General features: G+C 53.1%; 51 protein-coding genes and 2 tRNA genes (1 of these 53 running past the window's edge). 26 read left to right on the forward strand and 27 right to left on the reverse strand.

Features of this window, described 5'->3' with window-relative positions:
* Positions 1-203 precede the first annotated feature (203 nt).
* Complete coding sequence (locus J1782_RS09655) at positions 204-437, reverse strand: Arm DNA-binding domain-containing protein (protein ID WP_217153049.1); 234 nt, start codon at positions 435-437, stop codon at positions 204-206.
* Between the two features lie 180 nt (positions 438-617).
* Between J1782_RS09655 and sbcB the strand changes: the two genes are divergently transcribed.
* The gene (gene sbcB / locus J1782_RS09660; protein WP_217153050.1) at positions 618-2,048 is read left to right on the forward strand and encodes an exodeoxyribonuclease I; all 1,431 of its coding nucleotides are present in this window, start codon (positions 618-620) and stop codon (positions 2,046-2,048) included.
* A gap of 714 nt (positions 2,049-2,762) precedes the next feature.
* Here sbcB and J1782_RS09665 read toward each other — a convergent pair.
* Together J1782_RS09665 and J1782_RS09670 are read right to left on the reverse strand one after the other, a co-directional pair.
* Complete coding sequence (locus J1782_RS09665; RefSeq protein WP_152324105.1) at positions 2,763-4,139, reverse strand: APC family permease; 1,377 nt, start codon at positions 4,137-4,139, stop codon at positions 2,763-2,765.
* Positions 4,140-4,619: 480 nt separating this feature from the next.
* Positions 4,620-6,044 carry a glutamine synthetase family protein gene (locus J1782_RS09670; protein ID WP_217153070.1) on the reverse strand — a complete coding sequence of 475 codons (1,425 nt, stop codon included), beginning with the start codon at positions 6,042-6,044 and terminating at the stop codon, positions 4,620-4,622.
* 348 nt (positions 6,045-6,392) lie between these two features.
* Here J1782_RS09670 and puuD point away from each other — a divergent pair, with 348 nt between their 5' ends.
* From puuD to J1782_RS09685, 3 genes are read left to right on the forward strand one after another with little or no spacing between them, the layout of a single operon-like run.
* Positions 6,393-7,196 carry a gamma-glutamyl-gamma-aminobutyrate hydrolase gene (puuD, locus tag J1782_RS09675; protein ID WP_217153051.1) on the forward strand — a complete coding sequence of 268 codons (804 nt, stop codon included), beginning with the start codon at positions 6,393-6,395 and terminating at the stop codon, positions 7,194-7,196.
* A 4-nt stretch (positions 7,197-7,200) separates the two neighbouring features.
* Positions 7,201-7,758 (forward strand): HTH-type transcriptional regulator PuuR, encoded by a 558-nt coding sequence (puuR, locus tag J1782_RS09680; protein WP_152324107.1) that lies wholly within the window; start codon positions 7,201-7,203, stop codon positions 7,756-7,758.
* 49 nt (positions 7,759-7,807) lie between these two features.
* Entirely contained in the window at positions 7,808-9,121 is a 1,314-nt protein-coding gene (locus J1782_RS09685; RefSeq protein ID WP_165058044.1) for an FAD-binding oxidoreductase, read from the forward strand.
* A 39-nt stretch (positions 9,122-9,160) separates the two neighbouring features.
* Here the strand turns inward: J1782_RS09685 and J1782_RS09690 are convergent, their stop codons facing one another.
* Complete coding sequence (locus J1782_RS09690) at positions 9,161-9,355, reverse strand: hypothetical protein (RefSeq protein WP_101075866.1); 195 nt, start codon at positions 9,353-9,355, stop codon at positions 9,161-9,163.
* A gap of 195 nt (positions 9,356-9,550) precedes the next feature.
* On the opposite strand from J1782_RS09690, the gene J1782_RS09695 reads away from it, so the two are divergent.
* Entirely contained in the window at positions 9,551-11,278 is a 1,728-nt protein-coding gene (locus J1782_RS09695) for a potassium/proton antiporter (RefSeq protein WP_217153052.1), read from the forward strand.
* A 44-nt stretch (positions 11,279-11,322) separates the two neighbouring features.
* On the opposite strand, the gene osmE is transcribed toward J1782_RS09695, so the two are convergent.
* On the reverse strand, positions 11,323-11,655 hold the full coding sequence (gene osmE, locus J1782_RS09700; protein ID WP_152324110.1) for an osmotically-inducible lipoprotein OsmE: 333 nt from the start codon (positions 11,653-11,655) through the stop codon (positions 11,323-11,325).
* A gap of 244 nt (positions 11,656-11,899) precedes the next feature.
* Here osmE and J1782_RS09705 point away from each other — a divergent pair, with 244 nt between their 5' ends.
* Positions 11,900-12,499 carry a cupin gene (locus J1782_RS09705; RefSeq protein WP_152324111.1) on the forward strand — a complete coding sequence of 200 codons (600 nt, stop codon included), beginning with the start codon at positions 11,900-11,902 and terminating at the stop codon, positions 12,497-12,499.
* A 7-nt stretch (positions 12,500-12,506) separates the two neighbouring features.
* Here the strand turns inward: J1782_RS09705 and J1782_RS09710 are convergent, their stop codons facing one another.
* From J1782_RS09710 to J1782_RS09735, 6 genes are all read right to left on the reverse strand, one after another.
* Positions 12,507-14,132, reverse strand: coding sequence for a methyl-accepting chemotaxis protein (locus tag J1782_RS09710; RefSeq protein WP_217153053.1), 1,626 nt, complete (start codon positions 14,130-14,132; stop codon positions 12,507-12,509).
* A gap of 112 nt (positions 14,133-14,244) precedes the next feature.
* Positions 14,245-14,745, reverse strand: a complete 501-nt coding sequence (locus tag J1782_RS09715) for a GNAT family N-acetyltransferase (protein ID WP_152324113.1) — start codon at positions 14,743-14,745, stop codon at positions 14,245-14,247.
* Positions 14,746-14,802: 57 nt separating this feature from the next.
* Positions 14,803-15,894, reverse strand: coding sequence for an ABC transporter ATP-binding protein (locus tag J1782_RS09720; protein WP_217153054.1), 1,092 nt, complete (start codon positions 15,892-15,894; stop codon positions 14,803-14,805).
* Positions 15,887-17,656, reverse strand: coding sequence for an iron ABC transporter permease (locus J1782_RS09725; protein ID WP_101075872.1), 1,770 nt, complete (start codon positions 17,654-17,656; stop codon positions 15,887-15,889). The genes J1782_RS09720 and J1782_RS09725 overlap by 8 nt, the downstream gene beginning before the upstream one ends.
* A 77-nt stretch (positions 17,657-17,733) precedes the next feature.
* Complete coding sequence (locus J1782_RS09730) at positions 17,734-18,822, reverse strand: ABC transporter substrate-binding protein (RefSeq protein ID WP_152324115.1); 1,089 nt, start codon at positions 18,820-18,822, stop codon at positions 17,734-17,736.
* A 189-nt stretch (positions 18,823-19,011) separates the two neighbouring features.
* Complete coding sequence (locus J1782_RS09735) at positions 19,012-19,902, reverse strand: SDR family oxidoreductase (protein WP_217153055.1); 891 nt, start codon at positions 19,900-19,902, stop codon at positions 19,012-19,014.
* Between the two features lie 120 nt (positions 19,903-20,022).
* On the opposite strand from J1782_RS09735, the gene J1782_RS09740 reads away from it, so the two are divergent.
* Positions 20,023-20,964, forward strand: coding sequence for an AraC family transcriptional regulator (locus tag J1782_RS09740; protein ID WP_217153056.1), 942 nt, complete (start codon positions 20,023-20,025; stop codon positions 20,962-20,964).
* A 59-nt stretch (positions 20,965-21,023) separates the two neighbouring features.
* Here J1782_RS09740 and J1782_RS09745 read toward each other — a convergent pair.
* Positions 21,024-21,111 (reverse strand) — tRNA-Ser (locus tag J1782_RS09745).
* A 183-nt stretch (positions 21,112-21,294) separates the two neighbouring features.
* A tRNA-Ser gene (locus J1782_RS09750) sits at positions 21,295-21,382 on the reverse strand.
* A 260-nt stretch (positions 21,383-21,642) separates the two neighbouring features.
* Between J1782_RS09750 and yccA the strand changes: the two genes are divergently transcribed.
* Complete coding sequence (yccA, locus tag J1782_RS09755; protein ID WP_152324118.1) at positions 21,643-22,305, forward strand: FtsH protease modulator YccA; 663 nt, start codon at positions 21,643-21,645, stop codon at positions 22,303-22,305.
* Positions 22,306-22,412: 107 nt separating this feature from the next.
* Complete coding sequence (gene tusE / locus J1782_RS09760) at positions 22,413-22,742, forward strand: sulfurtransferase TusE (RefSeq protein ID WP_152324119.1); 330 nt, start codon at positions 22,413-22,415, stop codon at positions 22,740-22,742.
* A 4-nt stretch (positions 22,743-22,746) separates the two neighbouring features.
* On the opposite strand, the gene yccX is transcribed toward tusE, so the two are convergent.
* Positions 22,747-23,025, reverse strand: coding sequence for an acylphosphatase (yccX, locus tag J1782_RS09765; protein ID WP_165058054.1), 279 nt, complete (start codon positions 23,023-23,025; stop codon positions 22,747-22,749).
* A 99-nt stretch (positions 23,026-23,124) separates the two neighbouring features.
* Between yccX and rlmI the strand changes: the two genes are divergently transcribed.
* Both rlmI and hspQ read left to right on the forward strand, forming a co-directional pair.
* The gene (rlmI, locus tag J1782_RS09770; RefSeq protein ID WP_208950614.1) at positions 23,125-24,318 is read left to right on the forward strand and encodes a 23S rRNA (cytosine(1962)-C(5))-methyltransferase RlmI; all 1,194 of its coding nucleotides are present in this window, start codon (positions 23,125-23,127) and stop codon (positions 24,316-24,318) included.
* 125 nt (positions 24,319-24,443) lie between these two features.
* Positions 24,444-24,761, forward strand: coding sequence for a heat shock protein HspQ (gene hspQ, locus J1782_RS09775; protein ID WP_104921500.1), 318 nt, complete (start codon positions 24,444-24,446; stop codon positions 24,759-24,761).
* 73 nt (positions 24,762-24,834) lie between these two features.
* Here hspQ and J1782_RS09780 read toward each other — a convergent pair whose 3' ends face one another.
* On the reverse strand, positions 24,835-25,248 hold the full coding sequence (locus tag J1782_RS09780) for a CoA-binding protein (protein ID WP_152324122.1): 414 nt from the start codon (positions 25,246-25,248) through the stop codon (positions 24,835-24,837).
* Between the two features lie 190 nt (positions 25,249-25,438).
* Here J1782_RS09780 and J1782_RS09785 point away from each other — a divergent pair, with 190 nt between their 5' ends.
* Complete coding sequence (locus tag J1782_RS09785) at positions 25,439-26,098, forward strand: DUF2057 family protein (protein WP_217153057.1); 660 nt, start codon at positions 25,439-25,441, stop codon at positions 26,096-26,098.
* 118 nt (positions 26,099-26,216) lie between these two features.
* Entirely contained in the window at positions 26,217-26,678 is a 462-nt protein-coding gene (locus J1782_RS09790; protein ID WP_152324124.1) for a methylglyoxal synthase, read from the forward strand.
* Between the two features lie 68 nt (positions 26,679-26,746).
* On the opposite strand, the gene helD is transcribed toward J1782_RS09790, so the two are convergent.
* Positions 26,747-28,801 carry a DNA helicase IV gene (helD, locus tag J1782_RS09795; protein ID WP_217153058.1) on the reverse strand — a complete coding sequence of 685 codons (2,055 nt, stop codon included), beginning with the start codon at positions 28,799-28,801 and terminating at the stop codon, positions 26,747-26,749.
* 194 nt (positions 28,802-28,995) lie between these two features.
* On the opposite strand from helD, the gene J1782_RS09800 reads away from it, so the two are divergent.
* Together J1782_RS09800 and yccS are read left to right on the forward strand one after the other, a co-directional pair.
* On the forward strand, positions 28,996-29,457 hold the full coding sequence (locus J1782_RS09800) for a YccF domain-containing protein (protein ID WP_152324126.1): 462 nt from the start codon (positions 28,996-28,998) through the stop codon (positions 29,455-29,457).
* 35 nt (positions 29,458-29,492) lie between these two features.
* Positions 29,493-31,634 carry a YccS family putative transporter gene (gene yccS, locus J1782_RS09805; RefSeq protein WP_208950616.1) on the forward strand — a complete coding sequence of 714 codons (2,142 nt, stop codon included), beginning with the start codon at positions 29,493-29,495 and terminating at the stop codon, positions 31,632-31,634.
* Positions 31,635-31,658: 24 nt separating this feature from the next.
* Here the strand turns inward: yccS and J1782_RS09810 are convergent, their stop codons facing one another.
* On the reverse strand, positions 31,659-32,291 hold the full coding sequence (locus J1782_RS09810; protein WP_165058064.1) for a TfoX/Sxy family protein: 633 nt from the start codon (positions 32,289-32,291) through the stop codon (positions 31,659-31,661).
* A gap of 216 nt (positions 32,292-32,507) precedes the next feature.
* On the opposite strand from J1782_RS09810, the gene sulA reads away from it, so the two are divergent.
* Both sulA and ompA read left to right on the forward strand, forming a co-directional pair.
* Entirely contained in the window at positions 32,508-33,014 is a 507-nt protein-coding gene (gene sulA, locus J1782_RS09815) for an SOS-induced cell division inhibitor SulA (RefSeq protein WP_217153059.1), read from the forward strand.
* A 355-nt stretch (positions 33,015-33,369) separates the two neighbouring features.
* Positions 33,370-34,443 (forward strand): porin OmpA, encoded by a 1,074-nt coding sequence (gene ompA / locus J1782_RS09820; protein WP_152324706.1) that lies wholly within the window; start codon positions 33,370-33,372, stop codon positions 34,441-34,443.
* Positions 34,444-34,565: 122 nt separating this feature from the next.
* Here the strand turns inward: ompA and matP are convergent, their stop codons facing one another.
* Positions 34,566-35,024 carry a macrodomain Ter protein MatP gene (gene matP / locus J1782_RS09825; protein ID WP_195812770.1) on the reverse strand — a complete coding sequence of 153 codons (459 nt, stop codon included), beginning with the start codon at positions 35,022-35,024 and terminating at the stop codon, positions 34,566-34,568.
* A gap of 210 nt (positions 35,025-35,234) precedes the next feature.
* Here matP and J1782_RS09830 point away from each other — a divergent pair, with 210 nt between their 5' ends.
* Both J1782_RS09830 and fabA read left to right on the forward strand, forming a co-directional pair.
* On the forward strand, positions 35,235-37,001 hold the full coding sequence (locus J1782_RS09830; protein ID WP_152324131.1) for a Lon protease family protein: 1,767 nt from the start codon (positions 35,235-35,237) through the stop codon (positions 36,999-37,001).
* A 68-nt stretch (positions 37,002-37,069) separates the two neighbouring features.
* Positions 37,070-37,588, forward strand: coding sequence for a bifunctional 3-hydroxydecanoyl-ACP dehydratase/trans-2-decenoyl-ACP isomerase (gene fabA, locus J1782_RS09835; RefSeq protein WP_013574872.1), 519 nt, complete (start codon positions 37,070-37,072; stop codon positions 37,586-37,588).
* 143 nt (positions 37,589-37,731) lie between these two features.
* Here fabA and rmf read toward each other — a convergent pair whose 3' ends face one another.
* From rmf to rlmKL, 6 genes are all read right to left on the reverse strand, one after another.
* A complete protein-coding gene (rmf, locus tag J1782_RS09840; protein ID WP_013574871.1) occupies positions 37,732-37,899 on the reverse strand; it encodes a ribosome modulation factor in 168 nt (55 codons plus the stop codon).
* Between the two features lie 275 nt (positions 37,900-38,174).
* Positions 38,175-38,744, reverse strand: a complete 570-nt coding sequence (gene pqiC, locus J1782_RS09845) for a membrane integrity-associated transporter subunit PqiC (protein WP_208950619.1) — start codon at positions 38,742-38,744, stop codon at positions 38,175-38,177.
* Positions 38,744-40,396 (reverse strand): intermembrane transport protein PqiB, encoded by a 1,653-nt coding sequence (gene pqiB, locus J1782_RS09850; RefSeq protein WP_371819761.1) that lies wholly within the window; start codon positions 40,394-40,396, stop codon positions 38,744-38,746. The genes pqiC and pqiB overlap by 1 nt, the downstream gene beginning before the upstream one ends.
* The gene (gene pqiA / locus J1782_RS09855; protein ID WP_370530235.1) at positions 40,383-41,657 is read right to left on the reverse strand and encodes a membrane integrity-associated transporter subunit PqiA; all 1,275 of its coding nucleotides are present in this window, start codon (positions 41,655-41,657) and stop codon (positions 40,383-40,385) included. The genes pqiB and pqiA overlap by 14 nt, the downstream gene beginning before the upstream one ends.
* A gap of 78 nt (positions 41,658-41,735) precedes the next feature.
* A complete protein-coding gene (locus J1782_RS09860; RefSeq protein ID WP_217153060.1) occupies positions 41,736-43,640 on the reverse strand; it encodes an ABC transporter ATP-binding protein in 1,905 nt (634 codons plus the stop codon).
* A gap of 5 nt (positions 43,641-43,645) precedes the next feature.
* Positions 43,646-45,766 carry a bifunctional 23S rRNA (guanine(2069)-N(7))-methyltransferase RlmK/23S rRNA (guanine(2445)-N(2))-methyltransferase RlmL gene (gene rlmKL / locus J1782_RS09865; RefSeq protein ID WP_152324136.1) on the reverse strand — a complete coding sequence of 707 codons (2,121 nt, stop codon included), beginning with the start codon at positions 45,764-45,766 and terminating at the stop codon, positions 43,646-43,648.
* 110 nt (positions 45,767-45,876) lie between these two features.
* Here rlmKL and J1782_RS09870 point away from each other — a divergent pair, with 110 nt between their 5' ends.
* The gene (locus tag J1782_RS09870) at positions 45,877-46,980 is read left to right on the forward strand and encodes a YcbX family protein (RefSeq protein ID WP_217153061.1); all 1,104 of its coding nucleotides are present in this window, start codon (positions 45,877-45,879) and stop codon (positions 46,978-46,980) included.
* A gap of 49 nt (positions 46,981-47,029) precedes the next feature.
* Here the strand turns inward: J1782_RS09870 and J1782_RS09875 are convergent, their stop codons facing one another.
* Complete coding sequence (locus J1782_RS09875) at positions 47,030-47,575, reverse strand: cell division protein ZapC (RefSeq protein WP_152324138.1); 546 nt, start codon at positions 47,573-47,575, stop codon at positions 47,030-47,032.
* 196 nt (positions 47,576-47,771) lie between these two features.
* On the reverse strand, positions 47,772-48,782 hold the full coding sequence (gene pyrD / locus J1782_RS09880; RefSeq protein WP_217153062.1) for a quinone-dependent dihydroorotate dehydrogenase: 1,011 nt from the start codon (positions 48,780-48,782) through the stop codon (positions 47,772-47,774).
* Positions 48,783-49,080: 298 nt separating this feature from the next.
* Here pyrD and ssuE point away from each other — a divergent pair, with 298 nt between their 5' ends.
* From ssuE to ssuB, 5 genes are read left to right on the forward strand one after another with little or no spacing between them, the layout of a single operon-like run.
* Positions 49,081-49,662 carry an NADPH-dependent FMN reductase gene (gene ssuE, locus J1782_RS09885; RefSeq protein ID WP_152324140.1) on the forward strand — a complete coding sequence of 194 codons (582 nt, stop codon included), beginning with the start codon at positions 49,081-49,083 and terminating at the stop codon, positions 49,660-49,662.
* A gap of 18 nt (positions 49,663-49,680) precedes the next feature.
* Positions 49,681-50,655, forward strand: coding sequence for a sulfonate ABC transporter substrate-binding protein (locus J1782_RS09890; RefSeq protein WP_217153063.1), 975 nt, complete (start codon positions 49,681-49,683; stop codon positions 50,653-50,655).
* 57 nt (positions 50,656-50,712) lie between these two features.
* Positions 50,713-51,867 (forward strand): FMNH2-dependent alkanesulfonate monooxygenase, encoded by a 1,155-nt coding sequence (ssuD, locus tag J1782_RS09895; protein ID WP_165058078.1) that lies wholly within the window; start codon positions 50,713-50,715, stop codon positions 51,865-51,867.
* An 11-nt stretch (positions 51,868-51,878) separates the two neighbouring features.
* Positions 51,879-52,670, forward strand: a complete 792-nt coding sequence (gene ssuC / locus J1782_RS09900) for an aliphatic sulfonate ABC transporter permease SsuC (RefSeq protein WP_152324143.1) — start codon at positions 51,879-51,881, stop codon at positions 52,668-52,670.
* Positions 52,667-53,449, forward strand: coding sequence for an aliphatic sulfonates ABC transporter ATP-binding protein (gene ssuB / locus J1782_RS09905; RefSeq protein ID WP_152324144.1), 783 nt, complete (start codon positions 52,667-52,669; stop codon positions 53,447-53,449). The genes ssuC and ssuB overlap by 4 nt, the downstream gene beginning before the upstream one ends.
* 79 nt (positions 53,450-53,528) lie before the next feature.
* Here ssuB and pepN read toward each other — a convergent pair whose 3' ends face one another.
* On the reverse strand, positions 53,529-56,144 hold the full coding sequence (pepN, locus tag J1782_RS09910; protein ID WP_152324145.1) for an aminopeptidase N: 2,616 nt from the start codon (positions 56,142-56,144) through the stop codon (positions 53,529-53,531).
* Positions 56,145-56,555: 411 nt separating this feature from the next.
* Here pepN and J1782_RS09915 point away from each other — a divergent pair, with 411 nt between their 5' ends.
* On the forward strand, positions 56,556-57,671 hold the 5' portion of the coding sequence (locus tag J1782_RS09915; protein WP_217153064.1) for an MFS transporter. The gene runs 297 nt beyond the window's last position; only the first 1,116 of its 1,413 coding nucleotides appear in the window; it begins with the start codon at positions 56,556-56,558; the stop codon falls past the right edge of the window.

Raw genomic sequence — 57,671 nt, forward strand, 5'->3', positions numbered from 1 at the left:
GTAATAACGTCTATTATATAATTCAAAAAATAAGAAACATTAAAATTAAGATTGTCTCATACTTAATCAACACAACGGGTCCAATAACGAACACCGTTTATTATCATTGAGGACCATGATAATATTCCGCCTAAAGAGAAAATAATTTTTATTGTACTTTATGGGTAATTCTATACACGCCAGTCCCAATAGTAGAATAACATTTAATATAGAAGGCGGAGTTCGCCAACAAGGGCTCTGGCATCTTTCAATCCGATTGCGGGATACTTACCAAGAGATATGCACTGAGCTTTATCCTCCCAGCTATAGCGAAACTGGAAGGCCATAGTGCCGAGAGGTGATATTCTTACACCAAGCCCGTTACCATAAGAAAGCTCTGGGCTCCTTGCGTACGGCTTACCAGCAAGTGAACATAATTTAGTATCGCTGAGAGCCATGATAATATTCTGTACACAGGAAAAAATGAATTTTGAACCCAATGTGTACCATTGATCAACTGGACTCGCTTAGTTTTATTTGGTTTTTATAAGATGGAATAAGACGAATTAAGACAAAGAATGTAGTTAACACGTTGGTTTGAATAGACAAATACATACGAATATAGGCGCGATAAAGCAATGTCAGACAAACCAGTACAACCTACCTTCTACTTTCACGATTACGAGACATTCGGTAAAAATCCGGCGCTGGATCGCCCGGCGCAGTTTGCCGGGGTGAGAACTGACGAAGATTTCAATATCATTGAAGAACCGTTAGTGATTTATTGCCGCCCTTCTGATGATTATCTGCCAGAACCGGAAGCGGTGATGATCACCGGAATTACTCCGCAAATTGCGCTGGAACGTGGCGTGATCGAAGCCGAGTTTACCGCGCAAATCCACAAAGCGTTTAGCGTGCCGGGCACCTGCATTGTGGGCTACAACAACATCCGTTTCGACGACGAAGTCAGCCGTAATATCCTTTATCGCAACTTTTATGACCCGTACGCCTACAGCTGGCAGAACGGCAATTCCCGCTGGGATTTGCTGGATGTGATGCGCGCCTGTTACGCGCTGCGCCCTGAAGGCATCAACTGGCCGGAAAACGACGACGGTTTCCCGAGTTTTCGTCTTGAACATCTGACCAAAGCCAACGGCATTGAACATGAAAATGCCCACGACGCGATGGCCGATGTTTACGCCACGATTGCGATGGCAAAACTGGTGAAACAGGCGCAACCGCGTCTGTTCAGCTTCCTGCTTGAGCACCGCAGCAAGCACAAACTCAATACGCTGATTGATATTCCGGCGATGGCGCCGCTGGTGCATGTCTCCGGCATGTTTGGTGCTGCGCGCGGTAATACCGCGTGGGTCGCGCCGCTGGCCTGGCATCCAGAAAACAAAAACGCCGTGATCATGTGCGATCTGTCAGGCGATATGTCCACGCTGTTAGATCTCGACCCCGACCAGATGCGCGAGCGCTTGTACAGCCGCCGCGACAGTTTGCAGGCCGGGCAATCTCCGCTGCCGATCAAACTGGTTCACATCAATAAATGTCCGGTGCTGGCTCCGGCCAAAACGCTGTTACCGGAAAACGCCGAACGTCTGGGCATTGATCGTCAGCGTTGTCTTGAGAATTTACAGTTACTTCGCCAGAACCCGCAGGTGCGTGAAAAAGTGGTGACGATGTTTGCCGAAGCCGAGCCCTTTACGCCCTCAGAAGATGTGGATGCCCGTTTGTACGATGGCTTCTTCAGCGATGCGGATCGCGCCGCAATGCGAATTATCCTGGAGACACGCCCGGAAAACCTTCCGGCGCTGGATCTGACGTTTAATGATTCGCGCATCGAACCGCTGTTGTTCCGTTTCCGCGCACGCAATTACCCCGCAACGCTGACAGACGCCGAGCAAAAGCGCTGGCTCTTGCATCGTCAGACGAAGCTCACTGACGAGCGTTTCCAGAATTATGCGTTAGAGCTTGAGGCGCTCTATAACTTGCATGAGGGGGATTCGGAGAAGATAGCGCTTCTCAAGGCGCTGTTTGAATATGGGAAACGGTTAGCTTCGTAGAGTACAGAAGCCGCTGCAATGGCGGCTTTTTAAATTTGAACGAGAATATTTCGGTTTCTCAAAATCTGCGATTGCCTGACTTTTCGCGCCGAAACCGAGCAAAGGGGGAAGTGCTTTCCCCCTTTGCATTCCCCCCGCTTTTTCAAACACACACTATCGCTGGGCCGATGGACGTGTTCTGCGAGTTCCGCGTGTGGCGCAAAACCCTGCCGCTGCGCGGTGCCCTCACTCGGTCTTCGAGCCTTTGGTCTCGAAGCCGCTCCGTTCGGCAGGATTTTTTGATCGCGCCATCTCAGCATTTTTGAAAACAAATGTAGATTGAGCACAGTATTAGGTTTTTGAAATGATCCGAGCGGGTGAAGTTGTGACCCAGGAGCCTGTGGCCGCGTTCAAAAATCACGCCGGAGGGAGAGGTGGAAAACCGCGCGGCTTTTTGCGCGGGTTGTAACCCGACCGGAGGGCACCGCGCAGCGGCGGGATTTTGCGGCAATAGCAGAAGCCGCTGAAACATAGCCGGGATGCATGGCACGTGTTTGAAAAAGCGAGGAGAGTGCAGAGAGGAAAAGCATTTTCCTCTCTGCTCGGTTTCGGCGCACCGCGTTAAGTGATCACTGCAATTAAGAAACCGAAATATTCTCAATCAGATTTGAAAAGTCGCCATTGCAGCGGCTTTTCTGCAAAGAAAGTTTCCTGCCCTTTTCAAAGGGCTATAAATCACGCCTCCGGCGCTATCTCCCCGCTCATCTGCGGTGGCTGTTTCCTGAACGCATTGGTGATGAACGCCAGATATCCCAGGCCAATCGCGCCCCAGACTAAGCCCAGCGTCATTGAACTTGCTTCCAGATTCAGCCACAACGCACCCACAGTCAGCGCCCCAATTACCGGCAGGATCAGGTAGTTGACGTGGTCTTTCAGCGTGCGGTTACGCTTCTCACGGATATAGAACTGGGAAATCACCGACAGGTTCACGAAGGTGAAGGCCACCAGCGCACCGAAGTTAATCAGCGCCGTGGCGGTCACCAGATCAAAGGTCACGGCAGACATCGCCACAACACCGACCAGCAGAACGTTGAACGTCGGGGTACGCCATTTCGGATGCACGTAACCGAACACTTTCTCCGGGAATACGCCGTCACGGCCCATCACGTACAGCAGACGGGAAACGCCCGCGTGCGCGGCCATGCCGGATGCCAGAACGGTGACGCAGCTAAAGCACAGGATGACGGACTGGAAGAATTTACCCGCCACGTACAGCATGATTTCAGGTTGTGACGCGTCGGGATCTTTAAAGCGCGAGATGTCCGGGAAGTACAGCTGCAGGAAGTAAGACACCACAACGAAGATGATGCCGCCAATCAGCGCAGTCAGGAAAATCGCTTTCGGGATGACTTTACCCGCGTTCGGTGTTTCTTCAGACAACGAGCTGATGCCGTCGAAGCCCAGGAACGAGAAGCACAGAATTGTCGCACCGGTGATCATCGGCACCACGTGCGCATTCTCACTGAAGAATGGCTTGGTAGTCGCCAGCGTGCCCATGCCCTCGCCCATGTAAACGCCACGGACCAGCAGCCCCAGGAACACCACCATGATTGCCACCTGTACCACAACGATGATGCTGTTGAGGTTAGCCACCACTTTGATTCCACGCAGGTTGAACGCGGTCATCATCGCGACCAGTGCAGTCACGAAAATCCACGACGGCACGCCCGGGAAGATGGCTTCCAGGTAAATTTTCGCCAGCAGGATGTTGATCATCGGCATGAACAGGTAGTCCAGCAATGATGACCAGCCGACCATAAAGCCGACGTGCGGGCTGATGGCTTTTTGCGCGTAAGTGTAAGCAGAACCGGCAGACGGGAAACGCTGCACCAGTTTGCCGTAGCTCACGGCGGTAAATAGCACGGCGATCAGCGCAAAGATGTACGCCGTCGCGACGTGACCATCGGTCAGGCCGGACACAATGCCGAACGTATCGAAAATGGTCATCGGTTGCAGATAGGCCAGACCCATCATCACAACCTGAACCAGCGTCAGGGTTTTACGCAGTTGTACGCGCTGAGTCGCCGGAGCGGCAGAAGTATTAGCAGACATGGCTCAGTCCTCCCTGAATTGCAGACACCGGGCGTTTAAACGCCTCTGAAAGCAACGTACAGGGAAAACTTCGTGAGTTATTACCAGTAAACGGGGGGTAGATCTTCACATCGCTGATGACGGAGGTGAAGGCTGTGCGAATGTGGCCGCAGCTGAAAGAAGCACCGGCGGGCACCGGTACAGGTTTGAAGTATTGCCCCATGTTACATTTCCTCATAGTGGCGACCGTTGTTAATTTGGGGTCGCACACGAACCTTGTTATCTATCCGGATCTGGGTCCGGCCTCTGTTGAATTAGTTTGGGTACTGCACATACAAAAAAAATAACCGGCGCCTTTAAGCGTCGGTTATCTGCAGTGCTGCGTATTTTGCACAAATCACGCATAAATGACAACATTCAGAGGCGGTGAGTTACAAAATCTTTTCCGATTTTAAACATCTTGCCCGGCCAGCGCCGGTGCAACGCCAGAGATGATGAGGATCAGGCGTTTTTAAGCATCCAGTCGATCTCTGTTTCTGTCACGCGCCGTTCGAACTGCAACAGTTCGTCAGATTTACAGGCGTGATAGACCTGCGAGAAACGTTCGCCGAGGATTTTCTTCAGCGCTGGCTGATCATCAAAATCATACAACGCGTCGCTCTGGCGGATTGGCAGCGGGATCCCTTCCTGCTCCAGACCGTTTCCCGTTACCGGTTCGGGCAGCGGCAAATCGTTATCCAGCCCGTAAAGCATCCCGGCCAGCACGGTGGCGACCACCAAATACGGGTTAGCATCGGCACCGGCCACGCGGTATTCCACACGGTGATCGGCGGTTCCGCTGCACGGCACGCGCAGTGCGACGGTGCGGTTATTGTGTCCCCACGACGCCTGCGTCGGAACATACATGCCCGGCTGGAAGCGGCGGAAGGCATTCACGTTGGGCGCTAAAACGGCCATCGACGCGGGCATCAGGGCAATCATCCCGGCGAGCGAACGTTGCATCAGCGCGGAATCTTTACCGTTCGCGTCGGCGAACAGATTTTTGCCGTTGTCATCGAGCACGCTGAGATGGATGTGCATCCCGCTGCCCGCATATTCGTCATACGGTTTCGCCATAAAAGTGGCGTCCATTTCATGATTTTCCGCCACCAGCCGCACCAGACGTTTAAGCATCAGGGCATGGTCACAGGCGCGCAGAATATTTTCGCTGTGGTGCAGATTGATTTCGAATTGTCCCGGAGAGGACTCCGCCACCGCGCCATCCGCCGGTAAACCCTGGATGTGCGCCAGACGGTCAATATCACTGAGCACACCGGCAAAGTGATCAAGATTATCGACGGAATAAACCTGCGTATGCAGGCTACGTTCCTGCGTGCCGGGCGTACACGGCGGCTGAATATAGCCTTCCGCGTCCCGCTGCCTGTCGAGCAGATAGAACTCCAGCTCTACCGCTACCACCGGGAATAAGCCCCGCTGGCGCAATGTTTGCCAGATATGGTTCAGCACATTGCGTGGTTCAACGTTAAAGGGAGTGCCATCTTCGTCAAGCATGGTGAGAAGCAGCTGGCCGATGTGTTCGGGGTCAGAAGCCGAAGGCGTTAACGTGCCGGGAACGGGAATACAGGTGCGGTCGGGTTCGCCCAGTTCCTGGCCTAAACCGGCGTCTTCCACAACATTACCGAGAATGTCCATGGCGAAGACCGATGCCGGGAAATAGCAGCCTTTTTCGAGTTTGCGCAGGGCGGAGACAGGAATGCGTTTGCCGCGGAAGGAACCATTGAGATCGGTGAGCAGGACGTCGACGTGCAGGGTAAGCGGGTGACGCTCCAGGTATTGAGATACTTCATCCTGGAACGCGCTACTTCGCTCTTCCACCGGCTTAGCAAAGGGCTCATTCTCGCTAATCTCTTTCTTAATATCGTTCATCAGTTCAGTCGTTTGCATAGGTTTTCCGCCATTTGCTGGTTTCCGGCGTCAATGGCACCACCATGATGCCTGCCGGTTATGCGTTACCGTTTCATTGTGCTGTTCAACGCAGTCTTCTCATTAGTCAGGATCCTCACGGGGTGCTCAAAATATAGGCCATATGATTAACCCTAGCTGTAACATTAATTATTTGCAACACCTACAATCACGCAACATATCAGTTTGAAAAGCCATCTGTGCGCTGCTAAATTGTTCAACAGGAGTTCATTATTATTGACAGATAACGACCCTTTGCGTGCGGGGAGGCACGCGCTGGCGACACATTCATCAACTCAAAGAGGCGGTATTATGGGCAATATATTTTCCACGGCATCCGCAGGAAAACAGACAAGCTACAGACCGGTCATTGGGGTTGTGATGTGCGAAAACACGGTGGATGAAAACCCGGCGCTCACCGTCCACGAGAAGTATCTGGACGCTATTTTTAACGCCGACGCCCTGCCCGTTTGCCTGCCACACGAACTGGCGGCACGCGACGGGGCGATAGACCAGATCCTGCGCGGTCTGGACGGCATTTTCCTCACCGGCAGCCCGAGCAATATTGAGCCGCATCAGTACGGTGAAGAAGGTGTTGAAGCGCTGGCCGATCCGGGCCGCGACCGTCTGAGTTTGCAGCTAATTCGCGCCACGCTGGATAAAAAAATTCCGCTGTTTGCCGCGTGCCGTGGTTTGCAGGAGCTGGTGGTCGCGACCGGCGGCAGTTTGTACCGCAAGGTGCAGGAAGAACCCGGCTTTATGGACCACCGCGAAGACACGTCATTGCCGCATGACGCGCAGTACGATCCCGCGCATCCGGTATTTATCGAACCGGGCGGCTTACTTTCAGAATTATTACCCGACTATCAGCAATTTCAGGTGAATTCCCTGCACGGTCAGGGAGCGAAACGTCTGGGCGCAGAACTGGCTGTCGAAGCCCGTGCGCCGGACAATCTGGTGGAAGCCGTGAGTGTCCGCGGTCACCCGTTTGCGTTGGGTGTGCAGTGGCATCCGGAATGGCACAGCCTGACGGATCCCGTTTCCCGTCAGCTGTTTAACGCTTTTATCGCGGCGTGTCGCAAAGGCCATCAGGCCCGGAGCGCACAAGAGGAATAAAGGGATGAGCGAAGTCAGTCTGGCGCCTGGTCGCCGGCTTTCTGAAATTCGTCAGCAACTGGGCATGTCACAACGTAAAGCCGCCGAGTTGTCTGGCCTGACGCACAGCGCCATCAGTACCATCGAACAGGACAAAGTCAGCCCCGCCGTCAGTACGTTGCAAAAGTTATTGCGGGTTTACGGGCTGTCGTTATCGGAGTTTTTCGCCGAAGAACGCAAAAGTGACGAACCGAGAATCGTCATTAATGCGGCAGATTTGATTGAGATCGGCAGCCGGGGTGTTTCCATGCGAATGGTGCATAACGGCACGCCAAACCACGCGGTCGCCATGCTGCTTGAAACCTATCAACCCGGCAGCACAACGGGCGACAAAATTAAACATCAGGGAGAGGAAGTCGGCACCCTGCTCGAAGGAGAAATCATCTTAACCATCAACGGTCAGAGCTACCCGCTGCGCGCGGGCCAAAGCTATGCCATTAACACCGCGAACCCACACAGTTTCAGTAATAATTCGACGCGGATTTGCAGGATAGTCAGCGCACATACCCCTAATACCTTCTAGTTGTCAGCGTTCTGGGCCTGACGACGGGAACCCAAAGAAGGATGTCATCATGAGTGCTCAAACAGGAAGTCCCCGCGCTGCCGGTGCGCCTCACACCGACAGCTATTACGCCAGTTCTGTCAACGCTCACGCGCCGTGGCCTGAGCTTAATGACAATATTGAGTGCGACGTTTGTATTGTCGGTGCCGGTTATACCGGCATCTCTTCAGCGTTATATCTGTGCGAAGCCGGTTACGACGTGGTGGTGCTGGAAGCCGCGCGCGTCGGCTGGGGCGCCAGCGGGCGCAACGGCGGTCAGGTGGTCAATTCTTACAGCCGCGATATCGATGTGATTGAAGACCGCTATGGCCGCCAGACCGCCGACATGCTCGGCAGCATGATGTTTGAAGGCGCCAATATCATCCGCCAGCGCATTGATCAGTACGCGATTGACTGCGATTACCGCCCCGGCTGTATTTTTGCGGCGCTGAGCACAAGACAGCTCAATAAATTGCGTGACCAGCAAAAACTCTGGAACCGCTACGGCCATACCGAACTGACGCTGCTCGATGAGAGCGCGGTTCGCCGCGAAATCGCCACCGACCGTTATGTCGGGGGGCTGCTGGATAAAAATGGCGGGCATATTCATCCGCTCAATCTGGTGCTGGGCGAGGCCGAAGCGATACGCCGTCACGGCGGACGCATTTTTGAAGGCTCGGCGGTCACGCGCATCGAGCACGGCGAACCGGCCATCGCGCATACGGCGAAAGGCACGGTTAAAGCGAAATATGTGATTCTGGCGGGCAATGCGTACCTGAGCCAGCAACTTGCACCGCGCCTGACGCGCCTGAGCATGCCGTGCGGTTCGCAGATTGTTGCCACTGAACCGTTGTCCGATGATATGGCGCTGTCGCTGCTGCCGAATAATTATTGCGTGGAAGACTGTAACTATCTGCTCGACTATTTCCGTCTTACTGCCGATAACCGCATGCTGTACGGCGGGGGCGTGACTTACGGCGGTAAGAATCCGCCGAACATTGATTCGGTGATCCTGCCAAAGCTCAACCGCACGTTCCCGCAGCTTAAAGGTGTGAAGATTGATTACCGCTGGGGCGGCAATTTCCTGCTCACACTCTCCCGCCTGCCGCAGTTCGGGCGGCTGGAAAAGAATATCTACTATATGCAGGGCGACAGCGGCCACGGCGTGACGCTCACGCATCTGGCCGGAAAGCTGATTACCGAAGTGCTGCGCGGCGATGCGGAACGTTTCGACGCATTTGCCCGCCTGCCGCACATGCCGTTCTTCGGTGGCCGCAACCTCCAGGTGCCGTTTACCATGCTCGGCGCTGCTTATTATTCACTGCGCGACCGGCTTGGGGTTTAACCGGCTACAGCCCCTTCCCCGCAGGTGCCCTGCGGGGGCTTACCCTTTTCCGGCGACCGGAAATTCGTTGTCCGTACTGACTTCGGGCAACTCATTCAGATCGGGCAGGATCCCTTGCGAAATGTAATCTTTTGCTGCGATCGCCTGTTCAGTACCGCCAGCATCGCGGATAACCACATGTTTTATCGCACCGTCTTTCAGCACCTCACGGCGTACACCGGTATATTCACTCATGTTTAGTTCCTTTTGTGTTCACTACTCATGGACATTGCTCATCTTTAAGCATAGTTTTTTATTCTTAAGTGCAACTAATAAAAATCCTAAATGACCTCAGCAAGACGCTCATTTTCCTGATAAATTAGACCTGTTGTCATTGATGACTCAACCGCACTTCCCCCGCGCCCTTAAAGCTTTACAAGGAGATCTCTCTTGGACGCCAGCACGATTAATACCCTTTTCTTTATTGGCGCCCTGTTAGTTGCAGCGAGCATTTTGCTCAGTTCGTTCTCTTCGAAGCTCGGTATCCCTATTTTGGTCATTTTCCTGGCGATCGGCATGCTGGCCGGCGTCGACGGGATCGGTGGCATTGCCTTTGATAATTATCCGGCCGCGTATCTGGTCAGTAACCTGGCGCTGGCGGTGATTTTGCTCGATGGCGGAATGCGCACCCGCTCCTCCTCCTTTCGCGTCGCCCTCTGGCCCGCGCTATCGCTGGCAACAGTCGGTGTGCTGATTACCGCCGGGCTGACCGGGCTGGCGGCCGCCTGGCTGTTCCACATCAATCTGATGCAGGGTTTACTGATTGGCGCGATTATCGGCTCCACCGATGCGGCGGCGGTGTTTTCGCTGATCGGCGGAAAAGGCCTGAACGAACGCGTCAGCGCCACCTTAGAAATTGAATCCGGCAGCAATGACCCGATGGCTGTCTTCCTGACCATCACGCTTATCGACATGATTTCCAAAGGTGAACACGGGCTGAGCCTGATGTTTGTCGTGGACGTCGTGCGCCAGTTTGGCCTCGGCATTGTGTTTGGCGTTGGCGGCGGCTGGCTGCTGCATAAACTCATCAACAAGATTACGCTGGCGGCCGGGCTCTATCCGTTGCTGGCGTTCAGCGGCGGCTTGCTGGTTTATGCGGCCACCATGGCGCTTGAAGGCAGCGGCATTCTGGCGGTCTATCTGTGCGGCCTGATGCTGGGCAATATGCCGGTCCGCAACCGTCACGGCATTTTGCAGACCTTCGACGGGCTGGCGTGGCTGAGCCAGATCGGGATGTTCCTGGTACTTGGCCTGTTGCTGACGCCGAGCGACTTGCTGCCTATCGCCCTCGCAGCGCTGGCGCTTTCCCTGTGGATGATCCTGCTGGCCCGCCCGCTGTCGGTGTTTGTCAGCCTGATCCCGTTCAAAAACTTCACCCTGCGCGAGCGTTTCTTTATCTCCTGGGTCGGCCTGCGCGGCGCGGTGCCGATCATTCTGGCGGTTTTCCCGATGATGGCTGGCCTGCCGAACGCCACGCTGTATTTCAATGTCGCGTTCTTTATCGTGCTGGTATCGCTGTTGCTTCAGGGCACATCTCTGGGCTTTGCGGCCAAAAAAGCCAAAGTGCTGGTGCCACCGCAGCCGACGCCGATTTCCCGCGTCGGGCTGGATATCGACGTTTATAACGACTGGGAACAGTTTGTGTATCAGCTCGGCTCCGACAAATGGTGCGTCGGCGCGGCTCTGCGTGACCTGCAAATGCCGCAGGCGACGCGGATTGCGGCGCTGTTCCGCGGTAAGGAAATGTTGCATCCGACCGGCAGCACGCGGCTCAAGGAAGGCGATATTCTGTGCGTCATCGGTCAGGAAAAGGATTTGCCGGAACTGGGTAAATTGTTCAGCGACAGCAATAAAGTCGTGCTCGACGATCGTTTCTTCGGGGATTTCATTTTGCAGGCCGATGCGCCGCTGGATGCAATTTCACAACTGTATGGCCTGAACCTGGAAGATTCCGTTGACCAGTCACAAACGCTGGGACACTTTGTTATCCGCCTGCTGGGTGGCGAACCGGTCATCGGTGACCATATTGAATGGGACGGGCTGACGTGGACGATTGCAGAAATGGACGGGAATCAGGTGAGTAAAGTCGGTGTGAGGATTGTGACAGAGAAAGCCTGAGAATGAGGCTTCTCCCCCTTAGCCGGAGGAGAAGCCAGACCGTATTACTGACCCGCCTGCGGATCTTTGTCGTAGTCTGAACAAGACTGATAGCCTTTATTCATGACATGACCGGTATCGTTGAAGCTGACGAAGTAAGTCTGCGCTTTACCATCACGCGGGGCGACAGCGTAAGTCTGACAAGTCCCTTTCGCGTGCACCAACGTCGCTTCCGTTGACGGTGGCCCTGCAATAGCACGAACCTGAGATTTGGTCATGCCGACTTTAACGTCGCTGACGACAGGTTCTTTCACGTAACTCGCTGCACGATCGTAAGTCTGACACCCTGCCAGTACAGAAACTGCTGTAGCAACCATAATTAACATTTTCTTATTCATAACATCTCCTCCTGAGGTCTTTTTTGTATTGTTAAGACTAGAAGAGATGGCCGATATAGCCAGCCAATATGACTTATATTTGTTGATTGCTACAGTTTTTAAGTTTTTTCTGATAACTGTAGTGGCGAATTTAACCGTTTTCCGGCGGGCAAAAAAATGGCGCGGAAAAAGAGGCCAGCCCGCCATTTATGATCTATACATGAATGATGTAAGTCTTTGATTGCGCGACAAGGAGCTATTCCTGATGCATTTGGACCGACGCCGGTTTGTGACTTTGCTGGGTTTGATGGCCCTGTTGCCGATCCCCCGTTTAGGCTTTGCGGATCCCAGAGAGGTTGCGATGGACACATTGCTGATTGATAAACCCGATGGCGGCGTACCCAATAATTCCTTACCGGTGCTGATTTATCATCGCGTGATCCCACCCGATGCCGTCGATAACGCCGATTATCTTGAACACCTTTTCCGCTCCAACGGCTGGCCGCCGCAGTGGCGTTATCCGGTTTATACATTCACGCATTTCCACTCAAATACGCATGAAGCGCTGGGCGTTTTTTCCGGCACGGCCAAGCTGCAACTCGGCGGCGAACACGGCAAGATTATTGACGTGAAAGTCGGCGACGTCCTGTTACTTCCCGCCGGTATCGGCCATAAACAGATTTCCGCCGACGAGGATTTTATGCTGGTCGGCGCTTATCCACCGGACATTAAAGCCGATTTATGTCATGACGAACTGCCGCTGCTGGCCGCACGCACTAAGGCGGTCAAAGCCGTGCCGCTGCCGGCGACCGATCCGGTCACCGGGCACAGCGAAGGCAGCATGCTGGTCTGGCATAAAAGCTAATCTTTACTTACGCCGCTGCCAGCCCGAAACGCGCCACCGCCCTTTCCAGCCGCTGTGACTGGTCGAGTAATTGCTGGGAAGATGCCGCCGCGTGATCGGCCAGTTTGCCGTTTTGCAGCGTCACATGGTTGAGCGCGGTGATCCGTTCGGAGACATCGTGAACACTTTGCCCCTGATACAACGTCGCTTCTGAAATTTCATTCACCAGCGCGCTCAGGCCGTTGAAGATGTTGATAATCTCCTCCAGGCTCTGGCTCAGAACGCTGACAGACGCCGATCCGCGTCCGATTTGCTCTACGGAATCGTCAATCAGCTGATGAATGCCGCGTGTGGAATGGCTGCTTTTTTGCGCCAGCAGGCCGATTTCTTTTGCCACCACCGCAAAGCCGCGCCCGTGCTGCCCGGCATGCGCTGCTTCGATGGCCGCATTCAGCGCAAGAATGTTGGTCTGGAACGCCACGCTGTCGATCATCGACACGATGCTACTCATTTCCTTCGACTGGCTGACAATCTCTTTCATCGCCGTGTCCACCTGCCCCATGACTTCGCCGCCGCGCGTCGCCACGCCTTTTGCCTGTTCGGCGCGTTTACTGGCCTGCTGCGCGTGCAGGGCATTTTCTTTGACCCGCTCATTCAGATGGGTGATGTGTTCGGTCGCCGCTTTCAGTTCTTCGCTCTGAATGGCCGCCTGCGCGGAAAGTTCTTCATTACCTTTCGCCATCTGGTTGATGTTAAGCATGATGTGCGAGGACGCATCGCGCACTTCACTGACCAGCTTTTGCAGGCCGCGCTGCATGTTGCGCAGGCTTACGCCCAGTTCGCGCATTTCAATCACACGCGAATGATCGTCTTCGACGTCGCGGGATAAATCCCCGGCGGCCAGCACGCTGATATGCCCGATCATCCGTTGCAGCGGGCGGATTATCCAGGCCGTGACGCCGCGCCAGACCAGAACGGCGATCACCGCCAGAATGACCAGCGCGCCCATAAATAAGGTTTTTGCCTGCGTCAGCGAGCTGAGCAAACGGTCGCTGAGCGACACCGCCGTGTGTTCATTGACCTCCAGATAGGCGTAATACTTCTGGCTGAAATCATCCTGAAATGCCTGAATCGGCACTTCAAAGAAGGAATCAATGGTGTTGTTTTTTTGCAGACCGTCCGACTGTTCGCGCAGCCCGTCAAAGAACATCTGGTAGCTGGCTTTAAGCTCGGCGGTGGCTTTGTCGGCGTTCTTCGTCATGCCGTCGAAACGGGCAAACGCTTTTTGCGAGGCGGTCAGGGAATCCAGCGACTCCTGCATCAGGCTGTGCCAGCTGCCGTCAGAACCGGTTTCTTTATCCTGCATGTAATAAATGCCTGCGCGGTTGAGTTTGTCACTGGCCATCAGCAGCTCCATGCGGGCTTTATCCATCACCGCCTGTTGCTGACGCAGGTTTTCGGTCGCAATAACGTTATTGCGCGCGTCCTGAAGAATATTAGTGAGCACAACGGTGGAGAAAATCTGTAAAGCAGAAAACAGGGCGATAACGCAAATTACCCCGAAAAGTATTCCCCGCGGACGCTTTGTGAAAACAGATCGAAATAATCTGTTGAAAGGTATTTTACCAATACGTGAATGAGAAGTTAATATCATGATTATTCTGCATTATTTGGATAAGAAGCAGAATTTTACGCGCAAGAAATGACAGAAATATTTCAGGAAACCGCAGGACGCGGTTCCCCTGAATGGAAGAGCATGAATAGCTTCAGCGGAGCGAACGCTGCATCACGGTGACCTGTTCATTATCGACTTCGCGGTTTTCCACTTCCTGCCAGCCAAGACGCCCGTACAGCCCCTGCTGATCCGGCGTGTACAGCCAGAGCGTTTCCAGCCCGGCATCGCGCGAGCGGCTGATACAGGCTTTAACCAGCGCCGTACCAATCCCTTTTCCGCGCAGATGACGCGGCGTAAACACTTCGCCCAGCCAGTATTTGCGTTCCGCGACATCGCTGAGTTCGTAACGCATCACGCCCGCCGTGCCCACAACCTGCTCATTTTCATCAAGCGCAATCAGCACACACTGGCGTCCGCGACTGTTCATCCGCTGTATAAGCCGCTGGCGGATATACTCTTTCTGGGCCCAGTGAGGAAAGTCAGACCATTCGCCGTGAAGGTATTCGGTCACGACGTCCAGATACTGAGGAACGTCGGCCAGGCTGACAATTTTTAAGGTGCTGTTAGCGGTGGAAGATGAAATCTGAGTCATGGAAAAACCGTTTTAAACAAACAAGGGGAACCAATCTGTCGATTCCCCTTGTTTGTGTCAAGCGCCCTGAGTGCTTCCCTGTTGTTTAGGGAAGATCCACACATGTTGCTCCGGCAAAGACAGATGACAATGCTGCGGATCGCGCACATCAGCGCCGTACGCACGGATCACAAAATCATCGCCGGACGTGCGGAACAGATACTCCCAGCGGTCGCCGAGGTACATGCTGGTGAGCAGCGGTAATTCCAGCTGATTATCGCCCGGCCCCTCCGCCAGCACCACGCGCTCAACGCGGATCACCGCCGTGCCTTCCTGACCGGCTTGCACGCCGTCGCCCGCCTGCCCCCACAGCGTCCAGCCGCTGCCTTCGATCCGCGCTTTGCCGTCGCGGACTTCAGTGATTTTCCCGTGCAGGCGGTTATTGCTGCCCATAAATTCCGCGGTAAACAAGGTTTTTGGCGAACCGTACATTTCCTGCGGCGTGCCCTGTTGCTCAATTTTGCCGTTATTGAGCAGCAGAATGCGGTCGGAAATTGCCATCGCTTCGTTCTGATCGTGCGTGACCATCAGCGCCGACAGCCCCAGCTTGATGATCAGCTCACGCAGGAACACGCGGGCTTCTTCGCGAAGTTTGGCATCCAGGTTGGAGAGCGGCTCATCGAGCAAAATCACCGGCGGGTTGTAGACCAGCGCCCGGCCAATCGCCACGCGTTGCTGCTGTCCGCCGGAAAGCTGATGCGGATGGCGTTTGCCCAGATGCCCCAGCCCGAGCTGATTCAGCACATCCTGCACACGCTGAGTGATTTCTTCGGCAGAAACTTTGCGCAGTTTCAGCGGATATGCCACGTTCTCAAATACGGTTTTGTGCGGCCACAACGCGTAAGACTGGAACACCAGCCCGAGATTACGTTCTTCTGCCGGAACTTCGCTGCGCGGTGTGCCGTCGTAAACCTTGTTTTTGCCAATGACGATAGTGCCTTTGACCGGTTTTTCCAGCCCGGCAACGGCGCGCAATAACGTGGTTTTGCCACTGCCGGAAGGCCCGAGCAACGACACCACTTCCCCGCGCTTGAGATCCATCGACACGCCTTTGAGCACCGGGTTGTCGCCGTAGGTTAAGTGCAGATTCTCGACCGATAATTCAATCATGTAATTTGACTCCAAAACGAAGGGCAATACCCAGACCTAACACCACCAGCAGGATGTTAATAAAGGAGAGCGCGGCAACGATGTCTATCGCACCCGCCGCCCACAGGGAAACCAGCATTGAGCCGATGGTTTCTGTACCCGGCGATAAGAGGTACACACCGGTGGAATATTCGCGCTCGAAAATCAGGAACATCAGCAACCACGAGCCAATCAGGCCGTAGCGCGACAACGGGATAGTGACGTGGCGGGTAATCTGCCCGCGCGTTGCGCCGGTGCTGCGCGCCGCTTCTTCCAGTTCAGGGCCGACCTGCAACAGCGTGGAGGAGATCAGCCGCAGACCGTACGCCATCCACACCACGGTGTAGGCCAGCCAGACGCTGAAAATGGTACTGCGCAGGGAACGCAGCCAGACCACCAGGTTGTCGCGCAGCCATTGCGACCACGGCATCCCGGAAAGCCAGCCGGATTTGAGCGCGTTATCCAACCACATCGGCAGGAACAGAAATACCCACAAAAAAGCCAGACCGGCCAGCAAGCCCGGCACCGCACGCGGTACCAGTACGCTGTAATCGAGGAAACGCGTGACGCCGTCCGGTTTGCGGTGCATCGCAATGCCGATAAACAGATAACAGGCCACCGCCAGCGCACCACCGATGACACCAATTGCCATCGAGTTGACGATCGCGCGCAGCAGGTTCGGCTGTTCCCAGATCGTGCGGAAGGTGTTGAACGACAGCTCATCCCACAGGGAAACACCGACGCCCCAGTTAGAAATAAACGCGCGAAGCATCACGCCGAGCAGCGGCACACCAATAGTGACGGTCAGCCAGAACGCCACCACCGCACCGGCCACCCAGCGCCATTTCCCGAGCGGCAACGCCCGCGCCTGAGAGGCTTTGCCTTTGACGGTCACGAAGCGGTTCGCCGTTCGCATCAGGCGGCGCTGCAACATCACCAGCGGAATGGTGATACAAATCAGCACCACCGCGACGGCGGCCATCAGATGATAAGACGGCGTCCCGAGTTTGTTGGTCAGCTGATACAGGTAAGTTGCCAGCACCATGTTGCCTTCCGGGTCGCCGAGAACCAGCATCAGCCCAAAGACTTCCAGCCCGAGGAAAAACAGCAATACGGTGGCGTATAAAATGGAAGGACGCACCATCGGCAGACTGACGGCGGTCATGACCTGAAGCGGCGAGGCACCGGCGGTTCGCGCGGCTTCTTCCACATCCGAACCCACGCTGCGCAGCGCCGAGGAGATGTACAGATAAGCGTGCGGAACGTGCGTCAGCCCGGCAATCACCACGATGCTCGACATGTCGTAGATGTTCCACGGCACAAACCCGATCAGCGACTGCGCCCACAGCGAGAAGAACCCGACCGGCCCGGCGGCGACGACGTAACCGAAACCTAATACCATCGGCGAGACGAAAATCGGCACCAGGATCAGCGGTTCAATCACGCGGCGGCCCGGCAAATCGGTGCGCACCATCAGGAACGCCAGAATACCGCCGAGCGGAATGGCGATCACCACCAGCCCGAAGGCCAGAATAAAGCCGCTTCTCAGCGCCTTATAAAAATCCGGATCGGTGAAAATGAATCCGAAAGACTCGAGGCTCCACTCTTTTGACGGGGAAAAGAACGGAGCGGAGAGAAAACTTTGTATCACGATGAACGACAACGGAATGTAGATAACCAGCGCGGTTATCAGCACCACAATGCCACGCGGCAAGCTTTGCCACTTTCTGCGCAATGCATTCATGTTACTTCCCTTCGGTTAGGAACCCTGAACAGCGAAATCAGGTAAGAGAACAGGAGGCGCGGACGCCTCCGTGAGTCTTATTTTTGTGCTGCGGCGCGCCACTCTTTGATGTAATCCAGACGCTTTTTCTGTTGCAGGTATTCGAGCAGGGTTTCATCGACCGGGATTGGCTTGAGCGCATTGCCTAGCAGTTTGGTCAGGCCGTCGATGTCGTTTTTACCTTCGATATCGTTGCGGATTGACGGAATGTCGGCCTGATTTGCCAGAATGGTTTGCCCTTTTTCAGACAACACGTAGTCCAGCCACAGTTTGGCGGCGTTGTCATTTTTGGCCTGCTGGCTGATGAAGGAAACGCGCGAAAGCACCAGGGTGTAATCCTTCGGATAGGAAATGCCGAGCGACGGATCGGTTTTGGCGCGGGCTTCGGCGTAGGAACCGAGAATGTTAAAACCAATCAGGTTTTCACCGGAAGACACCCTTTCCATCATGGTGCCGGTGGAAGACTGCACTGCTAAACCGCCTTTGGCGACGTCAGCCAGCGTTTTGAAATAGTTCGGATCGGCTTTGAAATCCTGCACGGAAAGCATGAAGCCAAGACCGGATTTCTCGATATCGTAAGTGGTGACCTTTTTGTTGAACTTCTCGGTCTGGCTGGCGATGAGTTTTGCCAGCGCGGCGTGGGAATCCGGTACATCACCGGCCGGGATCAGGCGTTTGTTATAAATAAACACCACCGGTTCATAGGTCGTGCCGTAGGCTTTGTCTTTCCACACCGCCCATTTCGGCAACTGGCCTTGTTCAGGCGATTTGTATTCCTGCGCGTAATCAGTCGCCAGCTTCAGCGCGGTGTCCATGGAAGAGCTCCAGACCACGTCGCCGCTGGTGCCGCCCGCCGCCTGTTCGCTGATATAACGGTTGTACAGCTCGGTGCTGTTCATGTCGTTATATTCCACTTTAATGCCCGGATAAGTGGCCTCAAAACCCTGGATCAGCGGGCCGGCAGCTTTGGTGTCGGTGGTGGAATACACCACCACTTTGCCTTCTTTGGTCGCGGCATCGACGACTTTTTGGTAATCCGCAGGATAGCCCTGCGGCAGGGCAGACATTGCGGAGGAAGACATCAGTACAGAAGCAGCAATCAGAGACAGACGTAATTTTTTAGACATTATTGTTAACCTCTAGTTACATTTGAGAAACTAAAAATCAACATAACGCATAACGTCAGACAGGCAATGAGGGATTGTTTTTATCTTCCCGATTTGTGAGTCGGGGCGTTTTTTAGGCAATTAACACCATAAAAACCACGGCGAGACGTTAAAATCAGGCTGCAAACGCAGCCTGATTTGCGCGAGGAATTAATCAAAGTATCCGGCGGTATCGATATCCTTCAGCAAGCCCTGATGCTCGGGTTTCCAGCCTAAAACCCTGCGGGTCAGTTCGCTGGACGTCGGATTACTCAGCCCCGCGAAGTGGGTAAACCAGCCAAAATGCGCCGCGGCGGCTTCTGCCGTTTTGCTTTCAACCGGAATATTCAGGTGTCTGCCGATCATTTCTGCAATCTCGCGGAACGGCACGCCTTCCTCGGCATTCGCATGATAAACCGCATTATGCGCGCCCTTTTCCAGCGCCAGCCGGAACACTTTCGCCGCGTCCAGCCGGTGAACCGCAGGCCAGACATTTTTGCCTTCGCCAATGTACACCGATACGCCTTTTTCCCGCGCCATCGCAATGATCATCGGCACAAAACCGTGGTCACCCGCGCCATGCACGGACGGCGGCAGGCGCACCAGCGAAACCCGCACGCCCTGTTCTGCCAGCGCGGCGACGGCCAGATCGGACGCCACGCGCGGATTTCCGCCCTGCGGATCCGGCAAATCCTTTTCCGTCACCCGCTGGCCGTTATTCACCAGCGCCGTGCCGGACGTCACGATCAGCGGTTTTTCCGTTCCCGCCAGCGCCTCTCCCAGCGCGCCTATTGCCAGCCGGTCTTTTTCGCAGTTCTCAATAAATTTAGAAAAATCATGAATGAACGCAGTGTGGATCACGCCGTCGGACTGCGCCGCGCCTGCTTTCAGGCTTTGCAGATCTTCAATACTGCCGCGAATCACACCGGCTCCGGCCCCTTTCAGCGCCTGCGCTGACGCGTCCGAACGGGCCAGCCCGATCACCTGATGGCCCGCGCGCAGCAATTCCTCCACGACCACAGAACCGACAAAACCTGTTGCTCCTGTTACAAATACACGCATGGCAATTTCCTCTGTGTTCTCTGAAAAAATGAAAGACTACGCCATGAAATATAGGGGCTGGAGAAAAGACGATCTATGCGCTAATGTCCGTAATATCTTTGTAATCGTCCGGAGTCGCTGATGGATCCACTTTCTGATGTGTTGTCGCTGCTCAAACCACGCAGCTATATGTCCAAAGGTTTTGAAGCCGGTGGAGACTGGTCCGTGCAATTTCCTTCTCATTATCAGTCAATTAAATGCAATGCGATTATTACCGGCGAATGCTGGCTGGCCGTCGAATCGGTGCCTGAACCGGTCCATCTTAAAGCCGGAGACTGTTTCGTGTTGCCCAGCGGCCGCCCTTTCCGGCTTGCCAGCGATCTGAGTATTTCACCGGTCGATGCAGGGCCGATTTTTGAACAGGCGCGCGGCGGCGGCACGGTGTCGTGTAATGGCGGCAAAGATTTCTTCCTGACCGGCAGCCGTTTTGCCGTCAGCGGAGCCAACGCCCCGACCCTGCTGGCGATGCTGCCGCCGGTTGTGCATATCTCAAAAGAATCCGACAAAGACAGTTTGCGCTGGGCGGTGGAACAGATGATGCAGGAACTGCGCGACGAACGCCCCGGCGGTTTGCTTATCGCGCAGCATATGGCGCACATGATGCTGGTGCAGGCGCTGCGGATGCACGTCGATAACGCGCCAGAACGCAGGGCCAGCGGATGGTTTGCCGCACTGGCGGATAAGCAATTAGCAAAAGCACTGAACGCGATGCATGAAAATCCCGCGCACCGGTGGACGGTTCAGACGCTGGCAGAACGCGCAGGCATGTCGCGCTCGGTCTTCTCACTGAAATTTAAACAGGCCGTCGGCAGCGCGCCGCTGGAATATCTGACGCGCTGGCGCATGTTGCTGGCCGGAGACCGGCTGGCAAACGGCAACGAGCCGGTTTCCAGTGTCGCATTGTCATTGGGTTATGAATCAGAAAGTGCATTCAGCACGGCGTTTAAACGGACGCTCGGCTGTTCGCCACGGCAATACGGGCAGATAGAAGCGGGCGAAGAAAATACAGCCATTGCGGAGTGAGACGAATTTCAGACACAAAAAAAGCCGCTAATTGCTTAGCAGCTTCAATGTGTTGTTTATGGCGGAGGAGGAGAGATTCGAACTCTCGAATGGTTTCCCATCGCCGGTTTTCAAGACCGGTGCCTTCAGCCGCTCGGCCACCCCTCCGTAAACAACAAGCACTTCGCGACGTCAGTCGTTCAGTACGGGGCGTAGTATACAAGACCGGAAAAAAGATGCAAACATTATTTTCAGTCTACTTTGTTGATTTAATGAGCATTTAAATCAGCTTCACAAATTTCAGAGACAAAAAAAGCCGCTAATTTCTTAGCAGCTTTCTTGTGTTGTATATGGCGGAGGAGAAGAGATTCGAACTCTTGAATGGTTTCCCATCGCCGGTTTTCAAGACCGGTGCCTTCAGCCGCTCGGCCACCCCTCCGCAACGAAGCGAACTATAAACATAGCCGATCGGGTTGTAAAGCCTGATTACATTCAATTGCCTGAAAAACAGGCATTCGGTTCTTAAGCGACGATTTAAGCATCATTACGGCGATTTTGGCATCAGGAAACCCCGCCTGGCGGCGCTTAGAGAGGTAAAGAAGGGTAAAACGTCTTTAATGACGTCACGCAACTACTTACACTCCAGTCTGACTGTATTTTCACCGACTCCAACGTTTTGTTAAAAGTGAGAATTTTATTATGGATCGTTACGCTGCCTCTACGTCATCACGCGCAGGCTCGTTGTTAAGCACACACCGGGTGTTGCGTAATACTTATTTCCTGTTAGCACTGACGCTCGGCGTTTCGGCGATCACTGCGACGGCGAGTACAGTTCTCCGCTTACCTGCACCAGGCTTCCTGCTGACTATCGTCGGTTTTTATGGCCTGATGTTCCTGACTTACCGCACGGCGAACAGCCCGGCGGGTATTTTATCAGCCTTCGCGCTGACCGGTTTCATGGGCTACACGCTCGGACCGTTGCTGAGTTCCCTGCTTTCCGTGGGTGCCGGTGACATTATTATGCTGGCGCTTGGCGGTACGGCTCTGGTCTTCTTCTGTTGTTCGGCTTACGTGCTGACAACGCGAAAAGACATGTCGTTCCTGTCGGGCATGATGATGGCGGGCTTTGTGGTGCTGCTGGTGGCGGTGATCGCGAACCTGTTCCTGCAAATTCCGGCGCTGTCACTGGCGATCAGTTGCCTGTTTATTCTGTTCTCAGCGGGCGCGATCCTGTGGGAGACCAGTAATATTATTCACGGCGGCGAAACCAACTATATTCGCGCCACGGTCAGCCTGTATGTCTCGCTCTACAACGTGTTTGTCAGCCTGCTGAGCATTCTTGGGATGTCATCACGTAACTGATTACACACGTAATTCGTTCCAGCCCCGCCACCGTGCGGGGCTTTTTATTTTGTCAGACGGGGCTTTTTGCTAAACTGTCGTCTGCATTTTTACAGGTCAGAGGTTGTATGCTGGAATTCGACGGTCAGGTAATAGAAACCGACGCTCAGGGTTACCTGAAAAACAGTAATGACTGGCAGGAAGGCATGGCACCGCTGCTTGCAGAAGAAGAAGGCATTCAGCTTACCGATGCGCACTGGGAAGTGGTGCGTTTCGTGCGCGGGTTTTATCTCGAATTCAATACATCACCGGCCGTGCGCATGCTGGTGAAAGCGATGGCACAGAAATACGGTGAAGAGAAAGGCAACAGCCGCTATCTGTTCAGGCTGTTCCCGAAAGGCCCGGCCAAACAGGCGACAAAAATCGCAGGCCTGCCAAAACCGGTAAAATGCCTGTAATGTTTCAGTATTTGATTTTGAAATCGGTGTAATGACCGGGAGCGGCGGGCTCACTCAGCACGCGATCAACCCGCGCATGTTTCGGGCCGCCCTGTTTCAGCCAGGCTAGCAGCTGATCCACTTTCTCCTGTTCGCCGCACGCCACCACCTCGACGCTGCCGTCCTCAAGATTTTTTGCATAACCGGTCAGCCCTAACCCGGTAGCCTGATGTTGTGTCGCAAAACGAAAACCGACCCCCTGCACCCTGCCGTAGACATAGGCGGCTATACTGACTTTTGCCATAATATTTCTCTCCGTTAGCGGTATGGTTCGTTGCAATTTCACCTGCATGACCGGACAATGTCGCTCTTTTTTGTCTCCGAACCGACAGAACCTAATTTTATGACTGCACGTTTAATTCTGGCCAAAGGCCGCGAAAAATCACTTTTACGCCGCCACCCATGGGTGTTTTCCGGCGCTGTTCAGCGCCTCGAGGGTAAAGCCAATTCCGGCGACACTATTGATATTGTAGACAGTCAGGGGAAATGGCTGGCGCGCGGTGCTTATTCGCCGTCATCCCAGATCCGTGCCCGTGTCTGGACTTTTAAACAAGATGAAGACATCGATATTGATTTTTTCATCCGCCGTTTACAGCAGGCGCAAAGCTGGCGTGATTATATCGCCAAACGTGACGGGCTGGACGGCTACCGTCTGATTGCCGGTGAATCCGACTGTCTGCCGGGCATCACCATTGACCGTTTCCAGAATTTCCTGGTGCTGCAATTGCTATCTGCTGGTGCAGAATACCAGCGCGCACCTCTGATTGCCGCGCTGCAACACTGCTATCCGGAATGCGCCATCTGGGATCGTTCCGACGTTGCGGTGCGTAAAAAAGAAGGCCTGGAGCTGGTTCAGGGTCACGTCGTCGGTGAAGAACCCCCTGCCCTGCTGCCGATTCAGGAACACGGTATGAGCCTGCTGGTTGATATCAAAGAAGGCCATAAAACCGGCTTCTATCTTGATCAGCGCGACAGCCGCTTTGCTGCACGCAGCTACGCAGCTGGCCGCAATGTGCTGAACTGTTTCTCCTACACCGGCGCGTTCGCCGTGTCTGCGCTGATGGGCGGCTGCACCAAAGTCACCAACGTAGATACCTCTCAGGCCGCGCTTGACGTTGCGCGTCAGAACGTTGAGCTGAACAAACTGGATCTATCGAAAGCCGAATTCGTCCGCGAAGACGTTTTCCAGCTGCTGCGTAAATACCGCACGGAAGGCCAGCAGTTCGACATGATTGTGATGGATCCGCCGAAATTTGTTGAGAACAAAAACCAGCTGGCAAGCGCCTGTCGTGGTTATAAAGATATTAATATGCTGGCGATTCAGTTGCTGCGTCCGGGCGGAATTCTGCTGAGCTTCTCCTGTTCCGGCCTGCTGCCAACCGATTTGTTCCAGAAAATCCTCGCTGACGCCGCACTGGATGCCGGCCGGGAAATTCAGTTCGTAGAGCAGTTCCGTCAGGCTGCCGATCACCCGGTGACCGGCGCGTATCCTGAAGGTTTGTACCTGAAGGGCTTCGCCTGTCTGGTGATGAATTAATCCGATGATCACGACGTGCTGTTCCGGCAGCGCGTCGCAGAATTTTTAGCAGATTAAGCGGTCAAAACTTGAAATAGCACATTTTATCTCCATATAGAGATTAATGATGATTTTGGGAGATGACTATGATTGCCAGCAAATACGGTATCGGCCAGCAGGTTCGCCACAGACTGTTAGGCTATTTAGGCGTGGTAATTGATGTCGACGCTGAATATTCACTCGAAAAACCCGGCGTCGATGACGTCGCCGCTGACGATTCAATGCGTGCCGCGCCCTGGTATCACGTGGTAATGGAAGATGAAGAAGGCCAGCCGGTACACACGTATCTGGCAGAAATTCAGATTGACCATGAAGCTGCCCGCTCGCACCCGGAACAAACGTCTCTGGATGACCTGGCCGCTTCTATCCGCAGTCAGTTACAGGCACCGCGTCTGCGCAACTGATTATCCCGCGCCCGCATAATGAAAAACCGGCTATTTTTGGCCGGTTTTTTCGTCTAATTACTGCCTGCGGCAGTTACTTTTCCATACCCAGCCGCGGGATTTCAATTTTCGGACAGCGATCCATCACCACTTTCAGCCCGCCATCTTTTGCCAGCACAGCGGCCTGTTCGTTGATCACGCCCAGTTGCAGCCACAGCACTTTTGCTTTAATTGCGATGGCTTCCTGCGCTACACCGTAAGCGGCTTCCGCGTTACGGAAAACATCGACCATATCCACCGGTTCTGCGATTTCAGCCAGCGATCCCACCGCTTTTTGCCCCAGCAGTTCCTGCCCTGCCAGTTTCGGACTGACCGGAATAACCTTATATCCCTGAGAAAGCAGATAAGCCATGACGCCATAACTCGGGCGGCCAGGATTGTCGCTGGCACCCACCAGAGCGATCGTTTTTACGTCCTCAAGAATTTTGCGAATATCATTGTCTTGCACGGGGTTATCTCCTTTTGACCTGTATCCGCTAAGTGTAACGCAGCCTGACAGTTTCGACAGGGCCCGGCGCAAAAAGGATCGGTGTGCAGAATTGCCTCATGTGAAATTAAAACATTTTGTAAAACTTTGACACACAATCACCATTACTGAATAATGGAGGATGAGCAATGGTGTGTCTGAGGAGAGAAGAATGAAAGTCTGTCGTGCGCTGGTCGCATTAGCGAGCTTCAGCCTGATGGCGTCAGCTTCTGCGACCTCACTCAAACTGTCTGCGGATGTGGATGTGCTGGTGATCGACGGCAAACAGATGTCTGGCGCTATTCTGAAAGGCGCGGACAGCCTTGAGCTGGATGGCGGGCAGCATCAGATTTTGTTTCAGGTCAGCAAGAATCTGCACCCTGCTGCTGCGCAAAACGCGCAGATTTATCACTCTCCGGCATTGATCGTCACATTCAATGCCAAAGGAAGTCGCTCGGTTTCTTTCATCCTGCCTTCGCTGAGCAATGAAAAAGACACCGCCCAGTTCAGTCAGCAAATGAATTATCAGCTGGTGGATGATCAGGGAAAAACTCTGGTAACCCAACGCGATGTCCTGAGCCTGTTTACCCCGGGTAATACGGCTGCCGCTGAAAAGCTCATGATGACGTATAACTTATCCGGTGCACGCGCTGCCGTACCTTCTTTTGCCCGAGGTAATACCGACAGAAAATCAGCGCTGGCAAGTGATGTTCCTTCGCAAATTTCCATCGCTGATCTTCATCCGCTCTGGACGCGTCTGGCCGCCAATGCGGGTATCGAACAATTTTTACTCTGGTTTAAACTGCCGGAAAAACAAGAACGCGCGTCGTAACTTAATCTGCATCACGCATTCTCTTTCTTAACGTCGATTTGTTGCCCCCACGCTATGCAGTAAAACGGAGTTTCAGTATTCTGTGAGCCACTCTTACTTACGCGTTGAAGGGAATTAGATGGAATACACGACCCGTACGATCGCCAAACAAAAACACATTGCCCTGGTCGCGCATGACCACTGCAAAAATACCTTGATGAAATGGGTGGATAAAAACGTCGCTGAACTGTCGCAACACGTTCTCTATGCCACCGGCACCACCGGAAATATGGTTCAGCGTAGCACCGGGATTACGGTAAAAAGCATGCTGAGTGGCCCGATGGGGGGTGACCAGCAGGTTGGCGCACTGATTGCGGAAGGGAAAATTGATCTGCTGATTTTCCTCTGGGATCCGCTCAATGCCGTTCCTCACGACCCGGATGTTAAGGCCCTGCTGCGTCTGGCAACTGTATGGAATATTCCGGTCGCCACCAATGTGGCGACGGCGGATTTCCTGATTGCGTCGCCGCTTTTCCAGTCAGAAGTGGATATTACTATCCCTGATTATCAGCGTTACTTGTGGGCACGTTTGAAAGAATGATGCGCACAACTGCGTATTCGTCACACCTTCATCAACACAACGCCCGGCATTTGCCGGGCGTTGTGTTGTCAGGGTTTTCGTTGCACCGGAACGCCGATATCTTCCAGCTGCTCCACAAAAACGGAAGGACGTGCTTTATCCTGCATTAACCAGACCTGATGCTTCGCACGGGTCATCGCCACATACAGTAACCGCCGTTCCTCGGCATCCATGAAGTTTTCCGGTTCCGGCAATAAGACCTGTTCCAGCACCGATTCACGCGCCGGTGCCGGGAAGCCGTCGTTGCCTTCGTGCAGGCCGACAATAATGACGTATTCCGCCTGCTGACCTTTACTGGCGTGGATCGTCATAAATTCAAGATTCAGCTTAGGCCAGCGGGTAGCGGCCTTTTCCAGAATCTGCGGCCGTAAATGGTGATAACGCGCCAGCACCAGAATTTTTTCATCGGCAGTGACATAGCCACTGAGCTTATCCAGCAGTTTTTCCAGCTGTTCGTCCGGCAAGATCACCACGTTTTTCTTGTTGCCCTTCGTCAGGCTGTTCAGCGGTTTTTTCAGCTGATAAGGGTTCTGCTGAACAAATTTATTGGCGATTTCACCGATGCGGTCGTTGAAACGGTAAGTGGTATCCAGCGCGCACTGAGCCCCTTCGCCAAAGTGTGTTGAGAAAGCGGTGGTCAGGGAAAGCTCTGCACCGCTGAAACGGTAAATCGCCTGCCAGTCATCGCCCACCGCAAACAGGCTGGTGCGCTTATTCAGCTTGCGCAATGCCGACAACAACAGCGCGCGCTGCGGGGAAATGTCCTGAAATTCATCGACGAGAATGTGTTTCCACGGGCTGACAAAGCGACCTTTCTCCAGAATGTTCACAGCCTGATGAATAAGCCCGGAGAAATCCACCGCGCCCTCTTCTTTTAGCGCCGTTTTCCAGGCTTTCAGTAACGGAGCCATCAGGCGGATGCGCTTAGAAAACAGGTCTTTCACGTCTTCGTGTGCGCTCTCAATCATTTCGGCCTGGCTCCCGCCGTGCGTACGCATCAGACTCAGCCAGCGCTCAAGACGGCTGCCCAGACGTTCGGCCAGCGATTTATTCTTCCAGTAATCGCCTTCCGGCACATCCCATTCAAGCTCATCGGTCATCCACTGCCGCCAGCCGCTGGCCTGCACTTTCTTGCCAGCGCATTGTTCCTGCCAGGTTTTGATAAGCAGGCTGCGGCGCGCTTTAGCATCAGTTTCCAGTTTGCTGATTTTTGGCGCTTTCTTGCTGCCTTCCTGAATAATCTGCAAAGCCAGCGCGTGGAACGTTTTGGCTTTGATCCCGTCGGTATGCAGACGTTCTTTTATACGCGTGTTCATTTCATCCGCGGCCTGACGTCCAAACGCCAGCAACAGAATTTGCTCCGGTACCGCTTCCTGACGGTGCAGCAACCAGCCTGCGCGCGCCACCAGCACCGAGGTTTTGCCGCTGCCAGCACCTGCCAGCACCAGAACCGCGTCTTCGCCATTCACTACCGCGCGACACTGACTTTCATTTAGCGGAGAAACTTCGACGGTATCAAAGAAGTCCTGATTTTCCGCAATCACCCGGTCAGTCCAGGCCAGATTGCGTTTATCGACGCTGCGTTTTCCCTGCTCAAGCCAGCGTAAGCAGGTGTGATAATCTTCGCGGCAATTATCGAAATCATTGAGACGCCCGACGGGGACAGGAATGGCGGAAAATGCCCCGGTGATGTCTTTCTGGACGTCAGCCAGATCGGCGCTTTTAAACCACTTATCCTGTTCTTCAATGTGCGTGATTTTTTCAATTTGCCCGTGCAGAACGCCCGCGCTGACGCCACTCATCTCCTCACTCCAGGCCTGCCAGATTTTGAGAAGGTGCTGATAAAAACGCTGCGTTTCCTGCCACTCAGTGCCGTGCAGGCGGACAACTTTTGCCTCGGGCAATTCAAATTCAAGCTCGCCCCAGACAATGCCACGCTTACAGCGGATCTGGATAAGCTGATTAAAAGGGATCAGGTAGTGATGTTTGTCGCCGCTGACTTCTACGCCTGCATTAAGCAGACGCACCCGATTATAGGGATGCTGCGCCAGATGTTTCCCGAAAGAGGTCGATTTCAATTCCATATCATCACACCGTTTTTTCTCTTTAATTCCTGACGGAAAAGTAATATTTCTTATTTTACATGCAAGTCGTTTTAAGAGTTTACCTTTGATTTGCAGAGGCGATCCACATTCCAAAACAGGGTAGAATAAGACGGTGTTTCTTTTTAGTTAACCTGAAATTTTTCAACTTATTAATATCTTCGGGAAGAGTCGATATGCGCACTGTACTCAATATTCTTAACTTCGTTTTAGGCGGTTTTTTTACCACCCTCGCCTGGCTATTCGCCACGCTGGTGAGCATTGTGCTGATATTCACCCTGCCGCTGACCCGCTCTTGCTGGGAGATCACCCGTCTTTCACTGATGCCTTTTGGCAATGAAGCGGTGCATGTTGACGAATTATACCCGGAAAAACGCAGCGCGCTGATGTCCGGTGGCGGAACCCTGTTGAATATCTTCTGGTTTATTTTTTTCGGCTGGTGGTTATGCTTGTCACACATTTTGGCCGGCATCACTCAATGTATCAGTATTATCGGTATTCCGGTGGGCATCGCGAACTTTAAAATCGCAGCCATCGCGCTCTGGCCGGTAGGGCGAAGAGTGGTCTCCGTCGAACTGGCAAAACAAGTTCGTGAAGCCAATGCCAGCCGTCAGCTAAAAAACGGACGCATTCGCTGATTTTTCATTTTTGATGTTAACCGTGGGGTTTTTCCGTGCTTTCTATTGCACCGGGTTTGAGGCGCTATGCCTATAACAGCAATGTGCTTTACCACATCAGGATTTTCATTGCGCTGGCGGGTGCCGCCGCAATGCCCTGGTGGCTGGGTCAGATAACGCTGACCATCCCTCTGACGCTCGGCGTGGTAGCGGCTGCGCTGGCCGATCTGGACGATCGTCTGGCAGGTCGCTTACGCAATTTGCTGATCACTCTGGTCTGCTTTTTTATCGCTTCAGCGTCTATCGAACTGCTGTTTCCCTATCCCTGGTTATTCGCACCCGGGCTGATGATTTCAACCTGCGGTTTTATCCTGCTGGGCGCACTTGGACAACGGTATGCCACGATTGCGTTCGGTGCGTTGCTCATCGCGATTTATACAATGCTCGGCACCAGCATGTATCACATCTGGTATCAGCAGCCTCTGATCCTGCTCGCCGGCGCCATCTGGTATAACCTGCTGACGCTGGCCGGGCATATTATTTTCCCTATCCGGCCGCTCCAGGATCAGATTTCCCGCTGTTTCACGCAGCTGGCGGCTTATCTGGAAGCTAAAGCGACGCTTTTTGACCCCGATCAGGAAGATAATAATCAGCAACTGGTGGAACTGGCCATGGCTAACGGCCAGCTGGTTTCTACGCTGAATCAGACCAAAAATACGCTGCAAACCCGCCTGAAAGGTGACCGCGGACAGAAAGGTACTCGCCGGACCCTGCACTATTATTTTGTGGTACAGGATATTCATGAGCGCGCAAGCTCATCGCATGTGAAATACCTCAAACTCAGCGAGCAGTTTCACCACAGCGATATTCTTTTCCGTTTTCAGCGTCTGATGAGTATGCAGGCCCGCGCCTGTTTGCAGCTTTCCCAGTGCATCCTGTATCGCCAGAAATATACGCACAACAGCCAGTTCGAGCGGGCGTTTTCCCGTCTTGAAGAAGCGCTGAAACGACTGGAATATCAGGGCGAGCACCGGGAAATGCTCCAGGCTCTTCGCCATCTTCTGAGGAATTTGCACGCGATTGACGCGCAGCTGGCGAATATCGAATCAGAGCAATCATTACCGGAAAACCAGACAGGCAAAAGTCCGTTCGTCGACGATAAGCTCACCGGGCTGGATGATATCTGGCTACGTATTTCCCGGCATTTCACGCCGCAGTCTGTCCTGTTTCGTCATGCAGTGCGCATGTCGGTGGTGCTGTTTATCGGCTACGTATTCATACAGGTCAGCGGCCTGAGCCACGGTTACTGGATTTTGCTGACCAGCCTGTTTGTCTGTCAGCCGAACTACAGCGCGACCCGCCGCAGGCTGGCGTTGAGAATCATCGGGACACTGGCCGGGATTGCTCTGGGCATTCCGATTTTATACTTCGTGCCTTCGGTTGAAGGGCAAATGATCCTGATTGTGATCAGCGGATTATTGTTCTTTGCCTTCCGCACCGTGCAATACGCGCAGGCGACGATGTTCATCACCCTGCTGGTGTTGCTGTGCTTCAACTTGCTGGGAGAGGGTTTTGAGATTGCGATACCCCGAATCATCGATACGCTGATTGGCTGTGCGATTGCATGGGCCGCCGTGACGTTCATCTGGCCGGACTGGAAATTCAGGCAGATTGATAAAGTCGTCAGCAAAACGTTCGACGCAAACTGCCGGTATCTGGATGCGATATTAGTGCAATACCATCAGGGCAAAGATAACAGTCTGGATTACCGTCTGGCTCGGCGTGACGCGCATAACTGCGATGCTGAGCTGGCATCGGTGGTTTCGAATATGAGTTCGGAGAAAAACAACGACCCTGCCACGCTTGAAGCGGCGTTTCGCTTGCTGTGTCTTAATCACACCATGCTGAGTTTCATTTCAGCGCTGGGGGCGCATCGTGAAAAACTCGGTGATACCGAAACCCTGAGACTGCTTGATGACGCGGTCTGCTGTGTTGATGGCGCACTGCACCATTTGCCTTCTGAATCCGGGCGGATAGAAAAAGCCCTGGAGCAACTGACGGCAAGGATCCAGATGCGGACGACCGATTCAGACAGCAAAGAACAGCTTGTCTTGCAACAAATCGGATTGCTGGTGGCCCATCTTCCAGAGCTCACCAGTCTTAACAGTAAAATTCTGCCCGTTCAGAGCCATGACTGACAGCCCGTCAGGATCCGGTGAAACTTAGTGCATCGTGTCGAATGGCTGCTCTTGCTGGTGGTTAAACCATTGAGTCAGTATTTCTCTGGAAGCCATCGGCAAAGCGGCCTCGTGATATCCCAAAATGGCGCCCTCCAGCGCCATTAACAAGTTAATACCCAGGTTCTTCTTTTTCATTGCGCAGAGTTTCAGGTAGGTCTTGCACGCGCCTTGTGTGCGCAGATCGCCCGAATTTGCTATCCCCACCTGCCAGAGCAACCGCTCCAGAGCCAGAGAAAGATTCGGTAAATCTTTAAGCCGCCCGGCTTCGTTATTTTTGCGCAATTCGATTTCACGCAGCATTCCTTTAAGTGAGTATTTACCCAGTTTCCGCACAGCCTCGGTATCGTCCCACTGCGCCGGATTAACTTTGAAATAACGTAACTTCACATCCATTCCCCGCTTGCGATAAATCAATCTCTCCATCTTCTTCCGGCAAAAATGTGCCTCAGTTTCAGCACTGGCGCGCAGATATAATTCTCCGTCTGAGACCAATGCAAACATGGCTCCATCAGCAGATAAACTGAAGCCGCCAAACTGGGTACGGGCACGTACGTCCCCCAGAGAAGCAAAAATTTCCAGACACTCCAGCACTCTTTTTTTTGATTGATTTATCATCGCGTTATCCTTTTCATGTTCATTCCATATATCCCATGTAAGTTACCTGTACTGCTAAAAGCAAAATACGCAATGTAGAGATGGGCAACAAACATAAAATGCAGCCAGAGGATATTCCCTTCAAAATTTGCGAGATGTCTTGGAAAAATTGGGTTGATCTTTGCCCATCGCCAGAGTACTGTACATTCATACAGTAACCTACTGGGGTATATCACTATGCGCACTCAACATCTTACAAATCATCATTTTAGTCAGTCTGCTTTGCCCGTCGCCCACACACAGGTAAATTCGTCTGCGTCCTTGAATAATGGTCTGATCACGGAGTTCGTTTATAGTGCGAGCCAGCCAGCATTTGCGCAGTTACTTCTGCCACTGCTTCAGCATTTGGGTATGCAATCCCGCTGGTTGTTATGGCTCACGCCTCAGCAGAAACTGAGCCGTCACTGGTTATCTCAATCTGGTTTGCCGGTCGATAAAATGGTGCAGGTAAATCAAATCACAGCGATGTCTACAGTTGATGCAATGGAAAAAGCGTTGCTCACAGGGAATTACAGTGTTGTGCTTGGGTGGTTACCCGATTTGAATGATTCAGAAAGAGAAAGACTGCAAATTGCAGCACGTCATGGAGGGTCATATGGGTTCATTATGAAGCCAACAAATGAACAGAATTCAGCTAGTGGACATCACTCCACAGTAAAAATTCACTCTTCTGTATACCATTAGTTCAAAATAGGAATGTTCCTACGAAAATAGTATGGAACTTAGTGATTTGTGCTGAAACCGGCTTCAAACCCAGTAAAAATGGGTATTCCGACCTCAGATTATCTCCAGTTTTTGTCAACAATTAGTCAAAGCCGTTAAGAAATGTGTACGTTTTTCCCTTTTTTTCCACGGTGTTAACACTTCAAGCTTGTAAGTTTCGCGCCACGTTGTAGACTTTACAACGCCAAGGTTGCTCTATAATGCCAACGTAAAGTGGCAAGTTCTTAATTGAAGCAAGAATCTTGGCGTAAGGATTTTAACCAAGGGCTTAAAGCTTAAAGCTCAATTGCCTATTTGGATGATAACGAGGCGCAAAATGAAAAAGACAGCTATCGCATTAGCAGTGGCACTGGCAGGTTTCGCTACCGTAGCGCAAGCCGCCCCTAAAGATAACACCTGGTATACCGGTGGTAAATTGGGCTGGTCCCAATACCATGACACTGGTTTCGCAAATGCTTACGAAGGTATCGGCAACGGCCCTACCCACGATAGCCAACTGGGTGCAGGTGCGTTCTTGGGTTACCAAGCGAACCAATACCTGGGCTTTGAAATGGGATATGACTGGCTTGGCCGCATGCCTTACAAAGGCAGCGTAAACAACGGCGCGTTCAAAGCACAAGGCGTTCAGCTGGCTGCTAAACTGAGCTACCCGCTGACTGACGATCTGGACCTGTATACCCGTCTGGGTGGTATGGTTTGGCGTGCAGACTCCAAAGGTAACTTCGGTGGTACTGGTGAGCGCGTAAGCGATCACGACACCGGTGTTTCTCCACTGGCAGCTGTTGGTGTTGAATACGCAGTGACCAAAAACTGGGCTACCCGTCTGGATTACCAGTGGGTTAACAACATCGGCGACGCGCAGACTGTTGGCGCACGTCCAGACAACGGCATGCTGTCTGTAGGTGTTTCTTACCGTTTCGGTCAGGATGATGTTGCAGCACCAGTTGTTGCACCAGCTCCAGCACCAGCTCCAGTTGTGGAAACTAAGAAATTCACTCTGAAGTCTGACGTTCTGTTCAACTTCAACAAAGCGACTCTGAAACCAGAAGGCCAACAGGCTCTGGATCAGCTGTACAGCCAGTTGAGTTCAATCGATCCTAAAGACGGTTCAGTTATCGTTCTGGGTTACACCGACCGTATCGGTTCAGAACAATACAACCAGAAACTGTCTGAGCAACGTGCACAGAGCGTAGTGGATTACCTGGTATCTAAAGGTATCCCTGCGAACAAAATCTCTGCACAAGGCCAAGGTAAATCTAACCCAGTTACTGGTTCTACCTGTGACTCCGTTAAAGGCCGTGCTGCTCTGATCGACTGCCTGGCACCAGACCGTCGTGTAGAAATCGAAGTTAAAGGCTACAAAGATACTGTTACTCAGCCACAGGCTTAATAACACTCTTTAGCTTTAACGATAGATACTAAAAACCCCGCCTCGGCGGGGTTTTTTTATGCTTTAAATTCAGCGATTCGAATACAACAGGAGAAACCTTTCAACCAGAGATACAAAAAGGCTCAGAGGTCTTGTTTACCGAGGATTTGCTGTAAGTCTTCTTTGAGTGAAGACATCTGGTTGGCGTATTTCTCTTTTCGTTCTGCGTCTTCAAGCAGTTGAATGATGGTGTCCGATAACGTTGCACCACGACGCTGTGCAAGGCCTGCCAGCCGCTGCCAGACGAGGAATTCTAAATCGATGGATTTCTTACGGGTATGCTGATGTTCAGCATTAAAATGACGTTTTCTGCGTGCACGAATAGTTTGTTTAAGCCGGTTTTCCAGCGCCGGATTCATGTTATTCACAATCCAGTCCGTGACCTTCACTGGCTCATTTTCCAGACTGAGAAGTTGGTTCACGGATTCCTGTGCGGCACTGTTTTCCAGATGACGGGTGATCCGCTCACCTTCCCGGTGTTTCTTCACCAGGTACTTCCATTTCCAACCGCTTTCAAGATTTTCCAGTTGCTGATATTTCATCGTGAACTCTTCGGTGACCCCGTAACTTTACTAAGCATAACAGCTTTATTTCAATTTTCACCCCAAATAAACCTGCATATATTGTCCGTTTTTTGCGCACCTGGTCAGCAATGTGCACTAAGCCATGTTCAGTCGCGACTCTCATTGTATGCAGCCGGATTTATTCTTGTATAATCGCTCTTTCCCTTTTTATAGAAAACAGCTAACACATTGACCAATAACCGACTTGACTGGCAGCTTTTACTGCCTGACTCCGCGCCTTATGAGGCAATATTTGCAACGGCAGCCCAGTTAGCCCCTGTCGATTTCGCTGGAACACAGCCCCGGCTGGAAAATGGTTTAACGCTGTTTTGTCATCCCCGCTCGCGCCCTCGCTTTATGACGCTTAAGGCGCAGGAAAACCGTGAGTATCTGTCACGCATTGCTCAGGCGGTAAACGATCTGTTGCCTGAACCCACTGAAGTGACTGGCAACCGCTATCATATTGAAGGCAGTAAGGTCACCCTGCTCGCGGCAAAATCAGCGGAAGATGCTTTTGCTGCGAAGTTCACCTGCCAGTATCGCGAGTGGCTTGAGCCGGAGCAGCTGTTTGGCTGTGTTCGTGTGCATAAAGATCTCATCCAGCTCGAACCTGGTCTGGTTCATCAGGTTAATGGCGGTGTTCTGGTGCTGTCTATCCGCACACTCATCGCTCAACCGCTGATGTGGCTTCGCCTGAAACAGATGATCACCGAAGGCATGTATCACTGGGTTTCCCCTGATGAAACCAAACCTTTACCGGTTACCATTCCCCCTATGCCACTGGATCTCCGTCTGATTCTGGTTGGCGACCGTCTCTCTTTGGGCGATCTGAGTGACATGGAACCGGAGCTGATGGATTCTGCCATTTATGGCGAATTTGAAGCTGACCTGCCGCTGACAGAAGAAAGCGACATGGAAACCTGGTGTGGATATGTCAACACGCTGGCCGATGAGCTGGAAATTCCCCGCCTTGCTGCCGATGCATGGCCTGAATTCTTTAAGCTGGCAATCCGCCAGAGCACCGATCAGGGCAGTCTGACGCTCGATCCGGTCTGGCTGAACGCGCAACTCAGTGAAGCTGCCCTTTATAATGAAGATGAGCTGCTGAGCGCCAAGGCGCTGGAAGCCGCGTCCAGCGCACGTGCATGGCGCGAAAGTTACCTGCAGGAACGTATGCAGGATGAAATTGAGCTTGGGCAAATCCGCATAGAAACTGAAGGAGAAGTGGTCGGGCAGATCAACGGCCTCTCTGTTCTGGAATATCCGGGTCATCCGCGTGCTTTAGGTGAACCTTCGCGCATTAGTTGTGTCGTACACACCGGCGACGGCGAATTTACCGACGTTGAGCGCAAGGCAGAATTAGGTGGCAATCTTCATGCGAAAGGCATGATGATTATGCAGGCATTCCTGATCTCCGAGTTAGAACTCGACCAGCCTCTGCCCTTCTCCGCTTCGATTGTGTTTGAGCAGTCTTACGGTGAAGTGGACGGCGACAGCGCTTCCCTTGCTGAACTCTGCGCGCTGATTAGTGCGCTGTCGATGCAGCCGATTAACCAGCAAATTGCGGTGACCGGTTCTGTCGATCAGTTTGGGAATGTGCAACCTATTGGTGGCGTGAACGAAAAAATCGAAGGTTTCTTCGAGGTTTGTCAGCGTCGCGGTTTGACCGGTAAACAAGGGGTCATTCTGCCAACCAGCAACGTGCGTAATTTGTGCCTGCATCCGCAGGTGATTGACGCCGTTCGCGACGGCCAGTTTCACTTATGGGCAGTCGATAGCGCAGACGAAGCGCTGCCTATCCTGACCGGACTGATTTACTCCAACGAAGGAGAAGCTGAAGAAGAGCGTGCAAGTTTGCTGGGATTAATTCAGCAGCGTATTGCACTTGTCACGTCTCAGGGCAGCCCCCGCTATCCGTGGCCTCTTCGCTGGTTGAACTGGTTCAACCACAGCTGATCGGAGTTGTTCAGCTTACAGCTGTAAGCTAAGCTCCGCCCTTCATTAAAATAAGGCTTACATAGAACATGGTAGATAAACGCGATTCCTATACGAAAGAAGACCTCGTAGCTTCTGGCCGCAGTGAACTGTTCGGTGCAGGCGGCCCTCCATTACCATCAGGCAACATGCTGATGATGGACCGCATCGTGAAGATGCAGGAAGATGGCGGCACCCATGGCAAAGGCTATGTTGAAGCTGAATTAGATATCAATCCTGACCTGTGGTTCTTTGGTTGCCACTTCATCGGCGATCCGGTCATGCCGGGTTGTCTGGGTCTGGATGCAATGTGGCAGCTGGTAGGTTTCTATCTGGGCTGGCTCGGTGGCGAAGGCAAAGGCCGCGCACTGGGTGTGGGTGAAGTGAAATTCACCGGTCAGGTATTACCGACGGCTAAACTTGTCACTTACCGCCTGAACTTCAAACGCGTGATCAACCGTAAACTGATCATGGGCGTTGCAGATGGCGAAGTTCTGGTTGATGGCGTAGTTATCTATACTGCAACGGATCTGAAAGTCGGCCTGTTCAAAGACGCGGCGGCGTTCTAAGAGCCCTTTCAGTTCATGCCAGACAAACGGTGAGCCCTGTGCTCGCCGTTTTTTTATGATCTTTTAAAGTTCAGCTGAGAGAGCCAAAAACAAAAACCTCCGCGCGCAGCGGAGGTCGTTCCTTATTCTGACAGGGGAGCCGCTTAAGCGGTAACGGCCCTGTCCTCCATGGCTTGTCGCCAACCCCCGAGCCAGTGTGATCGGGCATCTAATGATTGGTACGGACAAATCTCCTTAGAGCGTCCGCCAATACCTGCTTGATATCCACGTGATTGTGCCCGTTCCAGGCGATCGCGTTTTTGTCTCTTCATGCCTTGTATCCCTCATTATTCAGGTCAGGTGGAAAGAAAACAGTGGAGCGCTTCTGCGTCCACACCTAACAAATAGCCGCAATCGCAGGAGAGGTCAATGCGCAAAATTCACGCCAATGTCACATTCGTGAGCTATATTATTCGATTGCGCGCAAACTAATCGCGCCAGCGTAATGCTCATCTGGCTGATCGTCATAAAAAAATCCCGGTGTCTGAAAAGTCAGAAACCGGGATTTTTTGTCTTTAACTTAAAAAATATTAAGCTTAAAAAATTGTCATCTTATCTGTGATGCAATCTGGCCTGCTTCTTGCTGCCAGCCTGTCGCCAGCGTTCTGACCAGTGCATCATAACCGTCTTCGTTTTGTTTCAGGTTCAGCGCGAAATCACGCTGAACTGTCTGCCCAGCGTGCGTCAGCGTCCAGCTGCCGCTGACCACCACGATACCATCGTAGCGGCCATGGAAGCCGGTGACATTCACGTTCAGCACATCCTGATCGTCAGAACCGCCCGCCTGCGAAGAAACCAGGAAGCCCGGCAAATCTCGGCGCAGATAGGTCACCAGGGATTGCTGAAGCTGCTGATCCAGCGGGCTGGCCCAGAGATTATTCTGAGTCAGTGTATATTGCACATCATTGGTCTGATAAACCAACCCGGTTCCTGCCAGATAATCAGCCACACTCACCCGTTCTACCCACAAATGACGCTGCGCGGTTGAACCGGATGCCATCGTGCTGCCCGCCACTGGCGTGCTGCTAAGTACCGGCAACTGGTAATACGTTTTCTCGTTACTGCTGCTGCATGCAGACAGGAATAATACTAAGACGACAGGTATCCATTTCATCATTATTTGGCCTTCTTCGGCTGAGGATCATCTTGCCCTGGGGCGGCGAAAATCAGTGCATTACTTTTCTGATTCAGCGTTTTCAATACCGGCTGAAGCTCACGCAGCGTTTTATCCAGACTCTGCATATCGCCAACCAAATTGCCGTAGGCCGGTGAGCCAGGCTGGAAGCCTTTCAGGCTACGGTTAAGCTGAATGAGCGTCTGCTGCATATCCGCAGGCAAATTTTTCATCTCTTTGCTCGAGACAATCGCGTTCAGAGACTCAATGGTTTTCTGCGTAGATTTCATCGTTCTCTGGCTTTCAGCCAGCGTGCTGGTCGCTTCACGCATCATCGGCTCAATCGGCAGATTGTTGATTTTATCCAGCGTCGTCATCAGTTTCTGCTGGATTTGCGCAAACCCGCCGCTCACGGTCGGCAGCAGTTTATGTCCGGCAATTTCCAGCGGCCCTTTCCACGGTTTCTCGTTCGGATAGAAATCCAGATCGATATACATCGCCCCGGTCAGCAGGTTGGCTGATTTCATGGAGGCGCGCAGACCATGTGCGATGCCGTCACGGATATGATCGTCAATATTGAAATTGCTGCCCAACAACTGTGCGAAGCGGTCTGGTTCGATACGGATCAGGATCGGAATGCGGTAATCATCTGACATTTGCTGATTAAGCACATTCATCGGGAACGGCACTTCGGCCACAGTACCGAGACGAATACCGCGGAATTCTACTGGCGCGCCTTTTTGCAGCCCACGGATGGAATCCGAGAAGAACATCACGTAGTCCATATGACGCGTATACAGTGATTCCTGAATACTTTTCTGATCGTCAAACAGCTGATAGTTATCGCCATTTTTCGCTTCAGCGCCCTGCGTCCAGCCGTTCGGAATATCGAAGCTTACGCCTCCGCTAAACAGCGTCGTCAGTGACCCCATCTCCACACGCATACCGGCGGCGGACATGTCGAAATTCACTCCGCTGTCTTTCCAGAAACGCACATTGTCGGTCACCAGCGTGTCGTATGGCGCACGGACAAAAAGCTGATATTTGATGTTACGGGCTTTAGGATCAAAGTGGCTGGTTTCAACCGTACCGACCTGATAACCACGAAACAGCACCGGATCGCCCGGATTCAGTTGCCCTGAACGCTCGCTTTCCAGAATAACACGGACGCCTTTCGCATCCGGTGACGCCAGCGGTGGTGAATCGTCCAGCTTATATTCTTCTTTCTCGCCACCTTTACTACCGGGCTGTAGCTGAATATATGCGCCGGACAACAACGTACCGAGGCCGGAAACACCCTCGCGCCCGATTTGTGGTTTGACCACCCAAAATACGGAATCGCCACGCAGCATTTTTTCCATACCGGTATTCAGACGGGCTTTGATGATGACCTGCTGGAGGTCGTCGCTGAGCGTGACCGTCTCCACTTTGCCCACGTCCACGTTGCGACTTTTGATGGTGGTTTTGCCGCCTTCAATGCCTTCCGCGGTAGTAGTAATGAGCGTGACTACCGGGCCCTGATGGCTGTAGTGATAAAACAGGATCCAGGCCCCGATCAGTGCCGTGACAATCGGCACAATCCACACCGGAGACCAGCGTTTAATTTTTTCGACTTTGGCAGTTCCGTCGTGTTCTGCCATGTTATTTCCTGCCATCTTGTGGCTCCTTTGCAGACTTCATTCCAGCGCGATCCCAAATGAGCCTTGGGTCAAACGTCATGGCGGCGAACATCGTAAGAATGACAACGCCTGCAAACAGCAGCGCGCCGATATCCGGATATATACTCATCAGTTGCCCCATTCTTACCAGGGCTGACAGCACCGCAATAACAAACACGTCAATCATTGACCAGCGGCCAACAAACTCAACAACTTCATAAATGACATGCAACCTTTCCCTGTCGATTTGCTTATTACTGTTGGCATCCCAGCACAGCCAGGCAATGGCGATCATTTTTAATGTCGGCACCATAATACTGGCGATGAAAATCACCATTGCCACAGGGTAAGAGCCGTCACTCCACAGCAGCACAACACCGGCCATGATCGTTGAAGGCATCGGATTCCCGAGAACCTGCGTGATCATAATCGGCAGCATATTGGCCGGGAGATATAACAAAATAGACGTCACCAGCAGGGCCATCGTCCATTGCAAACTATTTTTACGTCGCGCGTGGCCTTTGCTTTTACAGCGCCCGCACACTTCCTGCTCCGCAGGCAGAATCGCCATGCAGCAATGGCAGGAGCGCAGCCCCTGGCGCAAACCGCTCTCGCCTACCCGTAACGGCTGAACAAGTTCAGGTGCGGGTTCGATGTGTTCCCACATCCAGAAGCGATCAGTGCACTGAAAAGCGCGCAGTTGCAGCAGGCAAAACAAAACGTAGGGGATAAAGCTGGTGCCAATCCCCACATCACCGTACGCCATCAGTTTGACGAAACTCACCAACACACCGGCGAGAAAAATCTCCACCATGCACCAGCTTTTCAGCCGAAATAGCGTACGCGCGATGCTCACTTTCCAGTGAACCGGAATTTTGTTGCCGTAGCAAAGGAGGATAATCGAGAGCATGCAAACCGCCGGAAGCAGTTGCACCACGATCATAAACAGAGACGCCATACTGGCGTAATCTTCAGAAACCAAAACCTGCGGGATCTGCACCAGTGTCACTTCACTGCTCAGCCCGGCAACGTTCATATTAACGAAAGGAAAAAGGTTGGCCAGCAACAGCATGAATAACGCGCTGATTGCATAACCGACAGGACGTCTGCGTGGCTCATTCCAGCGGGTTGTCAGCGTCGTATGGCAACGGGGACAAACGGCCTTTTGCCCTATTTTCAGACCAGGTATGGCCACCAGAATGTCGCATTGGGGACACAGGATGTGCGGGTCATTGTCATGGGCGTCAGAACACACTATCGACTCCTCAACAGCGCAAAGGCAAAGGATAGTGGCAACCGGATTTCCATTACGCCGGTTGCCAATCGTAATGCAGTGTTAGCCGTTTTTCTGCGCTTCCAGCGCTTCCCAACGTTCAAACGCCTGCTCTAATTCCAGCTCTGCGGCAGCAAAAGCAGTGAGCACTTTCTGTGTTTCTTCATGAGGAAGTGTGAAGAAATCAGCATCACTCATCTTCTGTTGCAGAGCTTCAATTTTTTCTTCCATTGCGCTGATTTGCAGAGGCAATTGTTCCAGTTCACGCTGTTGATTATAGCTGAGCTTATTTGCCGTGCGTTTGGCCGGTTCTGCTTTTGGTTGCGCCGCCGGTTTATTTTCCGTGACAACAGCCTGACGAATTGGCTTCTGGTTACGACGCTGATGCTGTGCGTCAAAATAACCGCCCACATAGCTGTTAATCACGCCGTTGCCTTCATAAATCCAGCATTCGGTGGCCGAGTTATCAACAAATTCACGGTCATGGCTCACCAGCATCACGGTGCCCTGATAGCTGTCGATCATCTCTTCCAGCAGTTCCAGCGTTTCCACATCCAGGTCGTTGGTCGGTTCATCGAGGATCAACAGGTTGCTTGGACGCAGGAACAGTTTTGCCAGCAGCAGACGGTTACGTTCGCCGCCGGACAGCGCTTTTACCGGCGTCATTGCACGTTTCGGATGGAACAGGAAGTCTTGCAGATAGCCCAGCACGTGGCGTGCACGGCCATTCACCATCACTTCCTGCTTACCTTCGGCGAGGTTGTCCATCACTGTACGTTCCGGATCAAGCTCGGCGCGGTGCTGGTCGAAGTACGCCACTTCCAGCTTGGTGCCGCAGTGAACGCGACCGCTGTCGGCCTTAATCTGACTTAACATCAGTTTAAGCAAGGTGGTTTTACCACAGCCGTTCGGGCCAACCAGCGCAATTTTATCGCCACGCATCACCTGCGCGGAGAAGTGGCTCACCAGTTGCTTACCGGCAATCGCGTAGCTGACATCTTCCATTTCGAAGACAATCTTGCCCGAAGTCGAAGCTTCAACGACCTGCATCTTAGCGGTGCCCATGACTTCGCGACGTTCAGAACGCTCCTGACGTAAGGCTTTCAATGCGCGAACGCGGCCTTCGTTACGGGTACGACGTGCCTTGATGCCCTGGCGGATCCACACTTCTTCCTGTGCCAGTTTTTTGTCGAACTCTGCGTTCTGCAATTCTTCAACGCGCAGGGCTTCTTCTTTCGCCAGCAGATATTCTTCGTAGTTACCCGGATAAGACACCAGTTTGCCGCGATCGAGATCGACAATACGGGTCGCCATGTTACGGATGAAAGAACGGTCATGGGAAATGAAGATAATGCTGCCCTGGAACTCTTTCAGGAAATCTTCCAGCCAGGCGATACTTTCGATATCAAGATGGTTGGTCGGTTCGTCGAGCAGTAAAATGTGCGGCGCGCTGACCAGCGCACGACCCAGCGCAGCTTTACGCAACCAGCCGCCGGACAGAGATTTGAGCTCTGTATCCGCGTCCAGACCCAGTTTCAGCAGCACTTCATTAATGCGGCTGTCGAGCTGCCACAGGCCCTGGTGATCGAGGATCTCCATCACCTGCGCCAGTTTGTTCATGTTCTTTTCGCTCGGATCGGTTTCAACCAGATGCGAAATGGCGTGATACGCCTTCAGATGTTCAGCCTGCTCGAACACGCCTTCAGAAACGAAATCAAAGACCGTGCCTTCAACGTTACGCGGCGGATCCTGCTGCAGACGCGCAACAATCAGGTCCTGCTCATACACGATACGGCCGTCATCCAGCGGCACTTCTCGGTTAAGGATTTTCATCAGCGTCGATTTACCCGCGCCGTTACGGCCAACCAGACAGACGCGTTCGTTCGGCTCGATGTGTAATTCGGTGTTATCCAACAGCGGCGAGTCACTGAATGACAGCCAGGCACCTGACATACTAATTAACGACATAAACTTTATTTTTCCTCGCCGGCGTGGGACAGCAGCCAGCAGTTATGAATTTGACGGTTACGGGCGAAATCCTGTGACAGGGTTTGGCTGGTGATTTCTTTGGCGGTCAGCCCCAGTTTGCTCAGTCCGTCGAGATCCATCTGGAAGCCGCGCTTGTTGTTCGAGAACATAATGGTGCCGTTGCGACGTAAAATGCGTTTCAGATCTTTCATTAATGCCAGATGATCGCGCTGAACGTCAAAACTGTCGGCCATACGTTTCGAGTTGGAGAACGTCGGTGGATCGATAAAGATCACATCGAATTGTTCATCACACATGCCCAGATAAGACAGGCAATCTGCCTGAATCAGGCGGTGCTGACGGCCGGTCAGGCCATTGGCACGCAGGTTTTTCTCTGCCCATTCAAGATAGGTACGGGACATATCTACCGTGGTTGTGCTCCGCGCACCGCCCAGACCGGCGTGAACGCTGGCCGTGCCGGTGTACGCGAACAGGTTCAGGAAGTCTTTTCCTTTACTCATTTCGCCGAGCATTTTGCGGGCAATACGGTGATCCAGGAACAAACCGGTGTCGAGATAATCCGTCAGGTTAACCCACAGTTTAGCGTCGAATTCCTCAACCAACAGGAACTCGCCCTTCTGTGCCAGTTTCTCGTACTGGCTGGTGCCTTTCTGACGTTCACGGGTTTTCAGGATCAGCTGGCTGGAAGAAATATCCAACACGGACATCGTGGCGTTAATCACGTCGAACAAACGCTGACGGGCTTTCTGCGCATCAACCGTTTTCGGCGGCGCATATTCCTGAACCACAACTTTGCTGCCGTAGCGGTCAACCGCCACGTTGTAGTCCGGCAAATCGGCGTCATACAGACGATAGCATTCGATGCCCTGCTGTTTGGCCCATTTCTCCAGTTTCTTAACATTTTTCCGGAGGCGGTTGGCGTAATCTTCTGCCATTTGCGCACCTGCCGCGCCGGTCGGGTTTTCCGCCAGCTGGTAGTTTTTCTGCACACATTCCAGCGGGCCGTTTTTCGCTTTGAACTGGCGCTCAGCGCGCAGCTGGAGACAACTTAACAACTCAGGTGACGCACTGAATAAGGAGAGCTGCCAGCCGCCAAACTGTGTCTTCATAATGCGGCCAAGCATGTTGTGCAACGCAATCAGAGCCGGTTCGCTTTCCAGACGCTCGCCGTATGGCGGATTGCTGATCACCGTCCCGGTCGGGCCTTCCGGCAGCGGATTCACCAGTTTGCCGACTTCGGCAGCGTCAAAGCTGATCAATTCTGCCACACCCGCGCGACGGGCGTTGGCACGTGCCATCTCGATAACGCGACGGTCGATATCAGAGCCGAAGAAGCGTGATGATGTTTCCTGAACGCCACGGCGGGTACGAACCTGCGCTTCGGCAGTCAGTTCACGCCACAGTTCAGCGTCAAATTTGCTCCAGCCGGTAAAGCCCCAGTGCTGGCGATGCAGGCCCGGCGCGCGATCGGCGGCGATCATGGCTGCTTCAATCAGCAACGTACCGGAACCACACATCGGGTCGACCATTGGCGTACCCGCCTGCCAGCCTGAACGCATCACGATAGCCGCGGCCAGGTTTTCTTTCAGCGGAGCCTGACCGGTCAGGTCACGGTAGCCGCGCTGATGCAGGCCTTCGCCGCTGAGATCCAGCGCGACGCTGGCAGTATCACGTTGCAGAAACACGTTAACGCGGATGTCCGGTTGCTGTTTTGCCACATTCGGACGTTCGTCCATTTTGCGGGTAAAACTGTCAACGATGGCGTCTTTCACTTTCAACGCCCCGTACTGGCTGTTACGGATTTCGTCGTTCAGGCCGCTGAAATGCACGGCAAACGTTTTTTCCACGCCAAACACGGACGGCCAGTCAATCGCCATCACGCCGAGGTAAAGATCCAGATCGCTGTGAACTTTGAATTCGTTCAGCGGTAACAGGATGCGCGAAGCCAGACGGCTCCACAGTAAGCTCCGATACATCAGGCGATCGTCACCTTCAAAATGCACCCCTCCCTGCACAACTTTGCAGGCTTGCGCACCCAGCGTTTCCAGTTCGCTTTTTAACAGTTCTTCCAGTCCACGCGCCGTGCTGGCAAACAAAGAGTTCATATCGACATATCACCAAAAATAAAATTGTTGCGCATTATAGCTAATCCCCACCGCTTGTCATAAAGTCTCTGGTTCTCTTTAAGACTTTATATACAGAGAGGCGACGTTCAGTGCCCATTCTTTCACGTTTATTCGTACACCCGGTCAAATCCATGCGTGGTCTGCAAGTCTCCCACGCACTGGTTACAGCAACAGGACTGACGTTCGACCGCCAGTTCATGATTACCGATACGCAAGGCACTTTTATTACCGCCCGCCAGTATCCCAACCTTGTCCTGTTCACTCCGGTGATCCTGCCCGATGGCCTGATGATCTCTGCGCCAGAAGGTGACAGCATCAGCGTAAAATTCCGTGAATTCGCCGGTGAAAACTCTCCGACAGAAGTCTGGGGCAATCAGTTTACCTCACTCATCGCGCCGGAACCGGTAAATCGCTGGTTAAGTGCTTATTTAAAGCGTGACGTCCAGCTTCGCTGGGTTGGCGAAGAGCCGACGCGCCGTGTGAAAAAACATCCGGAAGTCCCGCTGTCGTTTGCCGACGGCTTCCCGTATCTGCTGATCAATGAAGCGTCGATGCAGGATTTACAGCGCCGCTGTCCGGGGGGGGTACGCGTTGAGCAATTCCGGCCCAACATTGTGGTCAGTGGCACCGAAGCTTATGCCGAAGATACCTGGCAGACGATCCGCATCGGCGAAGTCATTTTCGATCTGGTCAAACCGTGCAGCCGCTGTATTTTCACCACGGTCAGCATTGAGCGCGGACGTAAACATCCGCGGGGCGAACCGCTGAAGACCTTGCAGGGCTACCGTACTGCCAGCGATGGCGACGTGGATTTCGGCCAGAATATGATTGCGCGAAATACCGGTGTGATCCGCGCGGGCGACAGCGTTGAGGTGCTGGCCACCAAACCACCGCGGCCTTACGGCGCAGGTGAAGTGGTTGAAAACGTCGACGCACCGAAAAGCACTGCGCAGGACGTGACCATCAATTATCAGGGCACGCAGTTTACCGGGAATAATCAACAGATTTTGCTCGAACAACTGGAATTGCAGGGATTACGGATCCCATATTCGTGTCGTGCTGGAATATGTGGTGCCTGCAAAATGACATTACGAGAGGGAAAAGTTTCGCCGCTGAAAGAAAGCGCAGTGGGCAAAGACGGAATGATATTGTCGTGCAGCTGTATTCCGGCCTCAGATATTATCATCGGCTAGAAAACGCAGTTAATGCTGAGTCAGGCAGTTTAAACCGGAATTAAAGAACTTAAACTGCCTGATCGTAGACATCGCTGTCTACCCGGAATGCCGCTGGCATCAGCCGGTCATGCATCACTTTGATCGCATCACCTAACACCATCCCGCGCCCTGCCACTGTCAGACGTTCCTGCGCCAGCAGGCACAGACTGGCGTTATCGCCGGACTCAACCACCAGTAATGTCGCCTGCTCACCACTTTCCATTACCTGCACCTGCGCAAGCTGACCGTTTGCTGGCTGGAAAGGACGATGTTGCTGACTGAAATGCCAGCTCTTAGGCATCAGCGGTTTTAAAAAGCGAAAGGCGACTAATGCATTTAATACTAATTCGGCGCGCTGCTCGGCGGCCAGGCGAATATGTTTGCACTGTTCTTCGAAATCAAAATACAGCGCCGCATCATCGACACAAAATGACATATCGCCGAACGCATCCGGCGTTAACATTTTAGCGGGGAATCGGGAACGGAAAATCATGCCATTAGCGAGATCCAACATAAGCCGGTCATGTTCAGTATCAAAATACCAACGCCAATTATCATCTGGTTTGATTTTCATTTCGTCATCCTGTTTGCGCGATGCCCTCTGCCTGTTTGTTCGTGATGTTCTATTGTTACCTGATCCGATAAGAATAGAATTTTTTATTACGAACGGGTATCAGACAAATCCTGAGCCTGAATAATGGTCAGTGGACAAAATATAGACGAGCCGGGTTAATAAATAAACCCCTGACTCGCCTTAAGGATGAAAAATATCAGAGGTGGGTAACAATATCTTTGATCAAACCTGGTCCGCGGAAGATAAATCCGGAATAGATTTGAATTAATGATGCACCGGCTGCCATTTTTTCACGCGCTGCCGTCAGAGAATCAATGCCACCGACGCCAATAACAGGCAGACGACCTTGTAATTCATTTGACAGCATACGGATAATTTCTGTGCTGCGCAGTTGCAGCGGGCGACCGCTTAGTCCGCCTACCTGATCACAATTATTAAGGCCCTGGATCAGTTTACGATCGAGCGTCGTGTTAGTCGCAATCACACCATCCATATTATGACGCACCAGACTGTCGGCTATTTGGATCAATTCTTCCTCAGAAAGATCCGGCGCGATCTTCACAGCAATCGGCACATATTTCTGATGACGTTGCTGAAGTTCAAGCTGCTTATTTTTAATCGCCGCCAGTAAATCATCCAGCGCTTCGCCGTATTGCAGTGAACGTAATCCCGGCGTGTTTGGTGAAGAAATATTCACCGCAATATAACCCGCGTACGGATATACCTTTTCCATACAGGTCAGATAATCATCTTTACCCTGCTCGACCGGCGTATCTTTATTCTTGCCGATATTAATCCCCAGGATGCCGTCAAAATGGGATTTTTTGACGTTATTCACCAGATTATCCACGCCGTGGTTATTGAAACCCATGCGGTTAATCAGGCCTTCTGCCTCAACGATGCGGAATAAACGTGGCTTATCATTACCCGCCTGCGCGCGCGGCGTCACGGTTCCCACTTCCACAAAACCAAATCCCATTGCGCCGAGTGCATCAATACATTCGCCGTCTTTATCCAGGCCAGCAGCCAGCCCCAGCGGGTTCTTAAAAGTTAATCCCATGCAGGTCACCGGTTTGGCCGGAACGGACTGACGAATTAAAAACTCAAGTGGGGTGCCGGAGATGCGGCTTAACTGGCGGAAGGTTAACTCGTGGGCGCGTTCTGGATCGAGCTGAAACAGTGCTTTCCTGACAAAAGGATAATACATGGAGACTCCTGGATTCCCGGTGGCTAGACGGGGCGGTATTATCGACTAAGCGTCAGGCAATTGGAAACGATAACCAGCGGATTGGCACAATAATTGTTTCCGTACGCAAACGATTACTTTTTATTTACCTTAATTTTACTTTTATTCCCCCCGCGCCCGCTTCATCCCTGCTTTATCCGTTTTCAAACTATTCATAGCCAAAATTGAGATTTCCGGTGCGCAGCGTCCCCCTGTTACGTTTACTCCACTTTGTTAAAGAAAATAATGGTTCTATTACTTTTTGTTATAAGGAAGAGAGATGCGCGTTATAACAATCGCAGGTAGCCCGCGACAACCTTCACGTTCTTCCTCCCTGCTGGCGCTCAGCCATCAGTGGCTGGCAAGCCGCGGCGTCGAGGTTTTCACCTATACGATTCAGGATTTTTCCGCTGACGACCTGCTTTTCGCAAATTTCGCCAGCCCGCAGCTCAAACAGCTGACTGCTGAACTGGCAAGCGCCGATGGATTGATCGTGGCAACGCCGGTCTATAAGGCCTCGTTTTCCGGTGCACTGAAAACATTGCTGGATTTGCTGCCGGAACGCGCGCTCGACCATAAAGTTGTACTGCCGCTGGCCACCGCCGGTTCGATTGGCCACATGCTCGCCGTGGATTACGCGCTCAAACCGGTACTGGCGTCGCTCAAGGCCCAGGAAGTTTTGCAGGGCGTTTTCGCCGATGACAGCCTGATCACCGATTACCAGAGTTACCCGGCGAAGCTTGATCCCGCACTTGAAGAGCGTCTGACGGAATCGCTGGAGAACTTCTATCTGGCACTCAGCCGCCGCCGCCCGCTGGCGCCGTCAGTCGCGTCCCTTTCTGCTCAGGCATTACGCGTTTAACTTTAAAAGGAATTAACCATGCCAGCATCCTTCTCTTTATTACGCCGCCTGCCAGCTATTGCCGGGCTGCTGACCAGCCTGACGCTAAGCGGTGCGGCGCTTGCGCAGGAAAAAGATCCCGCACAGTTACGCATCGCCTACCAGAAAGGATCCGTCGGCCTGGTGCTGGCGAAATCTCATCAGTTACTGGAAAAGCGTTTCCCGGACACCAAAATCAGCTGGGTGGAATTTCCTGCAGGGCCGCAGATCCTGGAAGCACTGAACGTTGGCAGCATTGATTTGGGCGGAACCGGTGATTTGCCACCGCTGTTCGCGCAGGCCGCGGGCGCGGATTTGCTGTATATCGGTTCTGAACCGCCGAAGCCGAAAGCTGAAGTTATTCTGGTCGACAGCAACAGCCCGATTAAAACTGTCGCGGACCTGAAAGGACATAAAGTGGCTTTCCAAAAAGGCTCCAGTTCGCACAATTTACTGCTTCGTGCGCTGCAACAGGCCGGGCTGAAATTCACCGATATCCAGCCGGTTTATCTGACGCCTGCTGACGCCCGCGCGGCTTTCCAGCAGCATGACGTCGATGCCTGGGCTATCTGGGACCCATACTATTCCGCCGCTGAAGTTCAGGGCGATGTTCGCGTCCTGACCGACGGTTCCACGCTGCACCAGACCGGTTCTTTCTATCTGGCACCGAAAAAATATACCGAAGCGAATCCGCAATTTATCAGCGCCGTTCTGGACGTGTTAACGCAGGCGAATGCGCTGACGAAAACCGACCGTGCGCAAAGCATCACACTGCTTTCCCAGTCGATGGGGCTGCCGGATAAAGTCGTGGCGTCTTATCTCGATCATCTGCCGGATATGCCAATCACACCGGTCAGTGCTGAAACGGAAAAACGCCAACAGCAAACCGCCGATTTGTTCTATGAAAACCATATTTTGCCAAAACCTGTTGAGATTAAAGATCGCATCTGGAAGCCCGCTGTACAGGCTAACTGATCACTCATTGAGCCGCCCGCTGAGCGGCACCCGTGACGAATTGAGAGGAAAAACAACATGAGTCTGAACGTATTTTGGTTCTTACCTACCCACGGCGATGGCCGTTATTTAGGCACTGAAGAAGGCGCGCGAGTAGTCGATCACGGCTATCTTCAGCAGATCGCACAGGCCGCCGACCGCCTGGGTTTTGGCGGTGTATTGCTGCCAACGGGCCGTTCATGTGAAGACTCATGGCTGGTGGCCGCCTCACTGATTTCGGTGACTCAGCGTCTGAAATTTCTGGTCGCGCTGCGTCCGGGGATTATTTCTCCGACGCTGGCTGCCCGTCAGGCCGCCACGCTGGACCGGCTTTCCGGCGGTCGTGCGCTGTTTAATCTGGTGACAGGCGGTGATCCCACCGAACTGGCTGCCGAAGGTTTGCACCTCAATCACAAGGAACGCTACGAAGCGTCCGCCGAATTTACCCGTATCTGGCGTCGTGTGCTGGAAGGGGAAACCGTGGATTACGAAGGCAAACACATTCAGGTGAAAGGGGCGAGCCTGATGCACCCGCCGGTTCAGTACCCCCGTCCGCCGCTGTATTTTGGCGGTTCTTCTGACGAAGCGCAGGATCTGGCCGCTGAGCAGGTTGAACTTTATCTCACCTGGGGTGAACCGCCGGCACTGGTGAAAGAAAAAATCGAGCAGGTCCGTGCGAAAGCCGCAGCGAAAGGCCGTACCGTGCGTTTCGGTATTCGTCTGCACGTGATTGTCCGCGAAACAAACGAAGAGGCCTGGCGCGCCGCCGACAAGCTGATTGCCAACGTGGATGACGAAACTATTCAGCGTGCGCAGGCCGCATTTGCGAAAACTGATTCCGTCGGTCAGCACCGCATGGCCGCCCTGCACGGCGGCGATCGCAACAAACTGGAAATCTACCCGAACCTGTGGGCAGGCATTGGTCTGGTGCGCACCGGAGCCGGCACGGCGCTGGTCGGCGACGGCCCGACCGTTGCGGCCCGCATGCAGGAATATGCCGATCTGGGCATCGATACCTTTATTTTCTCCGGTTATCCGCATCTGGAAGAAGCGTACCGCGTCAGTGAGCTGCTGTTCCCGCATCTGGATCTGGCAAAACACGAAGACGATCAAACCGTGAAAAAAGCCATTTTGCCGCGCGGTGAACTTGTGGCGCACGATTTTGCGAATAAACGTGCCGCCAGCCAGCATTAAGGAGAATAAAGATGACGAGATCACAACGCTGGCTGAACCGCGCCGCGCCCTGGGTCGTTCCGGTTGTCCTGATCGGCGGCTGGCAGCTGGCGGTTGAAGCTGGCTGGTTGTCTAACCGCATACTTCCGGCACCGAGCGCGGTGGTGGAAGCCTTCTGGACACTGGCCAAAAGCGGCGATCTCTGGCAGAACCTGAAGATCAGCACCTTCCGCGCGCTGACCGGTTTTGCCATCGGCGGCAGTCTGGGTTTACTGCTCGGCTTTATCACCGGGCTTTCACGCTGGGGCGAACGTCTGCTCGACAGCTCGCTCCAGATGCTGCGTAACATTCCGCATCTGGCCCTGATCCCGCTGGTGATTTTGTGGTTCGGCATCGATGAATCCGCCAAGATTTTCCTGGTGGCGCTGGGCACGCTGTTTCCGATTTATCTCAATACTTATCACGGCATCCGCAACATTGACCGCGGTTTGCTGGAAATGTCGCGCAGCTACGGTTTATCCGGTTTCCCGCTGTTTATTCAGGTGGTTTTACCGGGCGCGCTGCCGTCGATTATGGTCGGCGTTCGTTTTGCGCTGGGCTTTATGTGGCTGACGCTGATCGTCGCGGAAACCATTTCGGCTAATTCAGGCATCGGGTATCTGGCGATGAACGCCCGCGAGTTTTTACAAACTGACGTCGTGGTTGTGGCCATTGTGTTGTACGCCATCCTCGGCAAACTGGCCGATGTGCTGGCCCGCCAGTTGGAAAGTGTCTGGCTACGCTGGCACCCGGCCTATCAGAAAAAACAAGGAGACGCCGCATGAGCGCACCTGCACGTATCGGGCAAGGCACGCCGGTCACCTTATCCGGCATCACGAAAAAATACGGCAACCGCGCCGTACTGAATGATATCAATCTGCGTATTCCACCCGGCCAGTTTGTGGCCGTTGTTGGCCGCAGCGGTTGCGGGAAAAGTACCCTGCTGCGCCTGCTCGCAGGGCTGGAAAAAACCACGCAAGGCGAGCTGCTCAGCGCCAGTGCGCCGTTGAGTGAAGTTCGGGAAGATACACGGCTGATGTTTCAGGATGACCGCCTGCTGCCATGGAAAAAGGTGATTGATAACGTCGGGCTGGGTTTGAAAGGTCAATGGCGTGAAGCCGCGCGGGCAGCGCTGGAAGAAGTCGGGCTGGCCGACCGCGCCGACGAATGGCCTTCGGCGTTATCCGGCGGACAAAAGCAACGCGTGGCGCTGGCACGGGCGCTGATCCACCGCCCCCGTTTGCTTTTGCTGGACGAACCGCTGGGTGCGCTCGATGCGCTGACGCGTATTGAAATGCAAAGCCTGATAGAACGTTTATGGCAGCAGCATGATTTCACCGTTTTACTGGTGACACATGATGTCAGCGAAGCAGTCACGGTCGCGGATCGCGTGATCCTTATCGACCAGGGGCAAATTGGCATGGATTTAACCATTGATTTGCCACGCCCGCGCCGCAAAGGATCTGCCCGTCTGGCTGAGCTGGAAGCGGAAGTGCTGGAACGCGTGCTGACGCCACAGCCAGCGCAGAACGTTCCGCAGGAAGCGAAACGCGCGCAGAGTTAACGGAAAGTCCCGTCATCTCAACATGTAAAAAGGGCGATGTTTCCATCGCCCTTTTGTCTTACTGCGTTTCTGCGGTTAGTTACGCATCTAACGCTTTGGTGATTTTCTCGAACAAATCACCGGACAGATTTTCCAGCCCTTTCAGCTGTTCCAGTGCCTTACGCATCTGCGACTGACGGCCAGCATCATAACGTTTCAGACGGATCAGCGGCTCAATCATACGTGCGGCAACCTGCGGGTTACGCGTGTTCAGATCGGTCAGCATTTCGGTCAGGAACTGATAACCGCTGCCATCTGCGGCGTGGAATGCAGAAGGGTTAGCCGACGCGAACGCACCAATCAGTGAACGGACGCGGTTCGGGTTGCCCATGCTGAATGAACGGTGGTTGAGCAGTGAACGTACTTTCTGCAACACATCGGCCGCCGGGCTGGTCGCCTGCTGGATAAACCATTTATCCATAACCAGGCCATCGTGATGCCAGCGCTCGTCGTAAGCGGCTAACAGCGTTTCGCGACAAGGCAATTGCGCGGACACGGCGGCGGCCATTGCGGCCAGTGAGTCGGTCATGTTATCGGCCTGCTCAAACTGGGTTTTAACCTGCTGATCCGCCAGAGTAACATCCGCAAAAGCCAGATAATGCAGGCAGGTATTACGCAGTGAACGTTTACCGATATCTTCATGCACAACACGATACGCAGGCAGACGATTGGCGTTATAAACCGCCAGGAATTCATCGGCCATTTCCGTTGCCAGGCAGCGGGTAATGGCATCGTGAACAGCGCTGATGGCTTCCGGATCGATGATCTCAAACAGTTCTGCAATTTCGTTTTCAGACGGAAGGGTCAGGATCTGCGCCGCCAGTGCCGGATCGATATTTTCATCCAGCAGTACCGCACGGAACGCATCCGCCACATGCAGCGGCAGAGACAGAGGCTGTTTCTGCTGATGACGTGCCACGTTCAGTTTGATGTATATCGCCAGCAGGCTTTGCGCCGCATCCCAGCGGGCGAAATCGTTACGCGCGTACTTCATCAGGAAAGTCAGCTGATGATCGCCCCACTTGTAATCGAGTTTCACCGGCGCGGAGAATTCACGTAATAAAGAAGGCACCGGCGGGTATTCCACATCGTCAAAGATGAAGGTCTGCGCGGCTTCGGTCACATTCAGCACGTTGCTGACCGTCTGACCGTTTTGTTTCAGCGCAATCACGTTGCCCTGCGGATCGTAGAGTTCGATATCCAGCGGAATATGCAGTGGCAGCTTTTCAGTCTGATCAGGCGTTGGCGGGGTTTTCTGGCTGACGGTCAGGGTGTATTGCTGTTTTTCCACGTCGTAGTCGTCGCGCACGGTCAGCACCGGCGTGCCGGACTGACTGTACCAGCGGCGGAATAGCGACAGGTCAACATTCGAGGCATCTTCCATCGCCTGCACGAAATCGTCGCAAGTCGCAGCGCTGCCGTCGTGGCGCTCGAAATAAAGCTGCATTCCGGCCTGGAATTTCTCTTCGCCCAGCAGGGTGTGCAGCATGCGGATAACTTCAGAACCCTTCTCATACACAGTCAGCGTATAGAAGTTATTCATTTCGATAACTTTTTCTGGACGAATAGGATGCGCCATCGGGCTGGCATCTTCAGAGAACTGCGCGCCACGCATCACACGGACGTTATCGATACGGTTGACGGAACGGGAGCCCAGATCAGAGCTGAATTCCTGATCGCGGAAAACAGTCAGGCCTTCTTTCAGGCTCAGCTGGAACCAGTCGCGGCAGGTCACGCGGTTACCGGTCCAGTTGTGGAAGTATTCGTGGCCGATCACCGCTTCGATACCGAGGTAATCTTTGTCGGTCGCGGTTTCGGCTTTTGCCAGCACGTATTTGGAGTTAAAGACGTTCAGGCCTTTGTTTTCCATCGCGCCCATGTTGAAGAAATCAACGGCAACAATCATGAAGATGTCGAGATCGTATTCGAGATTGAAGCGGGTTTCGTCCCATTTCATCGACTGTTTCAGGGATTCCATTGCCCAACCCGCGCGATCCAGATTGCCGCGGTCAACGAACAGCTCCAGCGCCACATCGCGGCCTGAACGGGTTTTGAAAGAATCACGCAGAACGTCGAAATCACCAGCAACCAGCGCAAACAGGTAGCAAGGTTTCGGGAACGGATCTTCCCATTTTATCCAGTGTTTGCCACCTTCCAGCTCCCCCTGATCAATCCGGTTACCATTGGACAGCAGATAAGGATAGCGGGCTTTGTCAGCTACAATTCGGGTGGTGAAGCGCGCCAGAACATCCGGGCGATCCAGATAATAGGTAATGTGGCGGAAACCTTCGGCTTCACACTGAGTACACAGCGCTTCCCCGGAAAGATACAGCCCTTCCAGCGCGGTGTTTTTCGCCGGGTGAATTTCGTTAACAATCGCCAGTTCGAACGCTTCAGGCAGGCCAGTGATTTCCAGCGCGCCTTCTTTTAACTGATATTGAGGCCAGTCCTGACCGTTAATTTTCAGGCTGATAAGCGTCAGATCTTCCCCGTTGAGCACCAGCGGAGCGCCTTCTGCACCCTGTCGTTTAATCTGGCTGACGGCGGTCACAAGGGTCTTCTGTGCATCAAGCTCGAAATTCAGGTCGATATCCGTGATGGTGTAGTCCGGCGCACGATAGTCGTGGCGAAACTTGGCTTGTGGCAGTTGAGTCATAAAAAACCTTTTGGCGTTTTCATTGTTTAGGGTGATGACGATTCATGGCATTGAAGCGGGCGCTTTTTGTCAGCAAATCGCTGCGCAGAGCCCTGCCGCCCTTCATACTTTTCTCTCTAAACTCTAACACAGGCACCAGAAAATCCCAGATTGTTGCCAGTTTGTGAGTGCGTATGCGCACCTTTCAACCAAAACACAGAAATTTGTCTTAAAGGGCCTTTCTCGGGCTTAAAAATGGAAGTCCGATCGCCGTCACATTCTTCACTGATAAAACTGTACTTTTCAAAACGCACTTTTGCGCAGTTTTTTATGCTCTATTTTCTCGTTCGTTACATAAATTCAATATTTAAATCCGATCGCGAGTCATTAGCATGATCATGAATACGATGAATCACTGAGGCTAATAATAAAATGAGTGACACCTGCGCCCCCGACCAGGGGATAACAAATCAAAAAACATTAAATAACAAGACATTATCAGCCAGAATTGACTCGCTTCCCGCTTCAGCCGGGCTATGGCGTTTTATTATTTTGCTCTCGCTGGGTGGATTCTTCGAACTCTACGACCTTTTCCAGACGGGATACATTAGTTCGGGTTTGATCGCAGAAAACATATTTCATGTTGGCAGCGCCGGTGTACTCGGTATTTCCGATCAGGCCGCCTTCGCATCTTCCACATTTTTGGGCCTTTTTCTCGGCGCGAGCATGCTGGCACCTAACGCTGACCGGTTTGGCCGCCGCATGACATTTATGTTTGCGCTGGCGTGGTATGGCTGTTTTTCATTACTGATGGCGTTCCAGAACAGCGCGGAGGGGATCATTCTTTGCCGCTTTCTGGTCGGGATTGGCCTGGGACTGGAGCTGGTAACGATTGATACCTATCTGACCGAATGGGTTCCCAGTCATCTGCGAAGCCGTGCCTTTGCGTTTGCTTTCTTTATACAGTTCCTCTCGGTTCCGGCCGTCGCCCTGATGTCCTGGTGGCTGGTTCCGCAGACTTTCTTCGGCCTCACGGGCTGGCGTTACGTAGTAATCGCCGGGGCGCTGTGTTCACTGATTATCTGGTTTGTGCGTAAAAACCTGCCTGAATCCGCCCGGTGGCTGGCACAGCAGGGAAGAAACGAAGAGGCGCACAATGTCGTATCGGCGATGGAAAAACGCTGCGGCGTGGCCGAAAGCCCGGCATATGTCGCGCCTGAACAGGCCAGCGGATTACCGCGAAAAGGCACGTTCAGGGAAATTTGGTCATTTCAATACCGCAAACGCACGCTGATGCTGACGGTAATGAACTTCTTCCAGGCCATCGGTTTCTTTGGTTTTGGCAACTGGCTGCCCGCCCTGCTTTCCGGCAAAGGCACTACAGTGACCCACAGTTTGCTTTACGCCTTCTTTATTACACTGGCGTATCCGCTGGGTTCTCTGATTTGCAGCCGTTATGCCGACAAGATCGAAAACAAATGGCAAATCGTCCTTTCTTCCCTGATGACGGTAATTTTCGGCACCCTCTTCGCGTTTCAGACTCATCCG

The organism is Rahnella sp. BCC 1045 (genome assembly GCF_019049615.1).
Taxonomy (GTDB): Bacteria; Pseudomonadota; Gammaproteobacteria; order Enterobacterales; family Enterobacteriaceae; genus Rahnella; species Rahnella contaminans.

Bases quoted from the DNA above. Each gene is read 5' to 3' on its own strand.
- J1782_RS09655 (WP_217153049.1), bottom strand. From the start codon at position 437: ATGGCTCTCAGCGATACTAAATTATGTTCACTTGCTGGTAAGCCGTAC.
- sbcB (WP_217153050.1), top strand. From the start codon at position 618: ATGTCAGACAAACCAGTACAACCTACCTTCTACTTTCACGATTACGAG.
- J1782_RS09665 (WP_152324105.1), bottom strand. From the start codon at position 4,139: ATGTCTGCTAATACTTCTGCCGCTCCGGCGACTCAGCGCGTACAACTG.
- J1782_RS09670 (WP_217153070.1), bottom strand. From the start codon at position 6,044: ATGAACGATATTAAGAAAGAGATTAGCGAGAATGAGCCCTTTGCTAAG.
- puuD (WP_217153051.1), top strand. From the start codon at position 6,393: ATGGGCAATATATTTTCCACGGCATCCGCAGGAAAACAGACAAGCTAC.
- puuR (WP_152324107.1), top strand. From the start codon at position 7,201: ATGAGCGAAGTCAGTCTGGCGCCTGGTCGCCGGCTTTCTGAAATTCGT.
- J1782_RS09685 (WP_165058044.1), top strand. From the start codon at position 7,808: ATGAGTGCTCAAACAGGAAGTCCCCGCGCTGCCGGTGCGCCTCACACC.
- J1782_RS09690 (WP_101075866.1), bottom strand. From the start codon at position 9,355: ATGAGTGAATATACCGGTGTACGCCGTGAGGTGCTGAAAGACGGTGCG.
- osmE (WP_152324110.1), bottom strand. From the start codon at position 11,655: ATGAATAAGAAAATGTTAATTATGGTTGCTACAGCAGTTTCTGTACTG.
- J1782_RS09705 (WP_152324111.1), top strand. From the start codon at position 11,900: ATGCATTTGGACCGACGCCGGTTTGTGACTTTGCTGGGTTTGATGGCC.
- J1782_RS09710 (WP_217153053.1), bottom strand. From the start codon at position 14,132: ATGATATTAACTTCTCATTCACGTATTGGTAAAATACCTTTCAACAGA.
- J1782_RS09715 (WP_152324113.1), bottom strand. From the start codon at position 14,745: ATGACTCAGATTTCATCTTCCACCGCTAACAGCACCTTAAAAATTGTC.
- J1782_RS09720 (WP_217153054.1), bottom strand. From the start codon at position 15,894: ATGATTGAATTATCGGTCGAGAATCTGCACTTAACCTACGGCGACAAC.
- J1782_RS09725 (WP_101075872.1), bottom strand. From the start codon at position 17,656: ATGAATGCATTGCGCAGAAAGTGGCAAAGCTTGCCGCGTGGCATTGTG.
- J1782_RS09730 (WP_152324115.1), bottom strand. From the start codon at position 18,822: ATGTCTAAAAAATTACGTCTGTCTCTGATTGCTGCTTCTGTACTGATG.
- J1782_RS09735 (WP_217153055.1), bottom strand. From the start codon at position 19,902: ATGCGTGTATTTGTAACAGGAGCAACAGGTTTTGTCGGTTCTGTGGTC.
- J1782_RS09740 (WP_217153056.1), top strand. From the start codon at position 20,023: ATGGATCCACTTTCTGATGTGTTGTCGCTGCTCAAACCACGCAGCTAT.
- yccA (WP_152324118.1), top strand. From the start codon at position 21,643: ATGGATCGTTACGCTGCCTCTACGTCATCACGCGCAGGCTCGTTGTTA.
- tusE (WP_152324119.1), top strand. From the start codon at position 22,413: ATGCTGGAATTCGACGGTCAGGTAATAGAAACCGACGCTCAGGGTTAC.
- yccX (WP_165058054.1), bottom strand. From the start codon at position 23,025: ATGGCAAAAGTCAGTATAGCCGCCTATGTCTACGGCAGGGTGCAGGGG.
- rlmI (WP_208950614.1), top strand. From the start codon at position 23,125: ATGACTGCACGTTTAATTCTGGCCAAAGGCCGCGAAAAATCACTTTTA.
- hspQ (WP_104921500.1), top strand. From the start codon at position 24,444: ATGATTGCCAGCAAATACGGTATCGGCCAGCAGGTTCGCCACAGACTG.
- J1782_RS09785 (WP_217153057.1), top strand. From the start codon at position 25,439: ATGAAAGTCTGTCGTGCGCTGGTCGCATTAGCGAGCTTCAGCCTGATG.
- J1782_RS09790 (WP_152324124.1), top strand. From the start codon at position 26,217: ATGGAATACACGACCCGTACGATCGCCAAACAAAAACACATTGCCCTG.
- helD (WP_217153058.1), bottom strand. From the start codon at position 28,801: ATGGAATTGAAATCGACCTCTTTCGGGAAACATCTGGCGCAGCATCCC.
- J1782_RS09800 (WP_152324126.1), top strand. From the start codon at position 28,996: ATGCGCACTGTACTCAATATTCTTAACTTCGTTTTAGGCGGTTTTTTT.
- J1782_RS09810 (WP_165058064.1), bottom strand. From the start codon at position 32,291: ATGATAAATCAATCAAAAAAAAGAGTGCTGGAGTGTCTGGAAATTTTT.
- sulA (WP_217153059.1), top strand. From the start codon at position 32,508: ATGCGCACTCAACATCTTACAAATCATCATTTTAGTCAGTCTGCTTTG.
- ompA (WP_152324706.1), top strand. From the start codon at position 33,370: ATGAAAAAGACAGCTATCGCATTAGCAGTGGCACTGGCAGGTTTCGCT.
- matP (WP_195812770.1), bottom strand. From the start codon at position 35,024: ATGAAATATCAGCAACTGGAAAATCTTGAAAGCGGTTGGAAATGGAAG.
- fabA (WP_013574872.1), top strand. From the start codon at position 37,070: ATGGTAGATAAACGCGATTCCTATACGAAAGAAGACCTCGTAGCTTCT.
- rmf (WP_013574871.1), bottom strand. From the start codon at position 37,899: ATGAAGAGACAAAAACGCGATCGCCTGGAACGGGCACAATCACGTGGA.
- pqiC (WP_208950619.1), bottom strand. From the start codon at position 38,744: ATGATGAAATGGATACCTGTCGTCTTAGTATTATTCCTGTCTGCATGC.
- pqiB (WP_371819761.1), bottom strand. From the start codon at position 40,396: ATGGCAGGAAATAACATGGCAGAACACGACGGAACTGCCAAAGTCGAA.
- J1782_RS09860 (WP_217153060.1), bottom strand. From the start codon at position 43,640: ATGTCGTTAATTAGTATGTCAGGTGCCTGGCTGTCATTCAGTGACTCG.
- rlmKL (WP_152324136.1), bottom strand. From the start codon at position 45,766: ATGAACTCTTTGTTTGCCAGCACGGCGCGTGGACTGGAAGAACTGTTA.
- J1782_RS09875 (WP_152324138.1), bottom strand. From the start codon at position 47,575: ATGAAAATCAAACCAGATGATAATTGGCGTTGGTATTTTGATACTGAA.
- pyrD (WP_217153062.1), bottom strand. From the start codon at position 48,782: ATGTATTATCCTTTTGTCAGGAAAGCACTGTTTCAGCTCGATCCAGAA.
- ssuE (WP_152324140.1), top strand. From the start codon at position 49,081: ATGCGCGTTATAACAATCGCAGGTAGCCCGCGACAACCTTCACGTTCT.
- J1782_RS09890 (WP_217153063.1), top strand. From the start codon at position 49,681: ATGCCAGCATCCTTCTCTTTATTACGCCGCCTGCCAGCTATTGCCGGG.
- ssuD (WP_165058078.1), top strand. From the start codon at position 50,713: ATGAGTCTGAACGTATTTTGGTTCTTACCTACCCACGGCGATGGCCGT.
- ssuC (WP_152324143.1), top strand. From the start codon at position 51,879: ATGACGAGATCACAACGCTGGCTGAACCGCGCCGCGCCCTGGGTCGTT.
- ssuB (WP_152324144.1), top strand. From the start codon at position 52,667: ATGAGCGCACCTGCACGTATCGGGCAAGGCACGCCGGTCACCTTATCC.
- pepN (WP_152324145.1), bottom strand. From the start codon at position 56,144: ATGACTCAACTGCCACAAGCCAAGTTTCGCCACGACTATCGTGCGCCG.